Genomic DNA, 55,777 nt, shown 5'->3' with positions numbered 1-55,777 from the left:
GCGCTACGCCGACACGATCAGCCTGCGCGGCGGCGAGCCGCTGGAGCAGATGCTCGAGCGCAATCGCATCGACTGGACCTTCATGCCGCCCGACCAGCCGGCCAACCGCCTGCTGGCGCGTCTGCCGGGCTGGCGTCAGGCCTATGCCGACGAGACGGCGGTGATCTTCGTGCGGGAGCGCTGACCGACGGGTAGAATGGGACCAGGCGCCAATCGCCGGGAGGTCCCGTCATGTCGAACCGCACGATACTGAGGCCGCTCGCTCTCCTCGTTGCGACGGTGCCGCTGATGTCCTCTCCGCAGGCGAATGCCCAGCAGCCGTTTCCGCCGCCGGTCACGGTCACGGCCGACAACTTCCCTCGCGCCGAGAGCGACCGTTATTTCTCGCGGATGGTGAAAGACGGCGGCTTCGGCAAGTTCACGCATCGCCGCGAGGTCGCGGCCATCAATGACCAGACCGTCGTCCGGCTGAACCGCGACACGCTCTATTCGGCGGCGGTCTTCGATCTCGATGCCGGTCCGGTCACGATCACGCTGCCCGATGCGGGCAAGCGCTTCATGTCGATGCAGGTCCTCGACGAGGATCACTACACGCCCGACGTCTTCTATGGCGGCGGCAAGCACGTGCTGACGCGGCAGAAGATCGGCACGCGTTACGTGCTGGTCGGCATCCGCACCCTGGTCGATCCCAACGACCCGAAGGACGTGGCCGCGGTGCATGCGCTGCAGGACGCGATCAAGGTCGAGCAGCCCGGCGGCCCCGGCAAGTTCGAGATCCCGACCTGGGAGCCGATGAGCCAGAAGATGGTGCTCGACGCGCTGGTGGCCCTGGGCAGGACTCTGCCCGATACCAGGCGCATGTTCGGACCGAAGGCCAGCGTCGATCCGGTGCGCCACCTGATCGGCTCGGCCATGGCGTGGGGCGGCAATCCGGAGAAGGACGCGCTCTATCTCAACGTCGAGCCGGCCAAGAACGACGGCAAGACGGTCCATCGCCTGACCGTTGGCAAGGTGCCGGTCGATGGCTTCTGGTCGATTAGTGTCTACGACGCCAAAGGCTACTATCAGCCCAACCCGCAGAACGCCTACACGTTGAACGACATCACCGCGAAGAAGGCGGCCGACGGATCGATCACCGTCCAGTTTGGCGGCTGTGACGGCAAGATCGAGAACTGCCTGCCGATAACCGACGGCTGGAACTACATGGTCCGCCTCTATCGCCCACGCGCCGAAATCCTGGACGGTAAGTGGACCTTCCCGATGGCCCGGCCGGTGAACTGAGCAGGACGTGCCCGCGATGAAGTTCCCGGCGATCTGTCCTGACATTCCCGTGGCCGATCTCGCTCGGGCGCTGGCCTATTACCGCGACAGTCTGGGCTTTAACGTCGACTGGAGCGCCGACGATCTCGGTCTCGCCTGCGTCTCGCGCGGCGAGACCCGGATGTTCATGTCGAACGCATCCTTTCGCGCGCCGCTCGGTGTGCGCGGGCCGATCCTGCTCTGGCTCAACCTCAATGGCCGCGAGGAGATCGACGAACTCCATCGCGAATGGCATGCGGCGGGCGCGAAACTCTCGGGCCCGCCGGCGGCGCATCCCGACGCCAAGCTCTACGAATTCTTCGCCGAGGATGTCGACGGCAACTTCATCCGCGTCTTCTACGACTACGCCTGGGAAGAGCGAGAAGAGGGCTCTACTTAACCCGCACCGCCGGCTGGATGTAGCAGGCGGTCACGGTGATCGAGCCGGGCTGGAAGGTCGAATCGGCCTTGGCGAGCTTGGCCGTGAGTTCGTTGCTGACCGTGGCGATGAACATGCAGCGCTGGCCCTCGGCCACCGTCTTGTTGTTGCCCATGACGAGCGTTCCCATCGGCGGCGTCGAGACGCCCAGCGTCACCGTCGCGCCGACATCCGATGTCCCGTTCACGCAGACGAGGCTGGTGAAGGAGATGTCGGGGATCGTGTAGGCGAGGGTGAGGCTCTGGCCGATGTTCTGGAACGGCGCGGTGAAGCAGGGATAGTTCCCATGCAGCTCGTTCGGCATCGATTTCGTCGTCTGGGTCTTCGTCGTCTGCGCCTGCACGGCACTGATGCCGGCCGCGATCGTCACTGCAGCCATCAGCGCGGTTGAAACGACTCTCATCAAAACTCCCCGTTGTTGTAGGGAGTATGCGAGACGCGCGCAGCGGCGTGAAGGGCGCTTGGAGAAATCGGTCGCTCGGAACGGTGAGGAAGCGAGGCACAACGACGCGTTTGCAACGGCGTGATTGTATAACCCGCTCAAAGGTTCATAGATGCTGACGCATGTTGCTCACGATGGGCCTTCGATTGGCAGGGACATTCCGACGAGGCTCTCGCTTCGTGCGGATGCTTTGCATCCTGTCGCTGGCGATCGCGAGCGTCCTGCATGTCGTGAGCGATTGTCGCGTGGCCGTATCGGCCGGCGGCGGCGGCCCGATCACGGTGTCGAGCCTGCCGGACGGACAGGGCAGCGATACCGCCCAGGCCGCCGAGTCCTGCCATAGCTGCTCGGTCGCGCCCTACTTCAATGCCGTGACGTCTGGCGTCGTCGCAACGGCGACGCACGAAGTGCCCGAAGGGCGCCTCGTCCAGGTCTTCCCGGTCTCTCTCCGCATCTCCGGACCGCCTCCCAAGGCCTGAGTCATCGCGTTTCGTTCGCCGTGCCGGTTCTGCCCGCGCGGCTCGCCGATGATTGCTTTCTTGGGATCAGGTCATGTCCATCCGCGTTTTCGCGGCACTGGCGGCAGCGTCGCTTGTCGCCGCCGGTGCGCAGTGTGCGCAGGCGCAGACGCCACAGGCGTCGCGCACCGCCCAGACGCCACCCCAGCCGCAGCGCGCCGCCAACGGCACGCTGACGCTGCGCCAGGCGCTGCAGCAGGCGGCCAATGCCAGCCCGCGCCTCGACGTCGCCGACCGTAACATCGGCATGGCGGCTGGCCGGCATCAGCAGGCCGGTGCACTGCCCAATCCGACGATCGGCTTCGAGATCGACAATTTCGCGCCGGGCAATTCCGAAGCGGTGGGCGGCGCCGAGACGACCTTGATGCTGAGCCAGCTCATCGAGCTCGGCGGCAAGCGCGACGCGCGTGTGTCGGCGGCCTTGGGCGATGCCGATGCCATGCGCTGGGAGAAGGAGGCGGCCCGGCTGGAGTTGCTGTCGGAGACGACGCTGGCCTTCGTCGAGGCGCTGTCGGTACAGCGGCGCATCCAGATCCTCGACCAGCAGGCCGCGACGCTCGAGAGACTGGTGCCGCTGATGCAGCGCCGCGTCGAGGCTGGCGCCTCCTCGCCCTCTGAGGTGACGCGCACCCAGACGGCGGTGGGCATGACGCGGCTGGAGCGCGAGCGGGCGCGTCTCGCCTTCGCGGTGGCGCGGCGCGATCTTGTAGCCCTGATGGGCCGCGAGGTGCCCGACTTCACCGCGGTCACCGGCGATTTCGGCCGCCTCGTGCGGCCGGCGGCGCTCGAATTGCTGATCAAGGCGATCGACGACAATCCGCAGCTCATGCGCTGGACGGCGATCCGCGCCCAGCGCGACGGCGAGCTTCTGGTGGCGCGGCTGAAGCCGATCCCCGACGTCACGGCGAGCCTCGGCTGGCGCTACTACTCCGACACCCAGCAGAGCGCGATTCGCCTCGGAGTCTCGATGCCGTTCCCGGTGCTCGACCAGAATCGCGGCGGCATCCGCGAGGCGCAGGAGAATTCGCGCAAGGCCCATGCCGAGCGCGCGGTGAACCGGCTGGCGCTGATCGCGGTCGTCGCCAAGGCGCACGACACCGCCAACAACCAGCTCCAGCAGCTCGACCTCATCCGCAAGACGATCCTGCCGGCGGCGCGCCAGACCTACGCGACCATCGAGGCGGGCTACGGGCAGGGCCGTTTCACGGTGCTGGAAATCCTCGATGCCTATCGCGCCGTCGCCGATGCGGAGCTGATGGAGCACGAGGCGCTCGCGAGCTTTCACTCGGCAGTGGCGACGATCGAGGGGCTGACGGCGACCCCGGTGAACCTGGCGAGGGCGAGGCAATGAATTTCGTGAAGAAGCTTCTGGGCTACGCGGTCGTGGCCCTGGTCTGCGCCGGCATCCTGGGTGCCGCCGGCTATTACGTCTTCGACGCGCGGTTCGCCAAGCAGTCCAAGGCCACGGCCAGCAAGGGTGGCCATGGGAAGGAAGGGGAGAAGGACGCGCACGGTCACGACGAGGGGGTGAAGCTCACCGACGCCCAGGTCGCGGCGGCCGGGATCGAGATCCTGAAGGCGGGACCGCGCGAACTCCGCGACACGCTGCTGCTCAACGGTACGATCCAGCCCAACCAGGAGACGCTGGTGAAGGTGACGCCGCGCTTTCCCGGCGTCATCCGCAGCATGCGCAAGCGGCTGGGCGACAGGGTGAAGGCGGGCGAGGTGCTGGCGACGGTCGAGAGCAACCAGAGCCTCACCGTCTACGAGCTGAAGGCGCCGATCGACGGCACCGTGATCGACCGCGACGGCACCTTGGGCGAGTTCGCCTCGGAAGCGAGACCGATCTTCACCATCGCCGACCTGTCGACGATGTGGCTCGACTTCGCCGTCTTCCGCAAGGATTTCGCCAAGGTGCGCCTGGGCGATGCCGTGTCGATCGACGTGGGCGACGGCGGCCCGCCGATCGAGGCGAAGATCGATTACCTCTCGCCGATCGGCGCCAGCGACACGCAGTCGGCGGTGGCGCGCGCCATCGTGGCCAATGATGGCCGCCTGCGGCCGGGCCTGTTCGTCAGTGGCCGCGTGGTGCTCTCGGCGCGGCCGGTCGAGGTCGCGGTCAGCACCGGCGCGCTGCAGACGCTCGACGGCAAGACGGTGGTGTTCGTGCGCGCAGGCGAGGCCTTCGAGACGCGCGAGGTCGAGCTCGGCGGCCGCGATGCCGACTGGGTCGAGGTGATCTTCGGCGTCGTCGACGGCGACCTCTATGCCGCGAAGAACAGCTTCGTGATCAAGGCTGAGATCGGCAAGGCGGGAGCGGCGCATGAGCATTGATTGCCGCACACGTCACACACAACGACCTCACCCTGAGGAGCGCTCCGCAGGAGCGCGTCTCGAAGGGTGGGAACGAGCACCGCGTCCGTTGCCCATCCTTCGAGACGGCGCGCTGCGCGCGCCTCCTCAGGATGAGGCGGTGGTGTGGAGGGCATCGTTGTGATCAACCGCATCCTCGCTTTCTCGATCCAGAACCGCTGGTTCGTCATCCTCGCGGCCATCGCCGTCGGCGCACTGGGCGCGTGGAACTTCACGCGGCTGCCGATCGACGCGGTGCCCGACATCACCAACGTCCAGGTGCAGGTGAACACCGTGGCGCCGGGCTACTCGCCGCTGGAGGTCGAGCAGCGCATCACCTTCCCGCTGGAAACGGCGATGGGCGGCCTGCCGAAGCTCGAATATACCCGCTCGCTGTCGCGCTATGGCCTGAGCCAGGTCACCGTCGTCTTCAAGGACGGCACCGACATCTACTTCGCTCGCCAGCTCGTGAACGAACGCATCCAGCAGGCCAAGGAGCAGTTGCCGTCGGGCACCGAGACGGCGATGGGGCCGGTCTCGACGGGCCTGGGCGAGATCTACATGTACGCGGTCGAGGCCAGGCCCGGTGCGAAGAAGCCGGACGGCCAGCCCTATACGGCGACCGACCTGCGCACCATCCAGGACTGGATCATCAAGCCGCAGCTTCGCACCGTGCCCGGCATCGTCGAGGTCAACACGATCGGCGGCTACGAGAAGCAGTTCCACGTCCTGCCGGACCCTGCGAAGCTGATGTCCTACCGGCTCACCTTCCGCGACGTGATGTCGGCGCTGGCGACGCACAATGCCAATGTCGGCGCGGGCTACATCGAGCGCAACGGCGAGCAGTATCTCGTGCGCACGCCCGGCCAGGTGAACACCGTGCCGGAGATCCGCGACATCGTGGTCGGCACGCGCGGTGGCGTGCCGATCCGCATCGGCGACGTGGCCGAGGTCAAGGAGGGCACCGACCTGCGCACCGGAGCCGCCACGCTCGACGGCAAGGAGACGGTGATCGGCACGACCATGCTGCTGATCGGCGAGAACAGCCGCACGGCCGCGCAACGGGTGGCCAGCAAGCTCGACGCCATCGCGGGATCGTTGCCCGAAGGCGTCGTCGCCAAGGCGATCTACGACCGCACCAAGCTCGTGGAAGCCACGATCTGGACGGTCGAGAAGAACCTTTTAGAAGGCGCGCTGCTGGTCGTCGTCGTACTGTTCCTGATCCTGGGCAATTTCCGCGCGGCCTTCGTGACGGCCTGCGTCATCCCGCTGTCGATGCTCTTCACCATCACCGGCATGGTCGAGAACCATATCAGCGCCAACCTGATGAGCCTCGGCGCCATCGACTTCGGCATCATCGTCGACGGGGCGGTGATCGTGGTCGAGAACTGCCTGCGCCTGCTGGCCGAGGAGCAACACAAACGCGGCCGGCTGCTGACGCGCAACGAACGCTTCGCCACGATCCTCGCGGGCGCGCAGGAGGTCATCAAGCCCAGCCTGTTCGGTACCGTGATCATCGGCGTCGTCTATCTGCCGATCCTCACGCTGACCGGCGTGGAAGGAAAGATGTTCACGCCGATGGCGCTGACCGTCCTGATGGCGCTGACGGGCGCCGCGATCCTCTCCATGACGCTGGTACCGGCGGCGGTGGCGCTGCTGGTGACGGGCAAGGTCTCGGAGAAGGAGAACTTCTTCATGCGCGGTGCGCTGCGGCTCTACGCGCCCGCACTGGAGACCGCCATCCGCCTGCGCCACGTCGTGGTGGTGATGGCCTTTATGCTGGTCGCGGTGGCCGGCGTCGCGGCCTCGCGCATGGGCGGCGAGTTCATCCCCTCGCTCGACGAGGGCGACATCGCCATGCATGCGATGCGCATTCCCGGCACCAGCCTCAGCCAGTCGGTGCAGATGCAGGAGGCGCTGGAGAAGGCAATCCTCGAATTCCCCGAGGTCAAGGAAGTCGCGGCCAAGATCGGCACGGCCGAGGTCGCGACCGACCCGATGCCGCCCAACGTCGCGGACAATTTCATCCTGCTGAAACCCCGTTCCGAATGGCCCGATCCCAAGCGTTCGAAGGCCGACCTGGTGACGGCCATCGAGAAGCGGGTCGAGCAGATCCTGGGCAACAATTACGAGTTCACGCAGCCGATCCAGATGCGCTTCAACGAGCTGATCTCCGGCGTGCGCAGCGATCTCGGCATAAAAATCTTCGGCGACGATCTCGATACGCTGTTGTCGATCGCCACCAAGGTCGAGGGCGTGGTGCGCTCCGTGCCCGGCGCCGCCGACGTGAAGACCGAGCAGGTGAGCGGCCTGCCGATGCTCACCGTGAAGCCCAACCGGGCCGCACTGGCGCGCTACGGCATAAGCCTCGCCGAGCTGCAGGAGGTGGTCGCCATGGCGGTCGGCGGGCGCGAGGCCGGCCTCGTCTTCGAGGGCGACCGCCGCTTCGAGATCGTGGTCCGGCTGCCCGAGCACATGCGCGTCGATGTCGAGGCGCTGACTTCGCTGCCGATCCCGGTGCCGATTCAGCCCAACGGCACCAAGGAGAACGGTCGCGGCCTCGTGCAGACCGGACTCGGCAATGCCGCGCCCTACATTCCCCTCTCTGCCGTGGCCTCGATCGAGATCGCGCCGGGGCCGAACCAGATCAGCCGCGAAAACGGCAAGCGTCGCATCGTGGTCTCAGCCAACGTGCGCGACCGCGACCTCGGCTCCTTCGTGTCCGAGGTTCAGCGGGTCGTAGCTGCGCAGGTGAAGCTGCCGGCCGGCTACTGGATCGGCTGGGGTGGCCAGTTCGAGCAGCTCGTCGGCGCCTCGCAGCGCCTGGCGATCGTCGTGCCGGTGGCGCTGCTGCTGATCTTCGTCCTGCTGTGCATGAGCCTGGGCTCTGTCGGCGATGCGCTGCTGGTGTTCAGCGGCGTGCCGCTGGCGCTGACCGGCGGCGTGGCGGCGCTGGTGCTGCGCGATATCCCGCTGTCGATCAGCGCCGGTGTGGGCTTCATCGCGCTATCGGGCGTCGCCGTGCTGAATGGGCTGGTGATCATCTCGTTCATCCAGGGCCTGCGGGCCCAGGGAAGGCCGGTCGCCGAGGCGGTGCGCGAAGGCTCGATCAAGCGGCTGCGGCCCGTGCTGATGACCGCTTTGGTGGCGTCGCTCGGCTTCGTGCCGATGGCGATCGCGACCGGCGCCGGTGCCGAAGTGCAGCGACCGCTCGCCACCGTGGTGATCGGCGGAATCATCTCGTCGACCATCCTGACGCTGGTGGTCCTGCCGGCGCTGTACGCCCTGTTCCATCGCGACAAACCGGTTCAACAAGAGGAGAGCGCATGAAGACGTTTCTGATCGCCGCGGCGATGATGTTGTGGGCGGGCCTGGCCGTCGCCCAGCACAGCCATGGCAGCACCAAGGGCCCCAATGGCGGCGCCGTGCAGGACGTGGCCGGCGTCCACGCCGAGCTGGTGATGGCCGGCAACGCGGTGACCATCAACATCCTCGACGAGAACAACAAGCCGACCTCGGCCAAGGGCTTTAGCGGCACGGTGCTGATCGTCGCGGGCAGCGCTCGCGAGACGGTGCAACTCGCGCCGTCCGGCGACACCGCGTTGAAGGGCGAGGCCAAGGCCGCGATCCCGACCGGCGCCACCGTGACGCTCGTGCTGAAGAACGCCGCCGGCAAGTCGGGGCAAGTTAAGTTCTAGCGAAATCACCTCACCCTGAGGAGCGGCCCAGCGGGCCGCGTCTCGAAGGGTGGGCACACGCACTGCGTCTGTTGCCCATCCTTCGAGACGGCGCGCTGCGCGCGCCTCCTCAGGATGAGGTGGGGGTATGGGGCCGAAGCAGAAACGCGCGCTCGCGGCGCGCCTCACTTCCAGTCGATCGGATTGGCGCTGAGATAGATCAGGAAGCCGTAGACCAGCAGCGTCGGCAGGGCGCCGAACGCCAGCAGGACGAGGGCGGACACGGTCCTGCCATGTCGTCCGAGCGCGAAGCCGCCGCCCGTGAACAGCACGAGCAGACCGGCCAGCCCGGCGCAGAGCGAGAACTCGAAGACCATCATGCCGTCGTAGGTGAACATCTCGCTCGCGAACCAGGCGAGTCCGAGCACGCTCGACACGTTGATCGCGACCATCCCGGCCGAGACGATCTCCACGGCCCGTCCCGCGCCCGGAACGACTGCGCTCTGCCGGCCTCCGATCACCAGCAGCAGAACGAAAGTTGCGATCGCGACGGCGATGACGATGAGGGACGGCGCGATTTCCACGTGACCTTCCAGACGACTGACCGGATTCTGAGCATGAAACTGCGACCATAAAACGTCCGCCGCCGGGTATGTCCTTTCAATTGAGAATGGGTCGCAACTGAATTGGACCCGCCTCTACTCCTTCAGCACGATCCACGTGCAGTGGCCGATCGCGCAGAGGCGGCCTGACTCCGTGTAGAGCGCGGTGCCCGAGTAGAGCTTGCGGCCCTCGGCGCCGATGCGCCAGCCGACGACGGCGCAGCGTTCGCCGACCTTGGGGCGATCGAGCACCTTCGCGGTCATGCGGCCGGTGAGGGCGGCGCGCCAGTCGTCGGGGTCTTGCGCGGCCCAGGCGCCTGGGCAGTCGAGCGTGCCCCACAGGAACTCCGGCTTGATGCGGCCGTCTTCGTCGGCGTGGTTGGCGTGCGGGACGTAGCAGGAGAGGGAGGTGCCGCCGGCGCCGAGAGCGCTGCCGAACACGCGCAGGCCGTCGCCCACGTCGCGGCTGCGGCCGCAGACCAGGCACCACTGGAAGTCGCTGCCCTCGCCGCAGCCGCCGACCGCGTCCTGGTGCATCACCTCGGACCAGTCGCTCGGGGGCTTCGGCGGGTCGAGATGATCGACCTTACCGGCGCGCGCCTCGCAGATCAGCGTGTCGCCGTCGCGCATCATCAACGCGGTATCCTCGCGCACGAGGCGCATCTTCGTCTCGATGGGGATCGGCGCGCGGAGCGTGATCTCGACGGCGCCGTCGCCGCCGAAGGCCTGGGTGTAGCGCTCGGCCAGTGCGCCGGCGACATAGCCGCCATTGCCCGACAGGCGCGGGCCGTTGAAGCCGAGCGGGATGATGAGTGAGTCGTCCACCTGGGCCCTCGCAGCGTGAAAATGGCCGCAGAAACTGACGCGCGCATGCGGGGAATGCAAGCCTGCCGGCCTCGCCCGTCGCTTGCGTCGCGCCGCTCCATCGTCGAGGGTGAATCGATGGGATCGGCTTTGCCGTGGGCGCTCGTGGCGCTGTGTTTTGCGCTCGGCGTGGCCAGTCGCTCGATCAGCGACACGTTCCTCGTCTTCGTGCCCGCTCTCCAGCATGCCTTCGACGCCAATCGCGGCTCGGTCACGCTGATTTACAGCTTCGCGCTGCTGGTCGGCGGCACCGCCGCGCCGATCACCGGCTGGATACTCGACCGCTTCGGACTGCGCGCGCTGACGGTGTTCGGCGTGATCGCGGCGGCCGGCAGCACGGCGCTCGCCTCGCAGGCGACCCATCTCTGGCATCTCTACCTGTCGCTCGGCGTGATGATGGGGTTTGGCGCCGCCTCGCTCTCGGGCATCCTTTCCTCGTCGCTGATCGGCCGCTGGTTCCCGGCCAATCGGCTGGGCGTGCCACTGGCCGTCTCATGGTCGGCGTCGGGTGTCGGCGCGATGGCGACCTTCCCAGCGGCGCAGTACCTGATCGAGACCGATGGCTGGCGTCATGCCTATCTCGTCTTCGGCGCGGTGAGTGCGCTGTTCATTCCGCTGCTGCTGGTGCTGCCGTGGAAGAGGATCGAGCGCGGCGCGCCCGGTCTCGCCAAGCTGCGCGAGACGGCGGCGCCCGGCATCACGGTGCGCGAGGCGTTGCGCGACTGGCCGTTCTGGGCGCTGACTTCGTCGTTCGCGCTGACCTCGATCGGCATCTTCTCGCTGATGCCGCAGACCATGGTCTATCTGCTGGAGCGCGGCATGGACGGTCCTTATGCCGCGCGGGCGATGGCGGTCGCGGGCTTCCTGACGCCGCTCGGCATGATCGGCTTCTCGTGGCTGTCCGATCGCGGCGGACGGCGGCTGGCGGCGATCCTGGCCTATGCCTGCTCGATCGCCGGTGTGGGTGCGCTGGCCATGGTGCGCGGGCCGACCGACGATGTCTGGCTGTGGATCTTCGTCTTCCTGTTCGGCGGCAGCATGGGCTCGCGCGGGCCGATGATCTCGACCCTGGCGACCCTGCGCTATCGAGGCGCGCATTTCGGCCGCATCTACGGGCTGATCGCCATCGGCATGGGCCTGGGCGGGTTTTTGGGCGCCTGGATCGGCGGCGTGCTGCACGATCTCACCGGCGGCTACGCCGCCGTCATGGTGCTTTCGGTGCTGGCGCTCGCGACCGCGGCGGGCACGCTGGGCTCCGAGGCCGGGGCGCGGGAGCGGCTCAGTCGCTGAACCTGCAGGCACCGACCCGGGCCGGATGACATGTCGGTGACGGTGGCCGCAGCATATTGTGTTTCCCCGAAAGTCCGGCCACTATGGCCGGCATGTTGGACCGGATTGATTTTCCAAGTAGTCCCACTCCGAGGCGGCGGGCCTAGCCGTGACCCCGGGCATTGAGTCCTGCCATGCGCTGGTGCTCAACGCCGACTTTCGGCCTCTGTCGTATTTCCCGTTGTCCGTCTGGTCCTGGCAGGACGCCGTAAAGGCCGTCTTCCTCGATCGCGTCAGCGTCGTCTCCCAGTACGAACGCATCATCCACAGCCCGACCTTCGAGATGCGGCTGCCCAGCGTCATCGCGCTGAAGGAATACGTGCCGGCGGCGCGCCGCCCGGCTTTCACCCGATTCAACGTCTTCCTGCGCGACCACTTCACCTGCCAGTACTGCAACGGCGACTTCGCCACCAACGAGCTGACCTTCGACCACGTGATACCGAAGTCGCGCGGCGGCCGTACGAGCTGGCAGAACGTCGTGACGGCGTGCAGCCCGTGCAACCTGTTCAAGGGCAACATGCTGCTGAAGGAAAGCGGCCTCGTCCTGCGCTGCGCCCCGGTCGAACCCTCGACCCAGATGCTGCAGGAACACGGGCGGGCCTTCCCGCCGGGTTACCTGCACGAGAGCTGGCGCGACTTCCTTTACTGGGATAGCGAACTCGACCAGAACTGACCGGTCTTGCTGTCAATGCGGCCAAGAAAAAGAGGTCCTTCGACTGCGCCGCCCTGCGGGCGGCTTCGCTCAGGACGACGGGGTGTTTTATTTATCCGTCGTCCTGAGCGAAGCGCCGAAGGCGCGTAGTCGAAGGACCTTTTTTCGCGGCGCTAGATCCGCGTCGACAGCCAGATCGCGAGGCGCGAGCCCGTCTTGATCACGGCCGACAGCGCCTCGTAGCCGACGGCCTGCTCGGCACCCGCGGCCAGGGCTTCGTCGCGATGTTCCATCTCTTCGGCGCGGAACTTCTCGACGGTCGAGCGCAGCTCGGTCTCGTCGTCGCCGAGCTTCGCGGCCTGGTGCGCGTAGTGCTCCTCGATCGTCTCCTCGACGGCGACGGTACAGGCCATCGCGGCCTTGTCGCCCATCAGCGCGGTGGCGGCGCCCAGCGCGAAGCCCGCGACGTTCCACAGCGGCGACAGCAGCGTGGGGCGCACGCGGCGCTCGACCAGCAGGCGGTCGAACACTTTGTTGTGCTCGCGCTCCTGCGCGGCCATGTGCTGGATGCGGCGGCCAGTCTCGCTGTTGGAGCGGCCAGTCCAGCGCAGGGCCGCGAGCTGGCCCTCGTAGATGCGCACGGCGCCGAACTCGCCGGCCTGGTCGACGCGGATCGTGCGCTCCACCAGTTCGCGGGGATCGGGATCGCCGGGGTTGCGGTTGTCGCCGGTCTTCATGACGGGCTCCTCCGAAGGTTCAACGAGTCCTGGCCATCCGCGACAGCGACGAGGCGAGGCCGCCGGCAAGGATCGCCGACAGGATCGCGTTCCAGCCGGCCATCGAGATGCCGAACAGCGACCACACGACGGCGTCACAGCGCACCATCTTGGCGCCGAACAGGTACTTCTTCAGTTCCTCGGGCGAGAGGCCGGTCGGCACCGAGCCGGTGCAGGATTGCGGGCCGGCCCACCAGCGATACTCGACGCCGGCGTGGAAGATGCCGATTGCCGAACTGACGGCGATGGCGGCAATGGCGATCGCCACGAAACCGGTGGCCATCTTCGGCCGGCTCGACGAGGCGAAAGCCGCGAGGCCCGCGACCATCGCCACGATGTGCGGCCAGCGCTGCCAGTGGCACATCTCGCAGGGCGCGAAGCCCATCACGTACTGGAAGAACAGCGCGCCGCCGATCATGACGCCGCTGCCGAGCAGGGCGATGAGGCCGAGCTGGCTGGGAAGGGGAAGGCGCTGCGTTGCGGCCATCGGAAGAACCTAGAAGAGGAAACGGACGACGACGAACCCGCCGATCAGGGCGAACAGGAAGATCCAGGTGAGCAGGGTCAGGCGCTTCTCGATGAAGGCCCGGATCGGCTCGCCGTACTTCCACAGCAAGGCTGCCACGAGGAAGAACCGCACACCACGCGTCAAGATGGACGCCCACACGAACGTGAAGAGGTCGAAGTGCGCGGCGCCCGAGGCGATGGTCACCAGCTTGTAGGGGATCGGCGTCAGGCCCTTGATGAGGATGATCCAGGTCCCGTATTGCTCGAACCCTGCACGAAACGCCGCGAGGCCCGACTGCAGCCCATAGGTCTTCACCACCCAGGCGCCCAAGGTCTCGAAGAAGTAGTAGCCGATCGCGTAACCCAGAAGGCCGCCCAGCACCGAGCAGACGGTGCAGACCAGGGCAATCCGGAAGGCCTTGTCGCGGTTGGCCAGCACCATCGGCACCAGCATCACGTCGGGCGGGATAGGGAAGAACGAGCTCTCCATGAAGGAGACCACACCCATCGCAGGGATGGCGTTCTTGTGTTGGGCGAGGCGGATCACCCAGTCGTACAGGCGGCGGATCATGGGCTGCGTTTCTAGCCCGCCGGCCGGGGCAGGGCTATGGCATATGGCTGAAAGGTCCCTCACTACGTTCGGGATGACAGCCTGCCCTGGATTGGCGCAGTGCCCAAACTCCAACGAAATTGTCATCCCGAACGTAGTGAGGGACCTTTGCGTTACGAGTGGCGCGCTCTGTTGCGAAACCGTTCGCTCGCTCGGGGCGCTTCGGTTTGGCAAAATCGCGCGATGTCCTCGTCCAAACCGCTCCATCTCGCCAAGCCGCTCACCCTGCCCAACGGCGTCGTGCTGAAGAACCGCATCGGCAAGGCGCCGCTCACCGAGGGGCTGGCCGATCCGATGAATCGCGCGACGGAGCGGCATGTGCGGCTGTACGGGCGCTGGGCGGCAGGTGGCGCGGCGCTCGTGGTCACGGGCAACGTGCAGATCGACCGGCGCTATCTCGAACGGCCCGGCAACGTGGTGATCGACGACAATGGCGGGCTCGACGCGTTGCGCGCCTATGCACAGGCCGGCACCGCCAACGGCACGCAGCTCTGGATGCAGATCAACCATCCCGGCCGCCAGACGCCGCGCCGCGTCTGCGAGCAGCCGGTGGCGCCGTCGGCGGTGCCGCTGGCTCTCCCTGAGAGCGCCTTCGCCCATCCGCGCGCCATGACGGCGGAGGAGGTGGCCGACGTGCCGCGCCGCTTCGCCGAGGTCGCGACGATCGCGCGGGCGGCGGGCTTCACCGGCGTGCAGGTCCATGCCGCGCACGGCTATTTGCTCAGCCAGTTCCTGACGCCGCTGGTGAACAAGCGCGACGATCGCTGGGGCGGCGACATCGCCGCACGCGCCTTGCTGCTGCTCGAGGTGGTGCGCGCGGTACGCGCCGCGACCGCCCCCGGCTTCTGCATCTCCGTGAAACTCAATTCGTCGGACTTCCAGCAGGGCGGCTTTTCCAATGAGGATTGCCTGCAGGTCGTGAAGTGGCTGGGCGAGGCGTCGGTGGACCTGATCGAGATCTCCGGCGGCAATTACGAGAAGCCCGCGATGATGGGCAGCGGCGCCAAGGAAAGCACCGTGCGCCGCGAGGCCTACTTCCTCGACTATGCGCGGCTGATCCGCGAGGCGACGACCGTGCCGATCATGCTGACCGGCGGCTTCCGCACCCTGGCGGCGATGGAAGCGGCGCTGGCCGAGGGCGCCTGCGACCTGATCGGGCTGGGGCGTCCGATGTGCGTCGACACCGATTTGCCCAACCGTCTCCTGAACGGCGAGACCGACCGCGCCGAGGCCTATGAAGAGCGCATCGTGCCGGCCAAGGCGGGGCTCGGCTGGTTCTGCCTGCAGCTCATCGCTCATGGCGATGGCCGCGATCCCGACCGGGCGCTGAGCGGCGACGAGGCGATCCGCGGTTACCTGGCCAACGAGGAACAGACGGCGGCGGCGCTCGAAGGGCGGGCGTAGCGCAGACCCGTAAGGGCAACGTAAGCGCTGATTGTCACTTTCGCCGAAGAAACCCGCAAAGGGTTCTGTTGGGGGATCAGATGGCGAAGCCGCTTTGGCCGAACGTCAGCAGTTCGCAATATCGCAACGACCGCGCGCCGCCGCCGCTCGACGGGCGCCGATCATAGGGCGTCTCTCATAAGGCTCTCGCCCGCCGCCGAGCGGGCAGCGTCTTCCTCAACCTGTCCTCGCGTTGGGCCGCCTGCCGGACGAGCGAAAGCGCCGGCTCGACGACGCTTGCGTCGGCATCGGCGGGGAAGACGAGATAGGCCGTGAGCGAGAATTCCGGCGTGTTGGCGCAGAGCCGAAGCCGGCCGGCTTCGAGATGCGCGCGCACGAGGCGCAGCGGGAAGTAGCCGGAGCCGCCGTTCGCCAGCACGTGTTCGAGGCCGAGCCAGCCGATGTTGGCGGTGAGCGCCGCGCCGAAGAATTCGGGAAAGCTGGCGCCGTGCCGCGCGCGGAATTCAGGGCCCCAGTCGATATAGACATAGTCCGGCTCGAAGACCGGTCGCCGCGTCGGGCGCGTCGACACCAGCACCAGCCTCTCGTCGAACAGCGGCTCGACACGAAGGCCCGGACGACTCTCGGGCGTGTACATGATGGCAAAGTCGAGTCGGCCCTCGACCAGCCCGTCCATCAGCTCAGGCTCGAGCCCGATCTCGGCCCGGATCGCGACCTCGGGAGTCTTGCCCAGCATCGCGGGAAGTTGGCGCAGCAGAAACTCCTCCCACAGACCGATGCGGGCGCCAACGGTGAGAGTGGCGCGGAAGCCCTCGGGAATGCCGACGTCGTGGCGCGCCTGTTCGACCGCGCGCACCAGCGTCGAGGCGTGTTTCTGGAAGCGCCGGCCCGCCGGCGTGAGGGCGGCGCCGCCCTTGTTGCGCACGAACAGCCGGCAGCCGAGCAATTCCTCCAGCGTGCCAACGCGGGTGCTGACGGTCGACTGGCTGACATGCAGCCGCTCCGCTGCGCTCACGAAACTGCCGGCGGCGACGACGGCCAGGAAGGTGCGGGCCTGTTCGGTATCCATCGGCCGAGCTTACCATCGGATTTATCGATTCTATCGGTCGATTTTACTCGTTTTCCAGATATGAAGCCGGCGGCTATCCTCCTCAGACACCATGACCGACCTTGCCTCCGCACCGATTTCCGCCCCGCTCGCCTACAACGCACCGATCGATACGGTCGAACTGCTCGCGCTCCTGAACGAGTTGCTCGAAGCCGAACGCGCCGGCGCCAAGGTGGCGCTGGAGAGCGGCCGGCAATCACAAGAGCCTGAGCTGTCCGAACTCCTGAAGGCCATCGAGCACGACGAAGCGAAATGGTGCGCCATGCTGCTGCGGCAGATCCGTGCCCTGGGCGGCGTGGCCTCGCCGCGCATCGGCACCTTCCACGCCAAGGCGATGGCCATCGAGGATATCAAGGAGCGCCTGGTCTTCCTCAATCGCGGACAAGGCTGGGTCGTGCGCAAGTTGCGCGACGTGATCCCGCGGGTTCGCGATCGCGAACTCCATGCCGACCTGGCCCACATGCTGTCGTCGCATGTCGCCAACATCACGCTCGCCAACTCCGCCCTGGCCTGACCGGAGGTCGCCATGTCCGTCCTCGTCGCGCGAAGATCGGCCTGGTTCACCGCCGGCCTCACGTTCTGGTTTGCCCTGGGTCTCGCGCTCGAAGTGATGGGCCTGCTGTTCGCGCCCGGCGCATGGCAGCTCGTTTTCGCGGCATTGCTGCTGCCGTTGAGCGGCTTGCTGCATTACGCGTCGGTCGCGGCAATGGTGGATACCTGCGAGGGGGACGTGCGCGAGAGGGAAGGGTATCGCGACGCGCTCATAGACGGCATCCTCGCGCTGCTGACCGCAAGCCTCGGCACGATCGCGTTCGTGCGCGGCCTTTGCGACCTGTTTCCGGCCTGACGCTGCCAGCCATGCCCGACGATGATTACGCCTCGCCGCCCTGCCTGATGCATCTCGTCGATCCGGAGACGGGCGCGCTGGTCGTGGACGACGGCGATGCCCGCCAGAAATCCGACGTGGCGCGCTGGCGCAAGGTCGAGCGTGAACGGTTGATCGGTCTCAGGACGGCGATACCTGCGCACGAGCGGCACGCCCATTCCGAACGCATTGCCGCGGCGCTCGATCTGGTGCTGGGCGATCTCTCGGGAAAGATCGTGAGCGTCTACTGGCCCATTCGTGGCGAGCCCAACCTGCTGCCGTGGTGCGAGCGCCTGGCCGATCGCGGCGTCGCCTGCGCCCTGCCGGTCGTCGTGAAGCCACGCGCGCCTCTCGTCTTTCGAGCCTGGACGCGCGGCGCGCTGCTGCGGCCCGGCGTCTGGAACATCCCGGTTCCGGTGGATGGCGCGGTCGTGACGCCCGACGTCGTGGTCGCGCCGGTCGTCGGCTACGACGCGGAGCGCTATCGGCTGGGCCATGGCGGCGGCTTCTACGATCGCACGCTGGCGACCGTGTCGCCGAAGCCGCGGATCGTCGGCGTGGGCTATTCCAGCCTCGCGATTCCCACGATCTATCCGCAGCCGCACGACGTCCCGATGGACATCGTCGTCACGGAGACGGGCCTCGTCGCGTAGCGTCTGCGAGCCCTTGGTCCGATAGCGCACACTGTTCGATCCTTCACATTCGACTCAATAGTTTGCAAACTCCGCGCTCTTCGTTCGATCGTGGACAGAGCAGCCTTCAGAAGGATCATGACGGACACCGCCAGTCGCCCGACCTCCGCCGACGATTCCGCCCTCCTGTTCCTCGCCGGTGGCGGCGAGCTGGGGGCGCTGATCCGGGAATACGACTGGGCCAACAACCCGCTGGGGCCGCCGGCGGCATGGCCGCAGAGCCTCAAGACGGCGGTTCGCATCATGCTGACCTCGCGCCAGCCGATCTGGATCGGCTGGGGGCCGGAGCTGATCTATCTCTACAACGACGCCTACAAGTCGATCATCGGCGGCCGGCATCCGGTCGCGCTCGGCAAGCCCACCAAGGAGGTCTGGAAGGAGATCTGGACCGACATCGGGCCGCTGCTGGACACCGCCATGGGCGGCGTCGAGGGCATCTACGTCGAGGAACAGCTCCTGCTGATGGAGCGCAATGGCTACCCCGAGGAGACCTACTACACCTTCTCCTACAGCCCGATCCCCGACGATGACGGCACGCCGGGCGGCATCATCTGCGCCAACACCGCCGACACCGAGCGTGTGATCGGCGACCGGCAGGTCGCGACCTTGCGGGAGCTCGCGTCGCGCACCGTCGACGCCCGCACCTGGGAAGACGCCTACCTGCAGAGCCTCGGCGCCCTTTCGGTCAACCCGCGCGACGTCACCTTCGCGCTGCTCTACGCCCTGCAGCCTGGCAGCACCGAGGCGACGCTGGCCGGGCGTCACGGGCTGCCGCCGGATCACCCCGCGGGTGTCGACACGCTGCGGCTGGGCAACGGATCGCCCTGGCCGATCGACGGGCTGACGAAGGACCAGCCGCCGCGCCTCGTCGATCTTGCGAAGACCTTCGGTTCGACGGTGCCGGGGCGGGTGTGGGACCGGCCAACCCAGTGGGCCGCCGTCGTTGCCGTGCCGGCGACGCGCGAGACCGGGCGCTCGGGCTTCCTCGTCGTCGGCCTCAGCCCCTATCGCCTGTTCGACGACGCCTATGCCGGATTCCTCGAACGGGCCGCGGCGCAGATCGCGGCATCGGTCGCCAGCGCCGACGCCTATCAGGAGGAACGGCGCCGGGTCGAGGCGCTGGCCGAACTCGATCGGGCCAAGACCACCTTCTTCTCCAACGTCAGCCACGAGTTCCGCACGCCGCTCACGCTGATGCTGGGACCGCTCGAGGAGGTGCTGAACGCCGATGAGGCGGTCTCCCTCGAGGAGGCGCGGAGGCACGTCACGGTGGCGCATCGCAACGGCAATCGGCTGCTGCGCCTCGTGAACAGCCTGCTCGACTTCTCGCGCATCGAGGCGGGCCGCGTGCAGGCGACCTATCGTCCGACCGATCTCGCCCAGTTCAGCACCGGTGTCGCCTCGAGCTTCCGTTCGGCCATCGAGAGGGCCGGCCTGAAGCTGGTGCTCGACTGCGCGCCGCTTCCGCACCTCGCCTATATCGATCGCGAGATGTGGGAAAAGGTCCTGCTGAACCTGCTTTCCAACGCCTTCAAGTTCACCTTCGCGGGCGAGATCGCGCTTTCGATCGGTGCTTCGCCCGATGGCAAGGCCGCGATCGTCGAGGTGCGCGACACCGGCATCGGTATTCCCGCGGACGAGCTCCCCAAGCTGTTCGAGCGTTTTCATCGCGTCCAGGGCGCCCAGAGCCGCAGCTTCGAGGGTAGCGGCATCGGTCTTGCCCTGGTGCAGGAACTGGTCCGGCTGCATGGCGGTGAGATCCGCGCCGAGAGCGAAGTGGGGAAGGGCGCGCGCTTCACCATCACGCTTCCGTTTGGCCGCGAGCATCTGCCGGACGCGCAGGTCGTCGAGGAAGCCGGCCCGAAAGCCGATATCGGCCGGGCGCGCGAATATGTCGACGAGGCGCTGGGCTGGCTGCCGGAGGCGACGCCGTCCGTCGAGGCGATGAGCGATCTTTCCCCGGCGATGGTGGGTGCGGACGCGCCGCTGCCAATCGATCGCGTCGGATCCGGCAAGCGTATCGTGCTGGCCGACGACAACGCCGACATGCGTTCCTATGTCGGCCGCCTGCTTCTTGCCCAGGGCTACCAGGTCGAGCCCGCCGCCGACGGCGAGGCGGCGCTCGCGGCGGTGCGGCGCAAGCTTCCCGACCTGATCCTGACCGACGTGATGATGCCGGTGCTCGACGGCTTCGGCCTGCTGCGCGCCATCCGGACCGACGCCGCCACCGCGGGCATCCCGATCATCCTGCTGTCGGCGCGGGCCGGCGAGGAGGCGAAGGTCGAGGGATTGGAGGCGGGCGCCGACGATTATCTGGTGAAGCCGTTCGCCGCGCGAGAACTGCTGGCGCGGGTCAGTGCCAACATCCAGATGGCGGCACTGCGTCGCGAGGCCAGCCGCGCCATCTTCGAGAGCGAGCAGCGCTTCCTGATGACGCGCGATCGCCTCGCGCTCGCTCTCTCGACGGGCCGCGCCTCGGTCTTCGAATGGGCGGTCGACAGCGATCACCTGGTTTTCTCAGGCCCGCTCGCGCAGGTGTTCGGCGTCCGCCAGGAGGATGCCGAGCGGGGTCTGCCTCTGAAGGTCTTCGTGGACGGTATCGCGCCGGAGGATCGCGAGCGCGTGACCGCGGCGATCGCCCGGTCGATCGATTCGGGCGAGGCCTACCAGGAGGAATATCGCGTCGTCGGCTCGGGCACGACGCGGGTCGTGATGGCGCGCGGCCGGGTCGAGACCGGCGAGGACGGCGCCAAGCGCATGGTCGGCGTGGTCATCGACCTCACCGAGGCCAAGGAAGCCGAGAATGTGATCCGCGAAAGCCGCTCGGCGCTGGAAGTGATCAGCCGGGCGTCGGCCGCCGTCTCGGGCGACCTCGACCTGGAGCGGCTGGTGCAGACCATCACCGATGCCTGCGTCGCCGTCACGGGCGCCGAGTTCGGGGCGTTCTTCTACAACGTCGTCGACAATGCGGGAGAGCGCTACACGCTCTATTCACTGTCCGGCGTGCCGCGCGAGGCCTTCGAAAAGTTCCCGATGCCGCGCAACACCGCCATCTTCGAGCCGACCTTTTCCGGCACCGACGTCGTCGTCTCGGACGACATCACGCAGGACCCGCGCTACGGCCTTTCGGCGCCGTATCACGGCATGCCGCCGGGACACCTGCCGGTGCGCAGCTATCTCGCCGTTCCCGTGCGGTCGCGCACCGGCGAGGTGCTGGGCGGGCTGTTCCTCGGCCATTCGACGGTCGGCGTGTTCGGCGAGCTGGCGAAGGACCGCGTCGTCGGCCTCGCCAGCCAGGCTTCGGTCGCCATGGACAATGCGCGCCTGTTCCAGGAGAACGAGCGCGAACTCGAGCAGCGCCGCAAGGCCGAAGCGTCGCTGAAGGCGCTGAACGAGACGCTGGAGGAGCGCGTCGCCCGCGAGGTCGAGGAGCGCAGCAAGGCCGAGGAGGCGCTGCGCCAGGCGCAGAAGATGGAGGCCGTGGGCCAGCTTACCGGCGGCGTCGCGCACGACTTCAACAACCTGCTGACCGTCATCATCGGCGGCCTCGAAACGGTGCGCCGCGCCAAGCCCGCCGAGACCGCGCGGGTCCAGCGCGCCGTCGACATCGCGTTGCAGGGCGCGCAGCGTGCCGCCAGCCTGACGGCGCGGCTGCTGGCCTTCTCGCGGCGCCAGCCGCTGGCGCCGAAGCCGATCGAGCTGAACGTGCTGGTGCGCGACATGACCGAGCTGCTGCACCGGACGCTCGGCGAGCACATCGAACTCGAGGGCGTGCTCGCGCCGCGCCTGTGGTCGATCGAGGCCGACCAGAACCAGCTCGAAAGCGCGCTGATCAACCTCGCGGTCAACGCGCGCGATTCGATGCCCGAGGGCGGCAAGCTCACCATCGAGACGACGAACACCGCACTCGACGAATCCTATGCCGCCATCGATACCGAGGTGAAACCCGGCCAGTACGTCGCCATCTCGGTCAGCGACACCGGCCACGGCATGTCCGGGGAGACGCTGGCGCGTGTCTTCGAACCGTTCTTCACGACCAAGGAAGTGGGCCGCGGCACCGGGCTCGGCCTCAGCATGGTCTATGGCTTCGTGAAGCAGTCCGGCGGCCATGTGACGATCTACAGCGAGGAAGGCCAGGGAACGACCGTCCGCATGTACTTCCCGCGCTTCCTGGGTGCGACGGCCGTGGCCGATGCAAACGAGGACACCGCCGTACCGACCAGCAGCGAGGGCGAGGTCGTGCTGGTGGTCGAGGACAACGAGGACGTCCGCACCTACAGCTCGATGGTGCTGCGGGAACTGGGTTATCGCGTGCTCGAGGCGCCCGAGGCCGAAGCCGCCCTGGCGATCCTGCGCGGGTCCGCGCGGGTCGACCTGCTGTTCACCGACGTGGTGCTGCCCGGCAAGAGCGGCCGCGTGCTGGCCGACCTCGCCGCGGGAATACGCCCCGGCCTCAAGGTTCTGTTCACCACCGGCTATTCAAGGAACGCCATCGTCCATCACGGCCGCCTCGATGCCGGCGTGCAACTCATCACCAAGCCGTTCACCTTTGAACAACTGGCCGCCCGCGTCCGCGACGTCCTCGACCTGGGGTAGGTGCGGGCGCTGCTTCGCAGTTCGGTGAGGACGTAGACCCTCAGGGCAGGCGGAAGCGTGCTGTCGTCGGGTTCGCCGAGCCGGGCGACTTCGGTCACGAGCGCCGTCAGCGAGACACCGCGCTGGCGGGACAGGGCGGCGAGCTCGACCCAGAACGCGTCTTCCAGCGAGATGCTGGTGCGATGGCCATCGAGGGTGACCGAGCGCGTGCGCATGCCGCGACTGTGGGGCCGCCCCGGAGCGCCTCAAATCACGAGGTCGCTAGACGAGATTACGCAGGAGCTGCAGCAGGGCGCGATATTCGGCGATTGTCGGCAGCTCGGGGTCCCGCTCGCGCCGCCGCCCGCGCATGGGAATGTCGGTGGCGAGCAGCATCTCCAGGTGCCGCATGGCATTCTCGCAATCTTGCCGGCCGGCGCCCAGGCGGACGAGAATCTCGGCCAGCCATTCGCACTCCTCGCCATCGAGCTCGCGCCCGCGACTCTCGACCTCGTCGAGGAACAGGTCGACATACCGGAAGAGGGCAGCCACCCGGGACTCTGGTGTCGTGGGCACGGTTATCGGCGGCGAACGAAAAGGACGCGGTAGGCGAACGTCATGCTGCGCTGTCACCAACGGGAGCGGGAGCGCGGGACATTGGGCCTGGATGTCGCTGTCTCTCAGCCGCCGGCGCTCGGGATCATGGGCCAGCGATGGGCAGGGAATATGCCCGCCGTTCCGTGACCGGCAAGAGGAATTTGCACGCCGTGTGTCTTGTATCGCACGCAGCGAAACGAGGATGTTCGGTCAGGGTTTGGGTGCGGCCGCGCGCGGGGTGGGCTTGGCGGCGGGCGCGGGCCGTTTCTCCAACCGCTCGATGCGTTGCTCGAAGCTCGTCTGCATCTTTTCGAGCCGCTGCTGGAGCTGCGTGTTCTGGGCCTTGAGCTGCTCAAGCTGCGCCGACATCGAGGCGATGGTTCGCTGCAGCTCTTTCAGCCGGCCGTCGACGCTCTGCGCCGCGGCGACGCCGGGCATCAGGAACACCGTCAGGAGGGCAAGCCGAAACATGTAGCAGAAGCCTGTTTGAGTCATGTTTGGCGAGTCAGCAATGAGTCTGATTCCTTGTGTAACAATGAGCAAGGAATTTTGCATTTGGGAGATCGACGAAGTCCAATTTCTTCCGCCAATCGTCGGTAGCTATGGGCGCGGTCTGGCCGGTACCTTTTTCAATCCTCTGCTCATGATTGCGTTGCTGCTGCTGCACGGCCATGCCCGTGGCCTGTCTTCGTCGCGGCCTCGGCGAGGGCTTCGATCGAGCGTGCCGAGTTCGACGATGATCGCGGCGGAAATCCCTCTATTGGCGCCGCTTTGCAATAAGGGCGAGCGTGGCATCCAGATTCTGCTGAGAGTTTGCCCAGTCCAGCGGCCTGCGGTCTTGGGTGTATTCCTCCAGCGCCGCGCGATATGCTGTAACGGCCTCTTCCAGGCGTGCCGTTCCGCTCTCCCGTTCGCCTAGCGCATACAGCGCGTCGCCGAGATTGTCCTGCGTCGCTGCCCAGAGCAGCGGCACGCGCTCGCGGGTGCGTTCCTCCAGCGAAGCACGGTAAGCCTTTACGGCCTCCTCCAGGCGTGCCGTCCCGCTCTCCCGTCGGCCCAACACGTACAGCGTGTTCCCGACATTGTACTGCGTCATCGCCCAATCCAGCGGCACGCGCTCGCGGGTGAATTCTTCCAGCGCAGAACGGAAGGCCGTCATGGCTTCATCCAGGCGTGCGGTCCCGCTCTCCCGCTGGCCAAGCGTGGACAGCGCGTTGCCGAGACCGTTCTGCGTCATCGCCCAATCCAGCGGCGCGCGCTCGCGAGTGCGTTCCTCCAGTGCGGCACGGTAGGCCGCTATGGCCTCCTGCAGGCGTGCCGTCCCGCTCTCCCGGTAGCCCAGGATGTACAGCGCGAGCCCGAGACCGTATTGCGTCGTCGCCCACTTCAGCGGCACGCGCTCTCGGGGGTATTCCTCCAGCGCCGAACGGTAGGCCGTCACGGCTTCTTCCATAAGTGCCGTCCCGCTCCCGCGTTCGCCCAGCATGTACAGCGCGGCGCCGAGATTGTACTGCGTTTCCGCCCAGGCCTGCGGCACGCGCTCGCGGGTGCGTTCCTGCAGCACTGCGCGGAAGGCTGTTACGGCCTCTTCCAGGGCTGCTGTCCCGCTCTCTCGTCTACCCAGCACGTGTAGCGCAGCGCCCAGATAGTTCTGCGTCTCCGCCCACTCCCGCGGCACACGATCGCGGGTGCGTTCCTGCAGTGCTGCGCGGTAGGCCGTCACGGCCTCCTCCAGGCGTGCCGTCCCGCTCCCCCGATTGCCCAGCATGAACAGTACATTGCCGAGAATGTACTGCGTCGCCGCCCATTGCAGCGGCCCGCGTTCGCGGGTGCGTTCCTGCAGCACCGCGCGGAAGGCCGTCACAGCCTCTTCCAGGCGTGCCGTCCCGCTCTCTTGTTCGCCCAGCGTGTACAGTACGTAGCCGAGATCGCTCTGCGTGATCGCCCAGTCCAGCGGCACGCGTTCGCGCGTGCGTTCCTGCAGCGCCGCGCGATAAGCCGTCACGGCCTCTTCCAGGCGTGCCGTCCCGCTCTCCCGGCTGCCCAGAACGTACAGCGCGTTGCCGAGATCGTTCTGCGTCTCCGCCCATTCGAGCGGCACACGCTCGCGGGTGCGTTCCTGAAGTGCTGCGCGGTAGGCCGTCACGGCCTCTTCCAGGCGTGCGGTCCCACTTTCCCGTTCGCCCAGCCTGTTGAGCGCGTTGCCAAGATTGTTCTGCGTCCCTGCCCAATCCAGCGGCACGCGCTCGCGGGTGCGTTCCTGCAGCGACGCGCGGTAGGCCGTCACGGCTTCTTCCAGACGCGCCGTCCCGTTCTCCCGTTCGCCGAGCTCATGCAGCGCGTTGCCGAGATGGTTCTGCACCGCCGCCCAACGCAACGGCACGCGCTCGCGGGTGTATTCTTCCAGCGCCTCGCGGAAGGCCGTCACGGCCTCCTCCAGCGGTGGCGTCCCGCTATCTCGTTTGCCCAGCATGTAAAGCGCTTTGCCGAGATCGTATTGCGCCGCCGCCCAACGCAGCGGTTCCCGCTCACGGGTGCGTTCCTGCAGTGCGGCGCGGTAGGCCGTCACGGCTTCTTCCAAGTGTGCAGTCCTGCCTGCCCGTTCCCCGAGTGTCCTCAGAACGTTGCCGAGATTGTTCTGCGCCGCGGCCCAACGCAGCGGCTCGCGCTCCTGGGTGAGTTCCTCGAGAGCCGCGCGGTAGGCCGTCACGCTCTCTTCCAGGCGTGTCGTCCCGCTCTCCCGTTCGCCCAGCGCGCTCAGTGCGTTGCCGAGATTGTTCTGCGTCGTCGCCCAATCCAGCGGCTCCCGCTCGCGGGTGCGTTCCTGCAGTGCGGCGCGGTAGGCCGCCACGGCTTCTTCCAGCCGTGTCGTCCCGTTCTCCTGTTCGCCCAGCGCGCTCAACGCGTTGCCAAGATTGCTCTGCGCCGCCGCCCAATCCAGCGGCTCGTGTTTCCGGGTGTATTCCTCCAACGCCGCGCGGAAGGCCGTCACGGCCTCTTCCAAGCGTGTGGTTCCGCTCTCCCGGCTGCCAAGGCTGGCCAGCGCCTTGCCGAGATTGTACTGCGCCGCGGCCCAACGCAGCGGCTCTCGCTCGCGGGTGCGTTCCTGCAGGGCTGCGCGGTAGGCCGTTACGGCCTCTTCCAGGCGCGCCGTCCCACTCTCCCGTTCGCCCAACGTCCTCAGTGCGTTGCCGAGATTGTTTTGCGTCACCGCCCACTCCAGCGGTACGCGCTCGCGGGTGCGTTCCTCAAGTGCCGCGCGGTAGGCCGTCACGGCCTCTTCCAGGCGCGCCGTCCCGCTCTCCCATTCGCCGAGCGCGCTTAGCGCATTGCCAAGATTGTTCTGTGTCGTCGCCCAATCCAGCGGCATACGCTCCCGGGTGCGTTCCTGCAGCGCGGCGTGGTAGGCCGTCACGGCCTCTTCAAGACGTGTTGTCCCGTTCTCCCATTCGCCCAGCGTGCTCAGCGCGATGCCGAGATTGTTCCGCGCTGCCGCCCACTCCAGCGGCACGCGTTCGCGGGTGAATTCCTCCAGAGCCGCGCGATAAGCCGTCACGGCCTCTTCCAGGCGTGCCGTCCTGCTACTCTGTATGCCCAGCGTGTACAGCGCGTTGCCGAGATTGTACTGCGCCGCTGCCCAATCCAGTGGCGCGCGCTCGCGGATTAGTTTCTTCAGGGCCGCATGGTAGGCCGTTACGGCCTCTTCTAGATGTGCCGCCCTGCTCTTTTGATTGTCCACTGTTCTCAGCGTGTTGCCGAGATTGCTCTGCGCCGCAGCGATGCCGGGCACCAGGAGCAGGACCAACCCGACGGCGGTGTGGATAGGGTGTCGGAGCATTCGCGCGGGGTGCTCATTATTCTGCCGCCTGCTTCAGCTGCGTCGGCACCGTCTCGCCGGCGAAGAGCGCGGCGCGGGCGGCGTCGTACTCGGCCTTGAGGCGGGCCACGATCTCGCCGGCCGGTGGGGCGTCGTGGATCTGGCCGACGCCCTGGCCGGCGCCCCAGATGTCGCGCCACGCCTTGACCTTCATGTTGCCGCCCGAGCCGAAGTTCATCTTGCTCTTGTCGGCTTCCGGCAGCGCCTCGGGATCGAGACCGGCGGCCGAGATCGAGCGCTTCATGTAGTTGCCGTGCACGCCAGTGAAGAGGTTGGTGTAGACGATCTCCTCGCCGGTCGAATCGATGATGCACTGCTTGTTGGCGTCGGTGGCGTTGCCTTCCTTCGACGCGGTGAAGCGCGTGCCGAGATAGGCGAGGTCGGCGCCCATCGCCTGGGCCGCCAGCACCGAGGCGCCGTTGGAAATCGAGCCGGAAAGAAGGATCGTGCCGTCGTAGAACTGGCGCACTTCCGGCACCAGCGCGAGCGGCGAGAGACGGCCGGCATGGCCGCCGGCGCCGGCGCAGACCAGGATGAGACCGTCGACGCCGGCCTTCAGCGCGCGCTTGGCGTGCGCCACGTTGGTCACGTCATGGAACACCAGGCAGCCGTAGCGGTGCGCCGAGACGACGACGTCGTCGGGCGCGCGCAGCGACGTGATCTGGATCGGCACCTTGTACTTCTCGCACATGTCGACGTCGTGCTGCAGGCGGTCGTTCGACGAATGCACGATCTGGTTCACGGCGAAGGGCGCGACCTTCTTCTCCGGATGCTTGGCCTTGTAGTCGCCCAGCTCGCCGGTGATGCGCTTCAGCCATTCCTCGAGCATCTCCTTCGGCCGCGCGTTCAGCGCGGGGAAGGAGCCGACGACGCCCGCCTTGCACTGCTCGATGACGAGGTCCGGGTTGGACACGATGAACAGCGGCGCGCCGACCACCGGGATCGAGAGGTTGTCGCGCAGCAGGGCGGGAAGGGCCATCGTTTCGCTCCTTGGATTCGTGCTTTCGTCGTGTTGGCTTCAGGGCCTAGCACGGCCCCGGTCTTCGTCGCCAGCGGGTGTCGCTACTTCATCAGCTCGTAGGCGCCGCCCTTTTCCAGCGCCTTCTTGTAGGCGGGGCGGGCATGGATGCGGTCGAGGAAGCCGCGCAGCTTTGGCATCCTGTTGATCGCGGGCGAACGCGCGGTGGCGGCCTCCAGCGGGAAGCTCATCTGGATGTCGGCGGCGGTGAACTCGGGCCCGGCGAACCATTCGCGGCGCGACAGTTCGCCTTCGAGGAAGGCGAAGTGGTTGGCGATCTGCGGCCCCAGCAGGGTCTTGTCGGCGCCGCCCGCGATGGCGCGCGCCACCGGCCGCATGAAGAAGGGCACGCGCGAGGGCAGGCGGCCGAACACCAGCTTCATGAACAGCAGTGGCATCAGCGAGCCTTCCGCGTAGTGCATGAAGTAGGTGTAGTGCAGCTTCTCAGGCGTGCCGGCGGCCGGCGTGAATTTGCCGCCGCCATAGGTCTCCGACAGGTATTCGAGGATCGCGCCGGACTCGGCCAGCACCTTGTCGCCGTCGACGATGACCGGCGACTTGCCCAGCGGATGGATGCTGCGCAGTTCCTCGGGCGCCTGCATCGAGGGCTGGCGCTGGTAGCGCTTCACCTCATAGGGCAGGCCAAGTTCCTCGAGCATCCAGAGGATGCGCTGGGAGCGGGAATTGTTCAGGTGATGGACGGTGATCATGGTCAGAGCGTACCGGGGCGCCAGTTGCCGTGGAAGCCCGCCGGGACGCGGCTGCTGAGATGGGCCAGCGCCACCGGGCCCCTGGCGATGTCGGTCGCCTCGAACACCGCGAGATCGCTGCGACCCTCTCCCGTGCGGAAGATCGTCGCCAGGACCCAGCCGTCGCCCTCGGCCGCCGCCTCGTGGCGCGGCACGAACACCGGCTCGCCGAGCCGGTCGTCGTTGCCGGTTTGCCACGTCGCATTGATGCCCTTCTTCAGGTCGTAGTGGGTGATGCCTTCGGTACGGCGGATGCCGGGCGTGGCGATGTCCGACACGATCCAGCCGTGGCGATAGTCGCTCATGGTGAAGCGTTCGTCGAAGCGCGGGAACTCGCCGGCGCGGTCGTCGAGCTGCTCCTCGCGGAAGGTGTTGCCGTGGCCGTCGAGGTCGAAGGTCCAGCGGAACAGGCGCGCCGCCGGTGGCTCCTTGGTCGAGGGCGAGCCGTCGGGCAGCGGGAAGAGCGGCGCCACGTCGTACTTCATGACGTCGATCACGACCTTGCCGTCCGCCGTTTCGAAATGGTTCATCGGATGGAACACGTAAGACGGTGGCGCCGTGACCCACTTCATGTCGGCCAGCGATCCCTTGCGTGGGATGAAGGCGATGTGCGTGCCCTTGTCCGGCTCCCAGGCGAAGGGCGGCATGCCGCCCATGGCGCGCTCCATCGACGAGGTGAGGGGGAAGATCGGCACGACGATCCAGTTCTTCGTCACGGCGAAGTCGTGGATCATGGAGGGGAAGGGGCCGTCGAAGATCTCGCTGCGCGTGACGGTGCCGTCGGCGGCCACGACCTGGATGCTGACTTCCTTGGTGAAGCGGCCCTTGGCGGAATAACCGAAGGCGATCATCTCGCCGGTCTCGGGATCGAACTTCGGATGCGCGGTGAACGGCCCGGCGAGCTTGCCGCCGAACGTCTCGTAGCCGCCATTGTCCGGGCCGACCGGCATCAGGCTTGCGGCATCGAGCGAGAAGGGCGCATGGCCTTCCTCGAGCGCTAAAAGCTTGCCGCCATGCCAGACGATGTTGGTGTTGGCGATGGTCGAGTTCAGCGCGAACACGCGCGGATCGGTGTAGCGCGGATTACCGAACGTGCCGGACAGGCCTTCGCCTTCCTCGTTCTCGATCTTCCACTTCGGCGTCCGCACCCAGCGGTTCTTGTAGGAGACGTTGCCGTTCTCGATGTGGAAGGCGTGGATCATGCCGTCGCCGCCGAACCAGTGATAGGGCCCGCGCGGCGCGAACTGCGGATTCGGCCCGTTGCGGTAGAGCGTGCCGCACAACTCCCGCGGCATCTCGCCGGTGATGTGGAGATGACCTGCATCGGCCTCGGTGTTCACCGGTGCGTAGTAGCCCTTGAGGAACGGATTGTCGGTCGGGAATGCCTTGGCCACGGTAAGTCTCCTTCTGGGTAACGCCGTGTATTTAAGAGACATTATAGATACACGGCGTTTCCCGCAAGAGGGATTTGAGATTAGTTCGTATCGGAGGGTAGTCATTCACGGACCCTCCAGACGTGGCTATCGACCTGGAAGCCGAGATCGCGAGTCCTGTCTAATGCCCGCGCCGATCGCACAAGGCGCGCCCGCCCCAAATACGAAATCGAGGTAAGTACCGTAGGCAGCGGTCGGAGGCGGTTTGTAGTACGAGATCGAGACGCCATCCGTTGCGATTTGATAGCGTGCTCCGATAAGCCTTTTCAGGCGTTCTGCCGAAAGACAAAAAAAGCTGGAAAGATTCACAAAGCTGAGATGGCCTTCGACGCTCTTATCGTCCGGCGTCTTGCACCTGACGCTGCGGTAAAGACTGAAAACGACGTAAGGTGCTTCAATAACCGTAGGACGGTTTATGCCGAATCCCGGAACTTTCATATCGGGCACACCTTCCGGGCCTGCGCTGAACCACGATCCTCTAACTTCCGATTTGGTTATCTCTATCGATTTGTTGAAGCCCCCGGCATCGCAGCTGGGTGTACCCGCCGTTTTTTGAGTCTCAAATTTCATGTCGATGCCGAGGACTTTCGCCAACCTCTCAGGTTCGTAGAGTAAACCCTCGTCTGCGATCTTCTTGAGGAGAAGAACAAGCCGGTCGCCCTCGGGCTGCGGCTTCTCTTTCGAAAGCGGCTCCGGCTCCGATTTGGTGTGACAGGCGCTGATCGCGATTAAGCTAAAAGCGGCAATGACGATCGCGGCCGGGATGTTCCGGAGGGTTGCGCTAAGGATCACCGGCTGCCTCGAAAATGACTTCAGCGCATCATGCCGTTTTATTGGATATCGACAACCGGCCCATTTCCTTCATCCGATCCCTCGCGCATGCGGTTGAAGGGATCGCGCAGGCTTCGGACACGCCTACTGCGTTCGGAGGAGACATCGGCTAATCAATACCAGCATGAGTCTAGCCAATCCTGTTCTGCCACCCGGTTATTCCGCCGTTCCGCCGGGGCACGTCGCCACCGTCGTGACGAGCCTCGAAATGTCGAGTCGCCCGCCCCAGCGGCCGGCCCAGCCTTTCCCGCCGGGCGTCGCGTTGCAGCCGCTCGAGCGGACGATCGCGGCCTATCGCCGTCTCTATCGCGCGGTGGGCACGGACTGGCTGTGGTTCTCGCGGCTGATCATGGCCGATGAGAAGCTGCAGGCGATCCTCGACGATCCGCTGGTGGAGTTCCTGGTGCTGCGCAAGGAAGGGCGGGACCTCGGCATCCTCGAACTCGACTTCCGCGAGGCCGGGGAATGCGAACTCGCCTTCTTTGGCGTGGCGGCGGAAGCGGTGGGAACCGGCGTCGGGCGAACCCTGATGAACGAGGCGATTGCGCGGGCGTGGTCGCGGCCCATCAAGCGGTTCTGGGTGCATACCTGTTCGCTCGATCATCCCGCGGCGCTCGACTTCTACCGTCGCTCGGGCTTCGTGCCCTTTGCCTTTCAGGTCGAAGTGTTTCCCGACCCGCGCCTCAGCGGTGCCCTGCCGCGCGACTGCTCCCGGCACGTGCCCTTGCTGGGCTGACGTCGGCTACGCCTTGGGATCGGGAGCCGCTGCACCGGCGGCCTCGCGGATCTCGATGCGCCGGTAGAGGACGTGGCCGGTGATACCGATCGCCAGGATCAGCAGGCCGCAGCCGAGCTGCGTCGCCACCGCGCCCAACATGTCGAAGAACCAGGTGGCGACCAGGCTCGACACCAGCATGGCGGCGGCCATGATCACGAGGCGCAGCCGGAAGACGCGCGCGATGTCGTGGCCGTGGAACACGGTCTGCATGCGGGTGATCATCGGCACGAAGAAGAACGGCCCGCCCAGTCCCGCCACCATCGCGCCGGCCATCATGGCGGGCAGCAGGATCTCCGGCGGCAGCACCCACACCGCGATCGCGAGGAAGGAGAAGCCGCTGCCCATGGCGACGTAGCCTAAAAACATTGTCGAGTAGGGCCGGCGGAAGCGCACCGAACCCGCGACGATGTTGCCGCTGACGTCGCCCACGCCATAGGCGCCCATCACCAGCGCGTAGGCGGCGAGGTCGCCGAAGCCCAGGAAGGTCGGGCGGTACTCGGTGATGATCAGCGCGATGGCGAGGCTCAGCGCCACCATCCACGGCCCGTTAAGGATCGCGTTGGTGATCAGGATGATGCCGACGCGCGGCTCGCGCGACATCAGCTTGAAGCCGGCGGTCAGCGCCTCCCAGGCTCCGCGCCAGCCCGGCGCCACGCGCACCGGATCGCCCAGCCCGCCGCCGGTCAGCCGGTCGCGCGCCACGTAGAGCGCGTAGCCCGAGACGATGAAGCCGATCGCCGTCGCCGTGAGGAAGTGGATCACGGGGAGGAAGAGATGCAGCAGCGCCGCCACCATCGGCCCGAGCAGGCGGGCGATGCGGTAGGTCGCGTCGAACAGGCCGTTGATCGCCTGCTGCTCGTCGCGGTTGGGCACCAGGGTCGGGATGGTCGATTGCAGGGCCGGCGAGAACACCATGCGCAGCGCCGCGAGCCCGACCGAGGAGAGGATGAGGAGCGTGATCGACAGGCCCGAGATGTAGAAGCCGACCACCGGCAGGAAGGCGAAGGCCGCGCTCCAGGCGCGCGAGCCGATCATCGCGCGGTCGGGCCGCCAGCGGTCGAACACCACGCCCCCGAAAAGCCCGGCGACCAGCATGGCGACGTACTGCACGCCGGTCACGAGGCCGGCCATGTTGCCCGCCACCTCGACCGCCAGCCAGACGCTGGCCACCCGGAACAGGTCCTCGCCGATCGTCGAGGTGCAAAGACCCGACCAGACGATCTGGACGGCGCGGTCCTTTAGCGGGCGGAAGACTGGGAGCATGAGGCGTCAGCCCTGGACGATAACCTCATCCTGAGGAGCCGCGCGCAGCGCGGCGTCTCGAAGGATGAGCAACGGACGCGGTGCTCGTGCCCACCCTTCGAGACGCGGCCTGCGGCCGCTCCTCAGGGTGAGGTAGGTGTGTGCGGCGGCGTTTAACGAACCCACACGCCGCCCTTCTTGTCCTTGTAGCCAAGCGACAGATAGGCCGCGTCGACCAGCGACTGGCCGCGCTCGTTCATCAGGAGGCCGGGGCCCATGCGGTTCATCGTGTAGCCGAACGACATCCCGGCGACCGGATCGGCGAAACCGAGCGAGCCGCCGGCGCCGACATGGCCGAAGGCGGCGCTGCTCATGATCACGCTGTCGCAATCCTCGCCCCACAGCTTGGCGGCCATACTGCGCTTGCGATTGTCCATCGACTTCATGAAGCCCAGCGCAAAGCGCGTCGGGATGCGCAGGGTGGCGTCGTCGTGCGTCGCCATCGAGACCTCGCCCATGCGGGCGAGCGTCGTGGCATCGACCAGGTCGCCGCCGCCATTGGCCAGCGGTGCGTACATGCCCGCGAGGCCGCGTGCGTTGGTGATGCCGTTGGCCGCACCAATCTCGGCGGCATGGCCGGCGCGGGTGTTGGCGCCGCCCAGGCGCCAGGCGCCGTTGTTGAAATAGAAGAGCGCGGCCACCGACTCCTTGTTGGTCGCGAGGTCGCGCATGAAGGGCGTCACGGCGTCGGCCGCCTTGTAGACATGCGCCATGATCGGCGCGACCCGCGGCTCGATCTCCTCGGGCAGGCCGATCCAGAAATCGAGGCCCAGCGGGCCCGCGATCTCCTCGCGGAAGAAGGTCCCGAGCGACTTGCCCGACGCGCGCCGCACCATCTCGCCCACGGTCCAGCCGAAGGTGAAGCCGTGATAGCCGTTGCGCGTGCCGGGCTCCCAGAACGGGACCTCGTCGGCAAGGCGGCCGGTCATGTAATCCCAGTCGTAGGGCCCGTCGTCCTTCACCTTGGCGCGCACCGCCGGCACGGCCGAGGAATGGTCGAGCATCATGCGCGTCGTCACGCGCTCCTTGCCGTGCTGAGCGAACTCCGGCCACAGCTCGGCGACCGGCGCGTCGATATCGAGCTCGCCGCGGCTGGCCAGCACATGGGCGCACAAGGCCGTCGCGCCCTTGGTGCAGGAGAAGACGATGCTCACCGTGTCGCGTGTCCACGGCGTCTTCGCCTTGGGATCGGCGGTGCCGCCCCACAGGTCGACGACCGTGTCGCCACCCACCGTCAGGCAGACCGAGGCGCCGATCTCGCCCTTGTCCTTGAAGTTCTTCTCGAAGGCCTCGGCGACCTGCTCGAAGCCTGGCCGGCAGGTGCCTTCGGTCATTGCTTCGGCACCGGGATCTTGAAGGCATCGAGCACGAAGCGCGCGCAGTGCGACAGGCCGGTCTGGTCGATCCCGTGGCCGACGCCCGGCGCGATGTGCACGCCGACCGGCACGCCGTTCTCCTCCAGCGTCTGCGCCGCGCGCTGCGTCAGCACAGCCGGCAGCATCTCGTCGCTGTCGCCATGGATCAGCAGGACCGGCGGCTTGGACTTGATCTCGTCCTTCAGCGCCTCGGGCGCGGCCAGCATGCCGGAGAAGCCGACGATGCCGGCGAGCGGCTTCTCGCGGCGCAGACCGACATGCAGCGACATCATCGTGCCCTGGCTAAAACCGATCAGCACGGTCTTGCTCTCGTCGAGTCCGTACTTCGCCATCGTGTCGTCGATGAATTGCTCGGCGAAGGGCGCGGCCGAGCGCACGCCTGCCGCCGCGACCTCGGGATCGAGGCGCGAGATGCCGAACCACTGGAAGCCCATCGGATTGCCCTCGCACGGATAGGGCGCGTTGGGGGCATGGAACACCACGTCGGGCATCAGCGGCGCCAGCACGGGCGCGAGGCCGATCAGGTCGTTGCCGTCGGCGCCATAGCCGTGCAGCAGGATCACGAGATGGCCGGGCTTGCCGCCGGCATGCGGGCCGTGGCTGGGGCCGTCGAGCTTCTTGGTCATGTCGCCTTCTTCTCCTTCGCGGACCAGTCCGGCATGTTGCGGCGATAGTGCCAGAGCACCAGGGCGGCTGCGCTACGCCAGGGCCGCCAGGCCTCGGCGATTTTGAGAAGCCGCTTTGCGTCGGGACGTGTGCGTAACTTCTTGAGGTGTTGTGCGGCGACAACAAGACCGAGATCGAGGCCCGGCATGATGTCGGGGCGGCCATGCGCGAACATCAGGTAGATCTCGGCGGTCCACGGGCCGATGCCCTTGGCCTGCGTCAGCATCGCGATCGCCGCCGTATCGTCGAGCTCGTGCAGGGCATCGAACGCAATGCGGCCCTCGACGATGTCGGTGGCAAGGCTACGGCCGTATTTCATCTTGGCGCCCGACAGACCCACTGCGCGCAACTGCTCGTCGCTCATTGCTAAAAAGTCCGCCGGCAGCATAGAGGGCACGGCCGCTTCGAGCCGCAGCCAGATGCTGCGTGCCGCATGGACCGAGACTTGCTGGCCCACGATCGAACGCATCAGCCCGCCATAGCCCGTCGGCATCTCGCGCAGCTCGGGATGCCCCGCTTCCTGCAGGGCGCGGGCGATGTCCGGATCGGCGTCCGCCAGCTCAGCGAGGGCCTTCTTGAGGGTCTTCTTGTCGAGGACGACCGGGGATTTCGCTTTGGCCATGTCACCCGCCATAGCACGCGGCGAGGGTGCGCTGTAACGTCGGATCATGAGTGCGGTCACGCGTTTTGCCCCCAGCCCGACAGGCGAACTTCACCTCGGCAGCGCCTACTCGGCCCGCATCGCCTGGCAACGCGCGCGCGACGTCGGCGGCACGTTCCTGGTCCGTATCGAGGATATCGACATCCGCCGCTGTCGCCGCGAGTACGAGACCGCGCTGCTGGCCGACCTGCGCTGGCTGGGGCTGGCGTGGGACGGCGACGTGCGTCGCCAGTCCGACCACTTTGCCGATTATGGCCGCGTGCTGGACCAGCTCGACGAGCGCCGGCTGGTCTATCCCTGCTTCTGCACACGTGCCGATATCGCGGCCTCCACCAGCGCGCCGCATCCCACGGAAATGGGGCCGGACGGGCCGCTCTATCCCGGGACCTGCCGTCATCTCACCTGGGAAGAGCGCCGCCAGCGCATGGCGGCGGGCATCGAGCATTGCATGCGCTTCGACTGCGCCCGCGCGGCGGAGCAGGCGGGGCCTTATTCCTTCTTCGACGAGGCGCTTGGGCGAATAGAAGGGCAGCCGGGGCTGATGGGCGACTTCGTGATCGCCCGCAAGGATACGCCGACCAGCTATCATCTCTCCGTCACGGTCGACGACCACCTGCAGGGCGTGACCCTGGTGACGCGCGGAATCGACCTGTTTCCCTCGACCCATGTCCATGCGTTGCTGCAGAAGCTGCTGGGCTACGCTGCGCCGCAATATGCCCATCACCGGCTGCTGACCGACGCCACCGGCCGCCGCTTCGCCAAGCGTGACAGGGACCTCACCATCCGCAGCTTGCGCGAAAGCGGGAAGACTCCGGCCCAGGTGTTCGAGATGATCGACGGTTGGAGTTGCGCGGTCCCGGCGAAGGCATAACATCGAGGGCATGGACCGAAACGAACAACTGGCCGTCGGGAGGCGGCTGCTCGGCCATATCGACGGCCGTACCACCGATCTCGCCGACGCCTTGTTCCGCAATCGCGTCGACGCCTATTCCTGCCGCGAGCGCGCGGCCCGCGAAAGGGATGCGCTGTTCCGCAGCCAGCCGCTGTTCATGGGCCTGTCCTCGCGCATGCCCAAGACCGGCGACTACATCACCGAGGACGTGGCCGGCATGCCGGTGCTGCTGGTGCGCGGACCCGACGGCCAGGTGCGCGGCTTCGCCAACATCTGCCGCCATCGCGGTGCACCGGTCGCCCAGGGCTGCGGCAACGCCCGCGCCTTCGTCTGCCCCTATCACGGCTGGACTTACGACGCGCAGGGCAAGCTTTTGGGCGTCACCGACAAGGTGGGCTTCGCGGGGCTAGACCTCGGCGCGCACGGGCTGGTCCGTCTCTCCGCCGGCGAGAAGCACGGCATGATCTTCTTGCGCGCGACGCCGGTGCAGGAGGGCGAGAGCGCGGAGATCGACGTCGATGCCGTGCTGGGCTCGTTCGTGCCGGATTTCGCGGCGCTGCAGCCCGCGACCTATCCGCTTTATTCGGTCGACCGCATCACGCCGCGCATCAACTGGAAGTTCGCCGTCGACACGTTCCTCGAGGGCTATCACATCCCGCACCTGCACCGGAAAACCATCGCGCCGTACTTCATCGGCAATTGCGGGACGTTCGATGGTGCGGGCCGCCACGGCCGCATGTGCGTGCCGCGCACCTCGATCGATGCGGTGCGGCCGGTGCCTGAGCCGGAGCGCAATTTCCGCTCGCACATCATCGCGATCTACCAGCTCTTCCCCAACGCGATCCTGATCTGGCAGGTCGACCATATCGAGATCTGGCGGGCCTTCCCCGACCGCGACGATCCCAGCCGCTGCGACATCGAATTCTCGCTCTACCGTCCCGCCGACAGCGACCGCCCCGAGTCGCACTGGGCCAAGAACCGCGACATCGCCATCCGCACCGTGATGGAGGAGGACTTCCCGCTGGGCGAGCGCATGCAGATCGGCTTCGAATCCGGCGCGACCGGCGAGGTGATCTACGGTCGCAACGAACCCTCGCTCGTCCACTTCCACAGCTCGATCCGCAGCGCGCTGGGCGTGGCGGCGTGAACATTCCCGTCGTCCTGAGCGGAGCGCCGCAGGCGTGTAGTCGAAGGACCTTTTTTCCGACGCACGGTCTGTCGAAGCGAAAAGAGGTCCTTCGACTTCGCTGCGCTCCGCTCAGGACGACGGTTTTTTGTAAATGACCACCAGCCCGCTCGCGCGCGTCGCGCTGATGCTGAGCGTCATCCTGTTTGCCGCCAGCCTCACGCAGGATGCGTTCTGCGTCTCCGGCATCTGCTCGGACTGGCCGGGCTGGAGCATCCTGCTGTTCGGCGTGCTGGGTCACACGAGCTGGTTCGCCAATCCGCTGCTCGGCGTCTCATGGATCGCCGCGCTGTTCGCGCGTCGCATCCCTGCGCTGATCCTGTCGGTGGCCGCGCTGGGCCTCGCCGGCTCGTTCATGTTCGAGACGAGCGTGATCACCAACGAGGCCGGCATGGCCAATCCGGTGACAGGCCTGCGGGAAGGCTACTGGCTGTGGCTTGCGAGCATGGGCTTCGCGGTGCTCGGCGCGATCTTCGCGCGCAAGGCGCCGGAGAAGCTCTAACTGTCATCCTGAGCGAAGCGAAGGATCTCACGCCCGCCCCGGAGCCGTCTGGCCGTTCCGCAAGGTCCTTCGCTTCGCTCAGGACGACAGAACTATCGCCCCTCGAGCTGCTGGTTGATCCAGACTTGCACCGTGTTCGACTCAAGGAACTCCCGCGCGGTCTTGCGCCTTGCCGGATCGCGCGCGTCGCCGTCGATGATCGCGGTGATGACGTCGCATTTGTAGGGAACGGCGACGGCCTCGCCGTAGCGCAGGGACTTGTTGTGGCGGCGGTGGACGTAGACGCGGGTCCAGCCGGTGAGGTCCGTGACTCCAATCCGCTCACCCGGACCGACCGGCTGGAAACGTGAGTCGAGGAGCTTGATGTCGACGGCACGCTCCAGCGCGGCATCGTTCTCGATGCCTTCGGGACAATCCCCGCTGCTGCCGAGCGCATTCAACGTCAGCCAGACATAGACGTCGTGATCGTCGCCGCTATAGGCGTGACCCGCGGGCGCCCGCTCGGTCGAGAGCGGCCAGGTGAAAGGCCGCCAGCCAAGCTTGTCGGTCGGACCCAGCGCCACCTGTCGTTCGGCGAACCAGGCCAGCACGGCCAGTGCCGCGACCTGCGCCAGGCCGAGCGCGATGTAGGTGCGCGTCTGGCGGCTGATGGCCATCAGACGCGCGCTCTCATTCCCTCAGATCTGATGCGCCATCGGCGGCGCCGGAATCGGGCGGACCCGTTCGTAGGCGGCGGCGGCGCGCAGGACGAGGGCGTCCTTGGCGTGGCCGCTCACGATCTGCAAGCCGATCGGCATGCCCTCGCGGTCGAGGCCGCAGGGGATGGTGGCGGCGGGCTGACGCGTCAGGTTGAAAGTGAGCGTGAAGGGCGTCCAGCCGATGTCGACGCCGTCGCCGCCCCACGCGCCGTTCTCGTTCACCGCGAAGGCGGTCATCGGCATGGTGGGCGTCAGCAGCAGGTCATGCTTGGCCATGAACTGGTTCATGATCGCCGAGATCGCCTGGCGCTGGTGGATGGCGGTGACGACCGCCTCCTGGCCGAGCGTCGCGCCGTATTCGGCGGCCTTCACGAAGCCCGGATCCATCTGCTCACGCTTCTCGGGGCTGAAGTTCTTCAGCAGCAGCGCCACGTTGGACTGCCAGTGCGCGTTCAGCACCTTGCGCGGGTCCATGCCCATGAAGTCGGGCGAGTCCTCGACGATCTTGGCGCCCAGCGTCTTGAACACCTTGACCGCCTGCTCGACTGCAACCGCCACGTCGCGGTCGATCTTCTCGCGCTCGATGAAGCCCAGGTTCGGCGAATAGGCGATGCGCAGGCCCTTCACGCCCTTGTCGAAGCCTTTCAGGTAATCCTCGGCATCGTCGGGACGACCGTAGGGGTCGCGCGGGTCGGGACGGGCGATGACGTTCATCATCATCGCCGCGTCGCGCACGGTGCGCGTCATCGGGCCGATATGCGAGAGCGTGCCCTGTGCGGAGACCGGCCACAGCGGCACGCGCGCCTGCGTGGGCTTCAGGCCAAAGATGCCGGAGAAGGAGCAGGGGATGCGGACCGAGCCCGCGCCGTCGGTGCCGATGGCAAGATTGCCCATGCCGACCGCTTCGGCGGCAGTGCCGCCGCCCGAGGAGCCGCCCGAGGTGCGGCCGACCTTCCACGGATTGTGCGTGGCGCCGAACAGCTTGGAATCGGTGACGCCCTTCCAGCCATATTCCGGCGAGGTCGTCTTGCCGAGCAGCACGGTGCCGGCCTCGCGCAGACGCTGCGCCACCGGCGCGTCGACGTTGAAGGGGCCGTCGGGATCGGTGGCGAGGCTGCCCATGCGCGTGGGCATGCCCTTGGTCAGCACCATGTCCTTGATGGTGATCGGCACGCCGTCGATGTCGCTCAGACGCTTGCCGCCCTTCTTCCAGCGCTTCTCCGAGGCGCGCGCCTGGCGCATCGCCGCATCGGGATCGAGATGCTGGAAGGCATTGAGCTGGGCGTTGAAGGCGTCGACGCGGGCGAGCGCCGCCTTGGTCGCCTCGACCGGCGAGGCCTTGCGGGCCTTGAACAGTTTCACCAGCTCGTGGGCCGGCATCATCGCAAGGTCGGCAGTCATCTACTTGATCTCCGGAAGGACAGGGAATTTCAGGGGATGGGCGTCGGCGTAAGCGGCGGCGGCGCGCAGCACCAGCGCATCCTTGTAGTGCGCCGAAGCAATCTGCAGGCCGACCGGCAGGCCGAGCCGCGACAGGCCGCACGGCACCGTCGCCGCGGGGTGGCGCGTCAGGTTGAACTGCGGCGTGTAGGGCGACCACATGACGTTGGGCTTGCCGTCGGGGCCGGGCGGCAGGTTGGTGCCGGCCTCGAAGGGCTGCACCGCCACGGTGGGCGTGAGCAGCAGGTCGTATTTCTCGAAGAACAGGTTCCAGGCGATGGTGAGGTCGCGCCGCACGACCTGGGCGTTCACCACGTCCTGCAGGGTGTAACGCAGGCCAGCCTTGGCGCCCGCGAGCAGGCTCGGATCGAACTCGCCGTGGCGCTCCTCGGGGAAGACCTGTAGCAGGCGCTGCAGAGCGGCCAGCCAGTGGATCACGAAGGCACGGCCTGCTTCGCCGTAGGAGAACGGCGCCTCGACCGGCTCGACCGTGCAGCCCAGCTCTTCGAACTGGCGGGCGGCCTTGGTCACCATCGAGGCAACCTCGATGTCGACCGGATGGTCGCCGAGGCGCAGCGCGAAGCCGACCTTCAGCTTCTTCGGCAGTTTGCCCAGCTTCTTCGTGTAGTCGGTGTCGTCCTCGGGCAGGGCATAGCCGTCGCGCGGATCGGGCCGGGCGATGGCGTTCATCATCAGCGCGACGTCGAGCGCGGTGCGCGCCATCGGGCCGGTGTTGGAGAGATCGCCGGTCATCGAGGGCGGCCAGGCCGGCACCCTGCCGAACGTGGCCTTGAGACCGATGAGCCCGTTGAAGCTGGCGGGGATGCGCACCGAGCCGCCGCCGTCGGTGCCGATGGCGATCGGGCCGAGGCCCGCCGCGACCGCGGCGCCGGCGCCGCCGGACGAGCCGCCCGGCGTCATGCCGGTGTTCCACGGATTGCGCGTGATGCCGTGCAGCGGCGAATCGGTCACACCCTTGTGGCCGTATTCGGAGCTGGTGCTCTGGGCGAAGACGATGGCGCCCGCCTCGCGCAGCCGCGCCACGGCGGGCGCGTCGGCATCGACCGGCGTCTTGTCGGTGAGCTTGCTGCCCATCGAGGCCGGCCAGCCTTTTACGCGCACCAGCTCCTTGATCGAGACCGGCACGCCGTCGAGCGGCGACAGCTCGTCGCCCTTCTTCCAGCGCTTCTCGGACTCGCGCGCGGCGTCGAGCGCGCCCTTGGTCTCGACATGGCAGAGCGCGTTGACGCTGGTCGCCAGTTTCTCCGCGCGCGACAGCACCGCACGCATCGTCTCGACCGGCGAGGCCTTGCCCTTCTTGTAGAGCTTGCCGAGTTCGGCCGCGCTCGCCTGTGTCAGATCCTTCATGCCGCTTCTCCCGTCTTTGCCATGGCGGCGCGATACTGGCGGGCGAGCTGTTCGGCCTGGTAGTCGGCGGCCAGCGCCTGTTCGGTGCGGCCGACCCGTCGATAGATCGTGGCCAGCGCGCGCTTGGTCGCGGCCACCGTCGGCCGCTCGCGTTCGTCGGCCAGCAGGAGAGCAAGGGCAGCGTCGTTCCAGCCGGCGCGGGTCAGCGCATCGAGATGGATGGCGCCGAACAGCGCACGCTGCGCGATCGAACCGCCCAGGGTGCGCAGATGAGGCATCGCCCGGCCGATCAGCCGGGCGGCCGATGGCATGTCCCCGGTCGCGTGCGCGGCGAGGCCGTGCGCGAGCGGCACGACGCAGTCGGCCCAGGTCTCGCGTTCGAACGGCCTGGCGCGTTCGGCGCGGTCTTCCAGGTTCGCCAGCATTTCGGTGACGGCGCTGCGCTCGCCGGCGCGCGCAAGCCCATAGAGATAGTGGACGTCGTGGAAGGCGGAGAGATGCTCGTTCGTGCGCGGCTTCAGGTAGGTCGCGAGATCGGCCCAGCGCCCGCCGACATCGACGCCGCGCAGTTCGAGCCGCGCCAGCAGCGAGACAGCGTTGGCCTGGTCCTCGCAGAACTCCTTCCACACGCCCCAGACGCGACCGTCGTACAGCGACAGCGCTTCGTCGGTGCGGTCGAGGTCGATCAGGAAGAGAGCCAGGTGCCACCAGTTGTGGGTCTGCATGAAGGAGTTGCAGTCGGCCCAGGTGTCGGACACCGAATTGAGGAAGGCGACGCCCTCCAGCAGGCGGCCGCGTGCTTCGAGGCAATGAGCAACGGCGTGATGCGCCCACGGATCGTTGCGGTCGAGCGCCAGCCCCTTGCGGGCCATGGCTTCGGCCTCGTCGAGGCGATTGCACTCTTCGAGGCCGAACGCGTACATGCCCCAGACGAAGCGATTGTCTTCGTTGGCGGCGACGAGTTTCTCGCCGACATCGAGCAGCGTCTCGGCCTCGCCGCGGTTGAAGGCGAGGAGCTGTGCCAGCTTGCCGGCTAGAAGATCGCGCGGCCATTCGGCGACGATCTTGCGGAAGGCTGAAAGGCTGCGGTCGGTATCGCCCGCAACCCACGCCTCGATAGCGCCGAGCCAGGCGAGTTCGCGCGGGCTGGCCGAGGTCGCGAGCGTCTTCGCGCGCTTCAGGTAGCGGGAAGCGGCTTCCTGGCCCTCTGGCGAATACATCGTAAGGACGAGGCTCGCGGCCACCAGCGGCAGCAGCGCGCACTTCTCTTCCTTGTCGGCGGCGGCGATGAAGTCGGCGAACCGCTTGCCGAAGCCCAGCCATTCCTGCGTCACGAAATCGAGCGCGGCGACCGCGCTCTCGTCCGCATTGCCCAGCTCCAACCCTTGCCCGTCCCGCGCCACTCAATCCCCTCGATTTTGCGGGGGTGAGTTTCGCATGCCGTCCATCGGCTGGTCCAATACCAACCTCATCCTGAGGAGGCTGCGTAGCAGCCGTCTCGAAGGATGGGCTACGCGCACCCCGTCCGTTGCCCATCCTTCGAGACGGCCCTTCGGGCCTCCTCAGGATGAGGAGGGGGTCGGGTGAGGCGAAGTCGAACGACTTTCAGTTCTTCTCCAGCCCGTCCCTGATCAGACCCCAGCGCATCGTCGTGCGGACCTCGATGGGGCGCAGGATGAGGCGGTCCATGGCCAGCCAGACGAGGCCGATGGTCAGCATGCCGACCACGATGCGCGGCGACTGGAAGTATTGCTGGGCGTTGAAGATCGCGTAGCCGAGGCCGTCGGTGCTGGCGATCATCTCGCCGCCGACCAGCGAGCGGAAGCCGAAGGCGATGCCGAGGCGAATGCCGGTCATCAGGTTCGGGAGCGTCGCGGGGAAGATCACGTGCTTCACCACGGCGACCTTGCCGGCGCCCAGCGTCTGCACCGCCTCGATCAGCACCGGCTGCACCATGCGGATGCCGGTCAGCAGGTTGTGCAGCAGCGGGAAGAAGATCGACATCACGATGATGAACAGCACCGCGCCTTGCCCCAGCCCGAACCACAGGATGGCAAAGGGGATCCAGGCGAGGCCGGGGATGGCCTGCAGCAGGTTGACCAGCGGATCGAAGAAGTTGCGCGTGACCCGGCTCAATCCCATCAGGTAGCCGAGAGGGATGGCGATCACGCAGCTGATGACGAAGCCCAGCAGCAGGCTTTTGAGGCTGACCCACAGGTTGACCAGCAGCACGCCGGAGCGCGTGTCGTCGATGAACGCGGTGACGACTTGCATCGGCGAGGGGAAGAGGACCGGCGGCCAGATCTGCGCCGAGAACAGCGCCTGCCAGACCGCGATGCCGACGACGAAGGGCACGATCTCGTGCGGGAAGAAGCTGCGCCAGTCGCGGCGCTTCCGGGTGGCGGGGCTGGCGATGCTCATGCGTGAGCCCTCGCAGCTCCGTTGACGGGACCATTCGAATGGATGCTCTGCGTGAGCTGGTCGCGGTAGGCGTTGAAGCGCGGATCGCGCACCACGTCGTCCCACTTGCGCGGGCGCGGCAGGTCGATCGCGAGGTCGGCGACGATGCGGCCGGGCCTTCCCGAGAGGGCGACCACGCGATCCGACAGGAACACCGCTTCCTCGATGGCGTGGGTGATGAACAGGACCGTCGTGCGCTCGTGCGCGGTGATGGCGGTCAGCTCCTCCTGCAGGCGCTGGCGCGTCATCGCGTCGACGGCGGCGAAAGGCTCGTCCATCAGCAGCACCGTCGGATTGTTGGCGAGCACCCGCGCCACGGCGGCGCGCTGGCGCATGCCACCCGAAAGCTGGTGCGGATACTTCTTCTCAAAGCCGGAGAGGCCGACCAAGTCGATGAAGCGCTGGGTGATCTGCTGGCGCTTGCTCTTCTCCATGCCCTTCAGACGCAGGCCGAACTCGACGTTGGCTTCCGTCGTCTTCCACGGCAGCAGCGCATATTCCTGGAACACCATGCCGCGATCGGCGCCGGGTCCCGTCACCTTCGATCCCGAGACGAGGATCTCGCCCGAGGTCGGCCTGTCGAGGCCGGCGACGATACGCAGGAACGTCGACTTGCCGCAGCCCGAGGGGCCGATCACCGAGACGAATTCGTGGGCGCGCACGGCCAGCGAGAGGCCCTGCAGCGCCACGACATTGTCCTGCGCGACCGTGTCGAAGTAGGTCTTCGACACGTCCTTGGCGACGAGGATGTCGGTCATGTCCAGCCGCTACTCGAGCAGCTTGGGATACTTGGCCTTCACCTCGGCCGTGATCTTGTTCAGCGCGCCGAGATGGTCGGCCGGCTTCACCGGGGCAGGGATCAGCTTCTCCGCCGCGAGATAGTCCGACGTGGTCTGCAGCGACTTGGCGGTGAACTCGTCGATCAGCGGGCTGTAGTCCAGCACCTTGAACGAGACTTCCACGATGCGCGGCTCGACCTTCAGGAACTCCGCTTCGATGGCGGCGGCTTCCTTCGGGTTCTTGCGAACCCACTGCTGCGATTCCCAGACCGCGGCGACGGCATCGACCATCTTGCCCGGGTTGGCGGCCGCCCACTTGTCGGTGATGAGGAAGAGACCGCCGCCCTGCACGTACTTGCCCATGCGCATCAGCAGCACGCCCTGACCCGCCATCTTCTCCTCGGTGAGGGTCAGGAAGGGTTCGAGCCCCGCCATCGCATCGACCGCACCCGAGATCAGCATCTGGCCCATGTTGCCGTAGTTGGCATTGACCCGCATGACCGAGTCGCGCGTCAGGCCCGCATCCTGGATGATCTGGTTCAGGCCTTGCGCCGGCGCCGTGCCCTGCGGGACGGCGACCTTCTTGCCCTTGAGGTCCTTCGGCGAAGCGATGTTGGCTTCCTTGCGCACCAGGATGCCGTAGGAATCGCCGCCCTTGGCGTACATCGCATAGGCCTTGAACGGCAGGCCGGTGGCCCAGCCCACGACCGTTGATTCGACGCCGCCGCCCGACCAATCGACCTGTCCGGCGGCCAGCGCCTGGTTGGCCTGCACGCCGGTGGCGAGCGGCAGCACTTCGACGTCGAAGCCGTACTTGGCGTAGATGCCCTGCTTCACGCCGACATAGAACGCCGCCTGCGAGGCGGTGGTCAGGATGCCGAAGCGCACCTTGATCTTGTCCTGCGCCGAGGCGGCGCTGGCCATCAACAAAGCACCGGAGACCATGATCGCGGTGCCTATCGCCTTCTTCAGTCGTCCCATCGTTTCCTCCAGTTATTGTCGGCTCTTTTTATGGGACGGCGCTTGGCCTCAGGGGCGTACGCCGTATTTTGCTTTTGGCCCCAGCGTCGTGCGCAGCCGTGCCTGGGCGGCGTCGATGAAGCGGCAGAGGTAGGCGCGCGTCTCGCGCGGATCGATGATTTCCTCGACCCCGAAGGCTTCGGCGGTGCGGAAGGGCGAGGCCATGGAGCGCAATTCGTCCTCGATCTCGCGCTCGCGCGCCTTGGGATCGGCGGCGCCGGCGATCTCGCGGCGGAAGGCGGCGGCGACACCGCCCTCGATCGGCAGCGAGCCCCATTCGGCCGACGGCCAGGCGATCTTGAGGTCGAGCCCGTTCTTGTCGGTCGTGCCCATGCCGGCCATGCCGTAGCACTTCCGGATGACGACCGTGTACATCGGCACGGTGGCCTGTAAGCCCACATAGACCGCGCGCATGCCCTCGCGCAGCGTCGCGGCGGCCTCGGCGTCGCGGCCGACCATGAAGCCCGGCACGTCGACGAGGAACACCAGCGGGATGTGGAAGCAGTCGCAGAGCTCCACGAAGTGGATCTGCTTGCGCGCCGCCTTCACGTCCATGGCGCCGCCATAGACCATCGGGTTGTTGGCGATGACGCCGACGACCTTGCCGTTCATGCGCGCCAGCACGGTGATCAGGCCCTTGCCGTAGGTCGGCTGGATCTCGAACACCGAGCCGCGGTCGACGACATGCTCGATCAGCTTGCGCATGTTGTAGGGCCGGCGGCGGTCGCGCGGCACGATCGAGAGCAGCTCCTCGTCGCGGCGATCCACCGGATCGGTGCAGGCGACCTCGGGCGGCATCTCCCAGACGTTCTGCGGCATGTAGGAGAGGAAGCGCTTCACTTGGGCGAAGCAGTTCTCTTCCGTGTCGACCCTATTGTCGATCGTGCCGGCGAGATCGACCGCGACCTGCGGCCCGCCCAGCTCTTCCTTGGTGAGCTTCTGTCCCAGCGACCGCTCGACCACGGGCGGCCCGGCGGCGAAGACCTGGCTGATCCCGTCGACCATGACAGACCAGTGCGAAAGGATGGCGCGTCCGGCAGGGCCGCCGGCCGCGGTGCCGAGCACGGCGCACACGACCGGGACCTTCCCCAAAAGCTCGACGGAGCGTTCGAAGCCGTAGACGCCGGGGAACACTGCGTGCCCGCGCTTGTTGATCGAGGTCACGCTGCCGCCGGCGCCGTCGATCAGGTTCACGAGAGGGATGCGATAGCTCGCGGCGAGATCCTCGACGAAGCCGCCCTGGCCGCCTTTCTTGCGATCGCCCGACCAGCTCGCGCCGCCGCGAATGGTGAAATCCTCGCCGCCAACCGCGACGGGACGTCCGTCGATGCTGGCGAGGCCCATCACATAGGGGGCGGGCTGCACGCCGGTGACGTTGGGGCCGTCATACTTTCCATGACCGGTGAGCGTGCCGACTTCCTGGAACGAGCCTTGGTCGACCAGACCGGCAACGCGCTCGCGGATGGTGAGACGGCCGCGCTCGCGATGGCGCGCCACGGCTTCCTCGCCGCCCAGCGCCTTCGCGTAGGTGCGGCGGCGGCGCAGTTCCTCGACCTCCGGGCCCCAATCCTTCGGAGGGGGAGCAACCTGCACCGCCGCCTTCTCGTTCGCGTCGCCGCTCACCTTCGCGGTCACTTCGAGAGCACGGCCACGACCTGGCCCTCGTTGACCGCCTCGGCTTCGGCGACCGTGAATTTCTCGACCTTGCCGCCATCCTCGGCGATCACCGGGATCTCCATCTTCATCGATTCGAGGATCATCAGCGTGCCGCCTGGTTCGACCGTCTCGCCGACCGCGGTGATGATCTTCCATACCGAGCCCGACACTTCCGCCTTGATCTGGATCGTCGCCATTTGTCTGTCTCCTAGAAGCTGGTCGGCCAGGCACGCATCAAATGCTCGCCGACGCCGTTGGTGAGGCGCTGGCGGTGCACGTCGAGCATGCGGATGAGGTAGTCGCGGGTCTCGTGCGGCTGGATGACGGACTGCACGGCGTAGATCGCCGCGATGCCCCAGGCCTCGTTGTCCTTGTTCATCTGCGCGAAGGCCTTGTCGAAGCCAGGCTCGCCCGGCGACAGGCCGTGCACGATCTTCACCGCGAAGGTCGGGTCCATGAAGCTCACCTCGGCGCTCGGCCAGGCTGCCACCTCGTCGGAGTTCCGTCCGCCGCCCATGTTGAGATAGGCCTGGCCGTAGCTCTTGCGCAGGATGATCGAGATCTTCGGCACGGTGCAGAGCTGTAGCGCCTGCATGAAGTTCATGATCTTGCCGGGTGCACGCCGGCGCTCGGCCTCGATGCCGATCGAGAAGCCGGGATTGTCGACCAGCATCACGATCGGGATGTTGAAGCTGTCGCACAGCACCAGGAAGCTGGTGATTTTTTCGCAGGCGTCGGTGTCCATCGCCCCGCCGCGCGCCATCGGATTGTTGGCGACGATGCCGACAGTGCGGCCATCGAGGCGGGCGAGGCCGGTCACCGCCACCTTGGCGAAGCGCGGCTTCAGCTCGAAGAAGGAGCCGGCATCGACGAAGGCGCGGACGATGGCGCGCACGTCATAGACCTGCGTGCGCCGTTCCGGCAGCAGCTTGGCGATGTTGGCCATGTTGGCGCCGGAGCCCTCGGGCACCGGATGGACCGGCGGCGCTTCCTTGTGATGGCTCGGCAGGTAGGAGAGGAAGGTGCGGATCGCTTGCAGCGCTTCCTCGTCGGTCTCTGCGACGTAGTCGGCGAAGCCCGTCACCTCGGCATGGACCTGCCAGCCGCCCATCTCCTGCGGATCGACTTCTTCCTTGATGGCGAGCGAGGCGAGTTGCGCGCTCGACACCGCCAGCACCGCGCCCTTGCGCAGCACGCAGAAGTCCGAGAGCACGGCGTACCAGGAGGAGGAGCCGTAGGAGAGGCCGAGCGTCGCCGACGCCCACGGCGTCTCGCGCATGCGGGCATATTGCGTCGGGTCGTTGCCCAGCAGCGCGCCCATGCCGCGCGCGCCCATATGGTCGGGCATGCGCGCGCCGGAGGACTCACCCAGAAACACCATCGGCAGGCCGCGGCTGGTGGCGACCCTCTTCATGTGGCCGATCTTGCGGCCGTTGGTGGCGCCGGAAGAGGCGCCCATCACGGTGAAGTCGTTGGCGACGACGGCACATTCGCGACCGTCGATCTTGCCGAAGCCCGCGACCTTGCCGTCGGCCGGCGAGCGGTCGTGATCCTCGGGCCGGCTGCCCGAAGTGCCGAACAGGCCGGACTCAATGAAGGTGCCGGCGTCGACCAGCTTGGTCACGCGCTCGCGCGCGTTGAGCACGCCGGCAGCGGCGCGGCGTGCCAGCTTCTCCGGCCCGCCCATGGCCTCGGCCTTGGCCTTCTTCTCGGCGTAGATCTCGCTCATCGTCTCCATCAGTTCGAGCTCCCGGTTGAGATCACGCCGCTTTTCGTCAGTTCGTCGATGCGTGCGGTGTCGAGGCCCAGCACGTCGCTCAGCACGCTGCGCGAATCCTGGCCGACGTCGCGGCCGGCATGGCGCACCACGCCGGGCGTGTCCGACAGGCGCGGCACGACGCCCGCCATGGCGACTTCGCCCATGTGTTCGTCGGGCGCGTTCACGATGGCGTTGCGGGCGCGATAGTGCGGATCGTTGAAGATGTCGGCGACGGTGAAGATGCGCGTCGCCGGCACCTGCGCCTTGTGCAGGATCGTCTCGATCTCCTCGAGTTTCAGCTTGCCCGTCCATTCCGAGACGATGGCGTCGAGCGCCTCGTGCTGCGCGTTGCGCTCGATCGCGCCGGCGAAGCGCGGGTCCTTCGCCAGCTCCGGCTGCCCCATCGCCTCGACCAGGCGGCGGAACAGATTGTCGGCCATCGCGGTGATGTGGATGTAGGTGCCGTCGGCGGTCGGGTAAAGATTGTTGGGCGTGGAGCCGATCAGGCGCGAGCCGGTGCGCTCCGGCACGAAACCCAATTTGTCGTAGGCCGGGATCCACACTTCCATGAAGTTGAACGCGCTCTCGAACAGCGTCGCGTCGATGCACTGGCCGCGCCCGGTTTTGTCGCGCGCCATCAGCGCCATCACCGCACCGTAGGCGCCATGAAGTCCGGCGATATAGTCGGTCATCGAGACGCCGACCCTCGACGGTGCGCGGTCGGGATCGCCGGTGAGATGGCGCAGGCCACTGACGGCCTCGCAGACCACGCCGTAGCCGGGGCGGCGCGAGTAGGGGCCGTCCTGGCCGAAGCCCGAGATTCGCACCATGACGAGGCGCGGGTTGAGCTTCGACAGGTCCTCCCAGCCGAGGCCCCATTTCTCCAGGGTGCCGGGTTTGAAGTTCTCGACCACGACGTCGACCTTGGCGGCGAGGTCACGGATCAGCGCGCGGCCTTCCTCGCTGTGCAAGTCGATCGAGACCAGCTTCTTGTTGCGGAAGATGCTGGCGGCATAGAGCGAGCGGCCCTCGAACTGCTTGCCCATGGTGCGCACGGGATCGCCGTCGGCGGGCTCGACCTTGATCACCTCGGCGCCGAAGTCGGCCAGCATGCGGCCGCAGAAGGGGCCGGCCACGGTCGAGCCGATCTCGAGCACGCGATAGCCGGCGAGGGGACCCTGTCGCTGCTCGGTCTGTTGCTCGCTCACGCAGGATCGCCTTTCACAACACGTATTTCTGGAAACGCCGCAGGGATTCCTTGGCGTTCTGGAGATTGATGCGCTTCAGTCGTTCGGCGGCCTCGCCGTCGCCCTTGCGCATCGCCGCCACCACGGCGCGATGCTCGGACAGGCCTTCCTTGGCGCGACCGGGCAGGATCACGATGCGCCGGATCACGACGTTGGTCTTTTCGTAGATGCTGTCGAGCATGCGCGCGGCCACGGGATTGCGCGCCCATTCGATGATGCGGCGGCGGAAGCGCTCGTAGACGACGATAAAGGCGTCGAAGTCGCGATTGGCCACGAACCCGTCCATCGGTTCGCCGAACAGTTCGACGAATTCGTCCCAGGTCTCGGGCGGCGCGTTCTCGGTGGCGAGGCGCACGCACAATCCTTCGAGCACCGCGCGCACGTCGTAGAGATGGAAGACGTGATCCAATTCGAGCCGCGAAACCACGGCGCCGCGATTGGGGATGCGATCGATCAGGCCGCGGCTTTCGAGGACACCCAGCACTTCGCGGATGCGCGTGCGCGGCACGGCGAACTCGGCGGCAAGCTCCTGCTCGCCGAGCTTGGCGCCGGGCGCCACGTCCTGCCGCGCGATACGCTCGCGCAGCACCTGGACGATGTCCTGGACCGAGGAGGCGGTGCTGCTCTTGCGCGCGCGCGTCTTCGCCCTGGTCTTTAGGGTGACAACTCTGCCCGACATTTTTATCCGGCCTTTTGTTTCCTTCCCGTTGCGATTGGATACTCGGGTAGTAGTCGAGTCAACAAACTTGTTGCCAATCTTGTTGGCAGGAAGCCGGCTGCCGGAATGCGCTGCCGGAATTCAGCCCGAAAAAGAAAATACGGTTTGCCCAAGCGTCGCACGAAGCGGTGTAAGAAGAAGAGAAGAGTAAGAGTTGAGGGAGGAAAGAATAATGAAACGCCGCCATCTGCTGGGGTCCGCCGCGGCCCTAGCCCTCGCTCCTGCGCTTGCGCCGTCGATCGCGCGCGCCCAGGCCTTCCCCGACAAGCCGATCCGCTTCGTCGTGCCTTATGCACCCGGCGGCGCCACCGATACGTCGGCGCGCATTGCTGCGGAGTATCTCACCGAGAAGCTCGGCCAGCAGGTGCTGGTCGACAACAAGCAGGGCGGCGGGACGATCATCGGCACCGAGATCGTCGCCAAGGCCAAGCCCGATGGCTACACGCTCCTGCTGGCGCCGGCGCCGATCGCGACCAACACCTCGTTCGGCCTGAAGCTGCCGTACGATCCGGTGAAGGAGCTGACGCCGGTCGGCAGCTATGTCGACATGCCGCTGCTGCTCGCCGCCAACAAGGACGCGCCCTACAAGACGGTCGCCGAGCTGATCGACTATGCGAAGAAGCAGTCGCAGCCCGTCACCTTCGCCTCGGCCGGCAACGCCAGCATGCCACATCTCTGGGGCGAGCAGTTCGCGACCGAGACCGGCATCAAGCTCGAGCATATCGGCTACAAGGGCAGCGCCGATGCGCTGAAGGACGTGCTGGGCGGACACGTAAAACTGTTCTCCGACACGCTGCTGCCCTCGGGCCTTGCGGTGAAGGACGGACGTTTGCGCGGCCTGGTCGTCGCCGCGAAGCAGCGCGTGCCGATGCTGCCCGACGTGCCGACGGTGGCGGAAGCCGGGCTGCCGCCGGATCTTACCGGCGCGGTGTTCTTCGGCGTGATGGCGCCCGCCGGCACGCCCGAGCCGATCATCGCCAAGCTCAATGCCGCCTTCAACGAAGTGCTCACCAATCCGGTGACGTCGAAGAAGCTGATCGACCTCGGCTTCGTCCTGGTCGGCGGCACCGCGGCCGACTACGGCAAGCGCCTCGCCGCCGAGACCGTGAAATGGCGCAAGGTCATCAAGGACGCGAACATCGCGCCACCTGCGTAGGCCGAGCGAAGCTCGGCCTACGAGAAGCGTCAGGACATCGCAAAGCGATGTCCGGGAGCGCCGTTGGAAGAACGATCACGCGAAGCTCATGACCCCTCCGTCGGCGTAAGACGCGGTGCGCAAGTGGAGCCGCCTCGCCCAAGTCGATTACGACTTGGGCGAACCGCCTAAAAAGCAGAAGATATTCCCCGTCTTGTTCGCGCAAATGTGGCTGCGGCCGTCGGGGGCGAGTTCCCTCAGCACGACCTTCGGCGGCACCTGGACCCAGCGGCCGTCGAGCAACGCGTACCAGTTGCCGTCGTCTTTCTGATAGGCGCGTGTCGGGCGGCAATCGCCCTCGACGCCGTTGATCGTGCCGTTGCAGCACGAGGCATTGCTGCCCGGCTGTTTCAGCTTCTCGTACCAGTCGTGACTCTGAGCATGGCCGTCGCCGTGATGACCGTCCTGCGCCATCGCCGCAGGATTAACGAACGCCGCCAGCACCGCGGCGATCAGCAAGGGACGTGGCATGAGGGCCGCCACCTTTCGCTGTGTCGGCCGAGCCGGCAACGTATTCGAGGCGACGTGCCGTCGCTCAGCCTGAACCGTTGCGCGGAGTGTACATCATCCGCAGGCCGGCGACGATGGGGATGAAGTCGGGATCGTCGGCCGACAGCAATCCGTGACGCACGAAGAAGTCTATCAACACAAGATTGCAGTTGTATTTGAACTCGGTGGTATCGCGCACCGTGTCGAACACGCGTTGCACCGGCCACAGCTCGAACGAATGGACCTCGCCGTCGTTTGCGCGCGGTGTGAAGTCCTGAGGCAGTTCGAGGTCGAAGCACGGCATCACGTCCGGCTTGAGCTGCTGGCCCGACTGGTTCCAGTAGCCGACGACGCTGACGGCCTTCGCCTGTTGCGCCAGCTCGGGCGGGATCGACGCTTCCTCACCGCACTCCTTCACGAGGTTCTCGTGCAGGCCGAGGCCAGCCGGCTGGCCACCCGCCACCGTGTTGTCGAGCTGGCCCGGAAAGGTCGGCTTCTCGTAGGAGCGGCGCGGCACCCAGATGTGCAGGCCGTCGGGACGGCGCACGAAGCCGGTCATGTGCGGACCGCCGGCGCGCACGCCGAACCACGGCACGGCCGAACGCTCCATCTCCATCAATAGCGGCGTGCCTTCGTGCGGTGCCACCGCGTAATTCTCCTCGCGCCACAGGCCCTTGAAGTAGCCGCGCTCGCGCAAGGAGAGCAGGAAGGCGCGCACCTCGGCGGTGCGCCTGTCGGGCGTGTCGAGACGCGGATCGAGATGCCATGCACCCTCGCGGCGCTCGAACAGGCCAGAGCCCTGCACGGCATCGGCTGCGAAGTCGCGATGCACGAAGCCGGCGCGATGCGGGCCGATGAACCACGGCTCGAACTGCGCGAGGTCGGCGTTGTTGCAACGGGCGATATGGTCGAGGAAGGACATGGGCCGTGGAGATAGCATAGAGTGCGGCCGATGACCGAAGACGAACTTCAGACGCTGCTCGAAAAGACCCTGCCGGCCGCCGATCTCCACGGCGTGTTCGTCGAGGAATGCCAGGATCAGGACGTGCGCCTGCGCTTTTCACCGGCCGCCGGCGCGGAGTGGACGACGGCGGCGCTGCTGTCGCTCGTCGACACGTCGCTGCGCGCGGCGGCGGGACTCGATGCGGGCATCTCCCATCTCAACGTCACGGTGCTGCGGCCCGCGCAGGTCGCCGACGTGCTTGCGCTGTCCCGTGTCCTCCGCCGCGACGGCGAAACCGTCCACGCCGAGACCTGGCTGTTCAGCCACGCCGTCGTTGAGCCGATGCTGCACGCCACAGCGACGCTGCTCAAAACGCCTTAGCCACCGTGAAGCGCACGGCCAGCGGTTCGACGGGATGGAAGTGGCGGCCAGCGACGCCGTCGGGGCCTTCGTTGGGCAGGCGCGACGTATAGTAATAGTCGATCTGGCTGGCCTGCGTGTTGAAGATGTTGAAGCCGTCGAGCTGCAGCTTCAGCCCGTTGTCGAACACGTAGCCCACGCGCGCGTTGAAGATCGAGGTCGGGTCCGAATAGACGCTGCCATCCTCGACCAGCGGACGGGCGCCGAAGTAGCGCCAGCGCACCGCGCCGAACCAGCCTCTGTCGGCGCCGAGCGTGATGCCGGCCGAGGCGATGAAGCCCGGCGCGCCGGGAATGAAGTCGCCTGCCGGATCGGGATTGGTGAAACGGGCCTGGGTGTAGGCGAGGTCGAGATCGAGCAGCGCCCACGGCACCGGCCGGTACTGGTTCGTCCACTCGAAGCCGACGCGGCGGCTGGGGCGACTGGCCTCGGTCGTGCCGGCGTCGCCCACGAACAGCAGCTCCGAATCGTAGTCGAGCACGAACACCGCGAACGCGGAGTCCAGCCCCTTGATCGCCTGCGTGCGCACGCCGACTTCCGCGCCGCGCGAGCGCACCAGCAGCGGCACCGAGGCGACCGGCGTCGTCTTGTCGTTGGGATCAACGGTGATGGTGACGCCGCGCAAATCGTTGCTGTGATAGCCGAGGCCCGCATTCAGGAAGAACTCGGTTTTCTGGAACGGGCCGAAGATGAGGCTGGCTTTGGGGCTGGCGAGGAAGGCCGAGGCGTTGCCGGAGTTGGCCGCCGTATCCGATGCGACGGTGCCCATGAACCAGTCGCCGCGAATGCCCAGGATCGAGCGCAGCCAGTCGGTCCATTGCAGCGTGTTCTTGGCGTAGACCGCGAGGCTGGTCTCGTTCACCTGGTCGTAGCGGATCGTGTTGAACGCCGTGCGCTGCTGGGTGTTGAACAGGCCGACGCCGATATTGTCGTAGCGGATCTGCGTGCCGACCGTGGTCTCCGACGCGAAACCCGCCAGCGAATGGCGCATCAGGTGGCTGGCGTT

At 66.9% G+C, this 55,777-nt stretch carries 55 protein-coding genes (2 of these 55 cut by a window edge); 21 read left to right on the top strand and 34 right to left on the bottom strand.

The annotated features are described in order from the left end of the window. The 3 genes in view from AC1RP5_RS24845 to AC1RP5_RS24835 are tightly spaced (at most 47 nt apart) and all read left to right on the top strand, a layout consistent with a single transcriptional unit that may run on beyond the window. Positions 1–184, top strand: partial view of a hypothetical protein gene (locus AC1RP5_RS24845; protein WP_493115161.1) — the 3' portion only. The gene continues 1,349 nt to the left of window position 1, outside the view; 184 of the gene's 1,533 nt are visible here — the last part of the coding sequence; its start codon lies beyond the left edge, outside the window; the stop codon is at positions 182–184. Positions 185–231: 47 nt separating this feature from the next. After that, positions 232–1,281: a DUF1254 domain-containing protein gene (locus tag AC1RP5_RS24840; RefSeq protein WP_493115159.1), complete on the top strand. Its 1,050-nt coding sequence runs from the start codon at positions 232–234 to the stop codon at positions 1,279–1,281. Positions 1,282–1,297: 16 nt separating this feature from the next. After that, the gene (locus AC1RP5_RS24835) at positions 1,298–1,699 is read left to right on the top strand and encodes a VOC family protein (RefSeq protein WP_493115264.1); all 402 of its coding nucleotides are present in this window, start codon (positions 1,298–1,300) and stop codon (positions 1,697–1,699) included. Here AC1RP5_RS24835 and AC1RP5_RS24830 read toward each other — a convergent pair. After that, positions 1,692–2,141: a hypothetical protein gene (locus tag AC1RP5_RS24830; RefSeq protein WP_493115157.1), complete on the bottom strand. Its 450-nt coding sequence runs from the start codon at positions 2,139–2,141 to the stop codon at positions 1,692–1,694. The two genes, AC1RP5_RS24835 and AC1RP5_RS24830, sit on opposite strands and share 8 nt — an antisense overlap. A gap of 218 nt (positions 2,142–2,359) precedes the next feature. Between AC1RP5_RS24830 and AC1RP5_RS24825 the strand changes: the two genes are divergently transcribed. The 5 genes from AC1RP5_RS24825 (at position 2,360) to AC1RP5_RS24805 (ending at position 8,748) form a co-directional block, all read left to right on the top strand. Further along, complete coding sequence (locus tag AC1RP5_RS24825; protein ID WP_493115155.1) at positions 2,360–2,659, top strand: hypothetical protein; 300 nt, start codon at positions 2,360–2,362, stop codon at positions 2,657–2,659. Positions 2,660–2,732: 73 nt separating this feature from the next. Continuing rightward, entirely contained in the window at positions 2,733–4,049 is a 1,317-nt protein-coding gene (locus tag AC1RP5_RS24820) for a TolC family protein (RefSeq protein WP_493115154.1), read from the top strand. A gap of 5 nt (positions 4,050–4,054) precedes the next feature. Then, positions 4,055–5,032 (top strand): divalent metal ion exporter adaptor subunit IhpB, encoded by a 978-nt coding sequence (gene ihpB, locus AC1RP5_RS24815; RefSeq protein ID WP_493115262.1) that lies wholly within the window; start codon positions 4,055–4,057, stop codon positions 5,030–5,032. Between the two features lie 159 nt (positions 5,033–5,191). After that, on the top strand, positions 5,192–8,380 hold the full coding sequence (locus AC1RP5_RS24810; RefSeq protein ID WP_493115261.1) for an efflux RND transporter permease subunit: 3,189 nt from the start codon (positions 5,192–5,194) through the stop codon (positions 8,378–8,380). Then, positions 8,377–8,748 carry a hypothetical protein gene (locus AC1RP5_RS24805; protein WP_493115152.1) on the top strand — a complete coding sequence of 124 codons (372 nt, stop codon included), beginning with the start codon at positions 8,377–8,379 and terminating at the stop codon, positions 8,746–8,748. Before AC1RP5_RS24810 ends, AC1RP5_RS24805 begins: the two co-directional genes overlap by 4 nt. Before the next feature lie 164 nt (positions 8,749–8,912). Here the strand turns inward: AC1RP5_RS24805 and AC1RP5_RS24800 are convergent, their stop codons facing one another. Beyond that, positions 8,913–9,311, bottom strand: a complete 399-nt coding sequence (locus AC1RP5_RS24800; RefSeq protein ID WP_493115150.1) for a hypothetical protein — start codon at positions 9,309–9,311, stop codon at positions 8,913–8,915. A gap of 114 nt (positions 9,312–9,425) precedes the next feature. Next, the gene (locus AC1RP5_RS24795) at positions 9,426–10,154 is read right to left on the bottom strand and encodes a hypothetical protein (RefSeq protein ID WP_493115148.1); all 729 of its coding nucleotides are present in this window, start codon (positions 10,152–10,154) and stop codon (positions 9,426–9,428) included. A gap of 21 nt (positions 10,155–10,175) precedes the next feature. On the opposite strand from AC1RP5_RS24795, the gene AC1RP5_RS24790 reads away from it, so the two are divergent. Then, the gene (locus tag AC1RP5_RS24790) at positions 10,176–11,483 is read left to right on the top strand and encodes an MFS transporter (protein ID WP_493115146.1); all 1,308 of its coding nucleotides are present in this window, start codon (positions 10,176–10,178) and stop codon (positions 11,481–11,483) included. Positions 11,484–11,631: 148 nt separating this feature from the next. Then, on the top strand, positions 11,632–12,195 hold the full coding sequence (locus tag AC1RP5_RS24785) for an HNH endonuclease (protein ID WP_493115144.1): 564 nt from the start codon (positions 11,632–11,634) through the stop codon (positions 12,193–12,195). 152 nt (positions 12,196–12,347) lie between these two features. Here the strand turns inward: AC1RP5_RS24785 and AC1RP5_RS24780 are convergent, their stop codons facing one another. From AC1RP5_RS24780 to AC1RP5_RS24770, 3 genes are read right to left on the bottom strand one after another with little or no spacing between them, the layout of a single operon-like run. Further along, a complete protein-coding gene (locus tag AC1RP5_RS24780) occupies positions 12,348–12,911 on the bottom strand; it encodes a demethoxyubiquinone hydroxylase family protein (RefSeq protein WP_493115142.1) in 564 nt (187 codons plus the stop codon). 19 nt (positions 12,912–12,930) lie between these two features. Then, complete coding sequence (locus tag AC1RP5_RS24775) at positions 12,931–13,437, bottom strand: disulfide bond formation protein B (RefSeq protein ID WP_493115140.1); 507 nt, start codon at positions 13,435–13,437, stop codon at positions 12,931–12,933. 9 nt (positions 13,438–13,446) lie between these two features. Next, on the bottom strand, positions 13,447–14,028 hold the full coding sequence (locus AC1RP5_RS24770; RefSeq protein WP_493115138.1) for a YqaA family protein: 582 nt from the start codon (positions 14,026–14,028) through the stop codon (positions 13,447–13,449). Between the two features lie 222 nt (positions 14,029–14,250). On the opposite strand from AC1RP5_RS24770, the gene AC1RP5_RS24765 reads away from it, so the two are divergent. Then, entirely contained in the window at positions 14,251–15,471 is a 1,221-nt protein-coding gene (locus AC1RP5_RS24765; protein WP_493115136.1) for an NADH:flavin oxidoreductase/NADH oxidase family protein, read from the top strand. A 175-nt stretch (positions 15,472–15,646) separates the two neighbouring features. On the opposite strand, the gene AC1RP5_RS24760 is transcribed toward AC1RP5_RS24765, so the two are convergent. Continuing rightward, a complete protein-coding gene (locus tag AC1RP5_RS24760) occupies positions 15,647–16,540 on the bottom strand; it encodes a LysR family transcriptional regulator (protein WP_493115135.1) in 894 nt (297 codons plus the stop codon). Positions 16,541–16,631: 91 nt separating this feature from the next. Between AC1RP5_RS24760 and AC1RP5_RS24755 the strand changes: the two genes are divergently transcribed. The 4 genes from AC1RP5_RS24755 to AC1RP5_RS24740 all read left to right on the top strand — a co-directional run bounded on the left by AC1RP5_RS24755 (position 16,632) and on the right by AC1RP5_RS24740 (position 22,732). Next, a complete protein-coding gene (locus tag AC1RP5_RS24755) occupies positions 16,632–17,093 on the top strand; it encodes a DUF6306 domain-containing protein (protein ID WP_493115133.1) in 462 nt (153 codons plus the stop codon). Positions 17,094–17,105: 12 nt separating this feature from the next. Next, positions 17,106–17,426, top strand: coding sequence for a hypothetical protein (locus AC1RP5_RS24750; protein WP_493115131.1), 321 nt, complete (start codon positions 17,106–17,108; stop codon positions 17,424–17,426). Positions 17,427–17,437: 11 nt separating this feature from the next. After that, positions 17,438–18,097 carry a 5-formyltetrahydrofolate cyclo-ligase gene (locus AC1RP5_RS24745; protein ID WP_493115129.1) on the top strand — a complete coding sequence of 220 codons (660 nt, stop codon included), beginning with the start codon at positions 17,438–17,440 and terminating at the stop codon, positions 18,095–18,097. Positions 18,098–18,214: 117 nt separating this feature from the next. Continuing rightward, positions 18,215–22,732, top strand: coding sequence for an ATP-binding protein (locus tag AC1RP5_RS24740; RefSeq protein WP_493115127.1), 4,518 nt, complete (start codon positions 18,215–18,217; stop codon positions 22,730–22,732). Here the strand turns inward: AC1RP5_RS24740 and AC1RP5_RS24735 are convergent. From AC1RP5_RS24735 to AC1RP5_RS24700, 8 genes are all read right to left on the bottom strand, one after another. Continuing rightward, entirely contained in the window at positions 22,636–22,947 is a 312-nt protein-coding gene (locus AC1RP5_RS24735; protein ID WP_493115126.1) for a ribbon-helix-helix domain-containing protein, read from the bottom strand. The two genes, AC1RP5_RS24740 and AC1RP5_RS24735, sit on opposite strands and share 97 nt — an antisense overlap. A 46-nt stretch (positions 22,948–22,993) precedes the next feature. Next, positions 22,994–23,263 (bottom strand): hypothetical protein, encoded by a 270-nt coding sequence (locus tag AC1RP5_RS24730; RefSeq protein ID WP_493115124.1) that lies wholly within the window; start codon positions 23,261–23,263, stop codon positions 22,994–22,996. Between the two features lie 255 nt (positions 23,264–23,518). Further along, complete coding sequence (locus AC1RP5_RS24725) at positions 23,519–23,779, bottom strand: hypothetical protein (RefSeq protein ID WP_493115123.1); 261 nt, start codon at positions 23,777–23,779, stop codon at positions 23,519–23,521. A gap of 286 nt (positions 23,780–24,065) precedes the next feature. After that, on the bottom strand, positions 24,066–27,098 hold the full coding sequence (locus AC1RP5_RS24720; RefSeq protein ID WP_493115121.1) for a tetratricopeptide repeat protein: 3,033 nt from the start codon (positions 27,096–27,098) through the stop codon (positions 24,066–24,068). A gap of 64 nt (positions 27,099–27,162) precedes the next feature. Further along, entirely contained in the window at positions 27,163–28,164 is a 1,002-nt protein-coding gene (locus tag AC1RP5_RS24715; protein ID WP_493115120.1) for an NAD(P)H-dependent flavin oxidoreductase, read from the bottom strand. Positions 28,165–28,247: 83 nt separating this feature from the next. Continuing rightward, on the bottom strand, positions 28,248–28,913 hold the full coding sequence (locus AC1RP5_RS24710; protein ID WP_493115119.1) for a glutathione S-transferase family protein: 666 nt from the start codon (positions 28,911–28,913) through the stop codon (positions 28,248–28,250). A gap of 2 nt (positions 28,914–28,915) precedes the next feature. Then, entirely contained in the window at positions 28,916–30,346 is a 1,431-nt protein-coding gene (locus AC1RP5_RS24705; protein ID WP_493115117.1) for a carotenoid oxygenase family protein, read from the bottom strand. Between the two features lie 126 nt (positions 30,347–30,472). After that, a complete protein-coding gene (locus tag AC1RP5_RS24700) occupies positions 30,473–31,177 on the bottom strand; it encodes a hypothetical protein (RefSeq protein ID WP_493115116.1) in 705 nt (234 codons plus the stop codon). 247 nt (positions 31,178–31,424) lie between these two features. Here AC1RP5_RS24700 and AC1RP5_RS24695 point away from each other — a divergent pair, with 247 nt between their 5' ends. Next, on the top strand, positions 31,425–31,952 hold the full coding sequence (locus AC1RP5_RS24695; RefSeq protein ID WP_493115114.1) for a GNAT family N-acetyltransferase: 528 nt from the start codon (positions 31,425–31,427) through the stop codon (positions 31,950–31,952). A gap of 6 nt (positions 31,953–31,958) precedes the next feature. On the opposite strand, the gene AC1RP5_RS24690 is transcribed toward AC1RP5_RS24695, so the two are convergent. The 4 genes from AC1RP5_RS24690 to AC1RP5_RS24675 all read right to left on the bottom strand — a co-directional run bounded on the left by AC1RP5_RS24690 (position 31,959) and on the right by AC1RP5_RS24675 (position 35,960). Next, positions 31,959–33,257, bottom strand: a complete 1,299-nt coding sequence (locus AC1RP5_RS24690; protein ID WP_493115112.1) for an MFS transporter — start codon at positions 33,255–33,257, stop codon at positions 31,959–31,961. A 152-nt stretch (positions 33,258–33,409) separates the two neighbouring features. After that, positions 33,410–34,630 carry a serine hydrolase domain-containing protein gene (locus AC1RP5_RS24685; RefSeq protein WP_493115110.1) on the bottom strand — a complete coding sequence of 407 codons (1,221 nt, stop codon included), beginning with the start codon at positions 34,628–34,630 and terminating at the stop codon, positions 33,410–33,412. Next, a complete protein-coding gene (locus AC1RP5_RS24680; protein WP_493115108.1) occupies positions 34,627–35,298 on the bottom strand; it encodes an alpha/beta hydrolase in 672 nt (223 codons plus the stop codon). The genes AC1RP5_RS24685 and AC1RP5_RS24680 overlap by 4 nt, the downstream gene beginning before the upstream one ends. Beyond that, the gene (locus AC1RP5_RS24675; RefSeq protein WP_493115107.1) at positions 35,295–35,960 is read right to left on the bottom strand and encodes a DNA-3-methyladenine glycosylase family protein; all 666 of its coding nucleotides are present in this window, start codon (positions 35,958–35,960) and stop codon (positions 35,295–35,297) included. The genes AC1RP5_RS24680 and AC1RP5_RS24675 overlap by 4 nt, the downstream gene beginning before the upstream one ends. Before the next feature lie 46 nt (positions 35,961–36,006). Between AC1RP5_RS24675 and gluQRS the strand changes: the two genes are divergently transcribed. The 3 genes from gluQRS (at position 36,007) to AC1RP5_RS24660 (ending at position 38,579) form a co-directional block, all read left to right on the top strand. Further along, positions 36,007–36,870: a tRNA glutamyl-Q(34) synthetase GluQRS gene (gluQRS, locus tag AC1RP5_RS24670; RefSeq protein ID WP_493115105.1), complete on the top strand. Its 864-nt coding sequence runs from the start codon at positions 36,007–36,009 to the stop codon at positions 36,868–36,870. 10 nt (positions 36,871–36,880) lie between these two features. After that, complete coding sequence (locus tag AC1RP5_RS24665) at positions 36,881–38,038, top strand: aromatic ring-hydroxylating oxygenase subunit alpha (protein WP_493115103.1); 1,158 nt, start codon at positions 36,881–36,883, stop codon at positions 38,036–38,038. A gap of 133 nt (positions 38,039–38,171) precedes the next feature. Continuing rightward, positions 38,172–38,579, top strand: a complete 408-nt coding sequence (locus AC1RP5_RS24660; protein ID WP_493115102.1) for a hypothetical protein — start codon at positions 38,172–38,174, stop codon at positions 38,577–38,579. A 92-nt stretch (positions 38,580–38,671) separates the two neighbouring features. Here AC1RP5_RS24660 and AC1RP5_RS24655 read toward each other — a convergent pair whose 3' ends face one another. From AC1RP5_RS24655 to AC1RP5_RS24600, 12 genes are all read right to left on the bottom strand, one after another. Further along, positions 38,672–39,235: a hypothetical protein gene (locus AC1RP5_RS24655; protein ID WP_493115100.1), complete on the bottom strand. Its 564-nt coding sequence runs from the start codon at positions 39,233–39,235 to the stop codon at positions 38,672–38,674. A 21-nt stretch (positions 39,236–39,256) separates the two neighbouring features. After that, positions 39,257–40,678 carry an amidase gene (locus AC1RP5_RS24650; protein ID WP_493115099.1) on the bottom strand — a complete coding sequence of 474 codons (1,422 nt, stop codon included), beginning with the start codon at positions 40,676–40,678 and terminating at the stop codon, positions 39,257–39,259. Continuing rightward, a complete protein-coding gene (locus AC1RP5_RS24645; RefSeq protein WP_493115098.1) occupies positions 40,679–42,085 on the bottom strand; it encodes an amidase in 1,407 nt (468 codons plus the stop codon). Continuing rightward, on the bottom strand, positions 42,082–43,488 hold the full coding sequence (locus AC1RP5_RS24640) for a tetratricopeptide repeat protein (protein WP_493115096.1): 1,407 nt from the start codon (positions 43,486–43,488) through the stop codon (positions 42,082–42,084). Before AC1RP5_RS24640 ends, AC1RP5_RS24645 begins: the two co-directional genes overlap by 4 nt. A 202-nt stretch (positions 43,489–43,690) precedes the next feature. Continuing rightward, positions 43,691–44,506 carry an ABC transporter permease gene (locus AC1RP5_RS24635; RefSeq protein ID WP_493115095.1) on the bottom strand — a complete coding sequence of 272 codons (816 nt, stop codon included), beginning with the start codon at positions 44,504–44,506 and terminating at the stop codon, positions 43,691–43,693. After that, positions 44,503–45,303 (bottom strand): ABC transporter ATP-binding protein, encoded by an 801-nt coding sequence (locus tag AC1RP5_RS24630; protein WP_493115093.1) that lies wholly within the window; start codon positions 45,301–45,303, stop codon positions 44,503–44,505. The genes AC1RP5_RS24635 and AC1RP5_RS24630 overlap by 4 nt, the downstream gene beginning before the upstream one ends. Before the next feature lie 9 nt (positions 45,304–45,312). Beyond that, positions 45,313–46,305, bottom strand: a complete 993-nt coding sequence (locus AC1RP5_RS24625; RefSeq protein WP_493115092.1) for an ABC transporter substrate-binding protein — start codon at positions 46,303–46,305, stop codon at positions 45,313–45,315. Positions 46,306–46,353: 48 nt separating this feature from the next. Beyond that, positions 46,354–47,967: an acyl-CoA carboxylase subunit beta gene (locus tag AC1RP5_RS24620; RefSeq protein WP_493115090.1), complete on the bottom strand. Its 1,614-nt coding sequence runs from the start codon at positions 47,965–47,967 to the stop codon at positions 46,354–46,356. Positions 47,968–47,975: 8 nt separating this feature from the next. Continuing rightward, positions 47,976–48,197: a biotin/lipoyl-binding carrier protein gene (locus AC1RP5_RS24615; RefSeq protein WP_493115088.1), complete on the bottom strand. Its 222-nt coding sequence runs from the start codon at positions 48,195–48,197 to the stop codon at positions 47,976–47,978. 11 nt (positions 48,198–48,208) lie between these two features. Beyond that, positions 48,209–49,738, bottom strand: coding sequence for an acyl-CoA carboxylase subunit beta (locus AC1RP5_RS24610; RefSeq protein ID WP_493115086.1), 1,530 nt, complete (start codon positions 49,736–49,738; stop codon positions 48,209–48,211). After that, on the bottom strand, positions 49,738–50,967 hold the full coding sequence (locus tag AC1RP5_RS24605; RefSeq protein WP_493115084.1) for a CaiB/BaiF CoA transferase family protein: 1,230 nt from the start codon (positions 50,965–50,967) through the stop codon (positions 49,738–49,740). The genes AC1RP5_RS24610 and AC1RP5_RS24605 overlap by 1 nt, the downstream gene beginning before the upstream one ends. 13 nt (positions 50,968–50,980) lie before the next feature. Next, positions 50,981–51,685, bottom strand: a complete 705-nt coding sequence (locus tag AC1RP5_RS24600; RefSeq protein ID WP_493115082.1) for a GntR family transcriptional regulator — start codon at positions 51,683–51,685, stop codon at positions 50,981–50,983. A gap of 211 nt (positions 51,686–51,896) precedes the next feature. Between AC1RP5_RS24600 and AC1RP5_RS24595 the strand changes: the two genes are divergently transcribed. Continuing rightward, entirely contained in the window at positions 51,897–52,880 is a 984-nt protein-coding gene (locus AC1RP5_RS24595; RefSeq protein WP_493115080.1) for a Bug family tripartite tricarboxylate transporter substrate binding protein, read from the top strand. Between the two features lie 147 nt (positions 52,881–53,027). Here AC1RP5_RS24595 and AC1RP5_RS24590 read toward each other — a convergent pair whose 3' ends face one another. Further along, positions 53,028–53,390 (bottom strand): hypothetical protein, encoded by a 363-nt coding sequence (locus AC1RP5_RS24590; RefSeq protein ID WP_493115079.1) that lies wholly within the window; start codon positions 53,388–53,390, stop codon positions 53,028–53,030. A 64-nt stretch (positions 53,391–53,454) separates the two neighbouring features. Next, entirely contained in the window at positions 53,455–54,330 is an 876-nt protein-coding gene (locus AC1RP5_RS24585; protein WP_493115077.1) for a DUF4743 domain-containing protein, read from the bottom strand. A gap of 30 nt (positions 54,331–54,360) precedes the next feature. Between AC1RP5_RS24585 and AC1RP5_RS24580 the strand changes: the two genes are divergently transcribed. Further along, complete coding sequence (locus tag AC1RP5_RS24580) at positions 54,361–54,732, top strand: hypothetical protein (RefSeq protein WP_493115076.1); 372 nt, start codon at positions 54,361–54,363, stop codon at positions 54,730–54,732. On the opposite strand, the gene AC1RP5_RS24575 is transcribed toward AC1RP5_RS24580, so the two are convergent. Next, on the bottom strand, positions 54,719–55,777 hold the 3' portion of the coding sequence (locus AC1RP5_RS24575) for a TonB-dependent receptor (protein WP_493115074.1). It continues 912 nt past the right edge of the window; only the last 1,059 of its 1,971 coding nucleotides appear in the window; the start codon falls outside the window, past its right edge — the gene reads right to left on this strand; it ends in the stop codon at positions 54,719–54,721. The genes AC1RP5_RS24580 and AC1RP5_RS24575 overlap by 14 nt on opposite strands.

The sequence above is a fragment of the Reyranella sp. GW821-FHT12G01 genome (genome assembly GCF_058806575.1).
Note: the sequence above shows the minus strand (reverse complement) of the source record. Positions and strands in the feature narration are given on the sequence as shown.

Bases quoted from the DNA above. Each gene is read 5' to 3' on its own strand.
- AC1RP5_RS24840 (WP_493115159.1), top strand. From the start codon at position 232: ATGTCGAACCGCACGATACTGAGGCCGCTCGCTCTCCTCGTTGCGACG.
- AC1RP5_RS24835 (WP_493115264.1), top strand. From the start codon at position 1,298: ATGAAGTTCCCGGCGATCTGTCCTGACATTCCCGTGGCCGATCTCGCT.
- AC1RP5_RS24830 (WP_493115157.1), bottom strand. From the start codon at position 2,141: ATGAGAGTCGTTTCAACCGCGCTGATGGCTGCAGTGACGATCGCGGCC.
- AC1RP5_RS24820 (WP_493115154.1), top strand. From the start codon at position 2,733: ATGTCCATCCGCGTTTTCGCGGCACTGGCGGCAGCGTCGCTTGTCGCC.
- AC1RP5_RS24805 (WP_493115152.1), top strand. From the start codon at position 8,377: ATGAAGACGTTTCTGATCGCCGCGGCGATGATGTTGTGGGCGGGCCTG.
- AC1RP5_RS24790 (WP_493115146.1), top strand. From the start codon at position 10,176: ATGGCCGCAGAAACTGACGCGCGCATGCGGGGAATGCAAGCCTGCCGG.
- AC1RP5_RS24780 (WP_493115142.1), bottom strand. From the start codon at position 12,911: ATGAAGACCGGCGACAACCGCAACCCCGGCGATCCCGATCCCCGCGAA.
- AC1RP5_RS24775 (WP_493115140.1), bottom strand. From the start codon at position 13,437: ATGGCCGCAACGCAGCGCCTTCCCCTTCCCAGCCAGCTCGGCCTCATC.
- AC1RP5_RS24770 (WP_493115138.1), bottom strand. From the start codon at position 14,028: ATGATCCGCCGCCTGTACGACTGGGTGATCCGCCTCGCCCAACACAAG.
- AC1RP5_RS24765 (WP_493115136.1), top strand. From the start codon at position 14,251: ATGTCCTCGTCCAAACCGCTCCATCTCGCCAAGCCGCTCACCCTGCCC.
- AC1RP5_RS24760 (WP_493115135.1), bottom strand. From the start codon at position 16,540: ATGGATACCGAACAGGCCCGCACCTTCCTGGCCGTCGTCGCCGCCGGC.
- AC1RP5_RS24755 (WP_493115133.1), top strand. From the start codon at position 16,632: ATGACCGACCTTGCCTCCGCACCGATTTCCGCCCCGCTCGCCTACAAC.
- AC1RP5_RS24750 (WP_493115131.1), top strand. From the start codon at position 17,106: ATGTCCGTCCTCGTCGCGCGAAGATCGGCCTGGTTCACCGCCGGCCTC.
- AC1RP5_RS24745 (WP_493115129.1), top strand. From the start codon at position 17,438: ATGCCCGACGATGATTACGCCTCGCCGCCCTGCCTGATGCATCTCGTC.
- AC1RP5_RS24740 (WP_493115127.1), top strand. From the start codon at position 18,215: ATGACGGACACCGCCAGTCGCCCGACCTCCGCCGACGATTCCGCCCTC.
- AC1RP5_RS24735 (WP_493115126.1), bottom strand. From the start codon at position 22,947: ATGCGCACGCGCTCGGTCACCCTCGATGGCCATCGCACCAGCATCTCG.
- AC1RP5_RS24725 (WP_493115123.1), bottom strand. From the start codon at position 23,779: ATGTTTCGGCTTGCCCTCCTGACGGTGTTCCTGATGCCCGGCGTCGCC.
- AC1RP5_RS24715 (WP_493115120.1), bottom strand. From the start codon at position 28,164: ATGGCCCTTCCCGCCCTGCTGCGCGACAACCTCTCGATCCCGGTGGTC.
- AC1RP5_RS24710 (WP_493115119.1), bottom strand. From the start codon at position 28,913: ATGATCACCGTCCATCACCTGAACAATTCCCGCTCCCAGCGCATCCTC.
- AC1RP5_RS24695 (WP_493115114.1), top strand. From the start codon at position 31,425: ATGTCGAGTCGCCCGCCCCAGCGGCCGGCCCAGCCTTTCCCGCCGGGC.
- AC1RP5_RS24690 (WP_493115112.1), bottom strand. From the start codon at position 33,257: ATGCTCCCAGTCTTCCGCCCGCTAAAGGACCGCGCCGTCCAGATCGTC.
- AC1RP5_RS24685 (WP_493115110.1), bottom strand. From the start codon at position 34,630: ATGACCGAAGGCACCTGCCGGCCAGGCTTCGAGCAGGTCGCCGAGGCC.
- AC1RP5_RS24680 (WP_493115108.1), bottom strand. From the start codon at position 35,298: ATGACCAAGAAGCTCGACGGCCCCAGCCACGGCCCGCATGCCGGCGGC.
- AC1RP5_RS24675 (WP_493115107.1), bottom strand. From the start codon at position 35,960: ATGGCCAAAGCGAAATCCCCGGTCGTCCTCGACAAGAAGACCCTCAAG.
- gluQRS (WP_493115105.1), top strand. From the start codon at position 36,007: ATGAGTGCGGTCACGCGTTTTGCCCCCAGCCCGACAGGCGAACTTCAC.
- AC1RP5_RS24665 (WP_493115103.1), top strand. From the start codon at position 36,881: ATGGACCGAAACGAACAACTGGCCGTCGGGAGGCGGCTGCTCGGCCAT.
- AC1RP5_RS24660 (WP_493115102.1), top strand. From the start codon at position 38,172: ATGACCACCAGCCCGCTCGCGCGCGTCGCGCTGATGCTGAGCGTCATC.
- AC1RP5_RS24655 (WP_493115100.1), bottom strand. From the start codon at position 39,235: ATGGCCATCAGCCGCCAGACGCGCACCTACATCGCGCTCGGCCTGGCG.
- AC1RP5_RS24650 (WP_493115099.1), bottom strand. From the start codon at position 40,678: ATGACTGCCGACCTTGCGATGATGCCGGCCCACGAGCTGGTGAAACTG.
- AC1RP5_RS24645 (WP_493115098.1), bottom strand. From the start codon at position 42,085: ATGAAGGATCTGACACAGGCGAGCGCGGCCGAACTCGGCAAGCTCTAC.
- AC1RP5_RS24635 (WP_493115095.1), bottom strand. From the start codon at position 44,506: ATGAGCATCGCCAGCCCCGCCACCCGGAAGCGCCGCGACTGGCGCAGC.
- AC1RP5_RS24630 (WP_493115093.1), bottom strand. From the start codon at position 45,303: ATGACCGACATCCTCGTCGCCAAGGACGTGTCGAAGACCTACTTCGAC.
- AC1RP5_RS24625 (WP_493115092.1), bottom strand. From the start codon at position 46,305: ATGGGACGACTGAAGAAGGCGATAGGCACCGCGATCATGGTCTCCGGT.
- AC1RP5_RS24615 (WP_493115088.1), bottom strand. From the start codon at position 48,197: ATGGCGACGATCCAGATCAAGGCGGAAGTGTCGGGCTCGGTATGGAAG.
- AC1RP5_RS24610 (WP_493115086.1), bottom strand. From the start codon at position 49,738: ATGGAGACGATGAGCGAGATCTACGCCGAGAAGAAGGCCAAGGCCGAG.
- AC1RP5_RS24600 (WP_493115082.1), bottom strand. From the start codon at position 51,685: ATGTCGGGCAGAGTTGTCACCCTAAAGACCAGGGCGAAGACGCGCGCG.
- AC1RP5_RS24595 (WP_493115080.1), top strand. From the start codon at position 51,897: ATGAAACGCCGCCATCTGCTGGGGTCCGCCGCGGCCCTAGCCCTCGCT.
- AC1RP5_RS24590 (WP_493115079.1), bottom strand. From the start codon at position 53,390: ATGCCACGTCCCTTGCTGATCGCCGCGGTGCTGGCGGCGTTCGTTAAT.
- AC1RP5_RS24585 (WP_493115077.1), bottom strand. From the start codon at position 54,330: ATGTCCTTCCTCGACCATATCGCCCGTTGCAACAACGCCGACCTCGCG.
- AC1RP5_RS24580 (WP_493115076.1), top strand. From the start codon at position 54,361: ATGACCGAAGACGAACTTCAGACGCTGCTCGAAAAGACCCTGCCGGCC.